Source organism: Tissierella praeacuta DSM 18095 (genome assembly GCF_900128955.1).
GTDB classification, from domain to species: domain Bacteria; phylum Bacillota; class Clostridia; order Tissierellales; family Tissierellaceae; genus Tissierella; species Tissierella praeacuta.
Map to the genome: position 1 here is coordinate 1 of NZ_FQTY01000002.1, position 57,671 is coordinate 57,671.

At 29.6% G+C, this 57,671-nt stretch carries 52 protein-coding genes and 1 riboswitch (1 of these 53 running past the window's edge); of the genes, 39 read left to right on the top strand and 13 right to left on the bottom strand.

Annotated elements, in window-relative coordinates:
• Positions 1-247 (top strand): IS3 family transposase (locus BUB33_RS02700; protein ID WP_159429156.1); only part of this gene is annotated, 247 nt, incomplete at its 5' end.
• Positions 248-357: 110 nt separating this feature from the next.
• On the opposite strand, the gene BUB33_RS02705 is transcribed toward BUB33_RS02700, so the two are convergent.
• Complete coding sequence (locus tag BUB33_RS02705; protein WP_072972915.1) at positions 358-1,140, bottom strand: formate/nitrite transporter family protein; 783 nt, start codon at positions 1,138-1,140, stop codon at positions 358-360.
• Between the two features lie 153 nt (positions 1,141-1,293).
• On the opposite strand from BUB33_RS02705, the gene BUB33_RS02710 reads away from it, so the two are divergent.
• The 5 genes from BUB33_RS02710 to BUB33_RS02730 all read left to right on the top strand — a co-directional run bounded on the left by BUB33_RS02710 (position 1,294) and on the right by BUB33_RS02730 (position 7,783).
• Positions 1,294-1,872 (top strand): TetR/AcrR family transcriptional regulator, encoded by a 579-nt coding sequence (locus BUB33_RS02710; RefSeq protein WP_072972918.1) that lies wholly within the window; start codon positions 1,294-1,296, stop codon positions 1,870-1,872.
• A gap of 13 nt (positions 1,873-1,885) precedes the next feature.
• On the top strand, positions 1,886-2,596 hold the full coding sequence (locus BUB33_RS02715) for an ABC transporter ATP-binding protein (protein WP_072973659.1): 711 nt from the start codon (positions 1,886-1,888) through the stop codon (positions 2,594-2,596).
• The gene (locus BUB33_RS02720) at positions 2,590-4,953 is read left to right on the top strand and encodes an ABC transporter permease (protein ID WP_200778101.1); all 2,364 of its coding nucleotides are present in this window, start codon (positions 2,590-2,592) and stop codon (positions 4,951-4,953) included. The genes BUB33_RS02715 and BUB33_RS02720 overlap by 7 nt, the downstream gene beginning before the upstream one ends.
• Positions 4,954-5,007: 54 nt before the next feature.
• On the top strand, positions 5,008-6,237 hold the full coding sequence (locus BUB33_RS02725) for an efflux RND transporter periplasmic adaptor subunit (RefSeq protein ID WP_072972920.1): 1,230 nt from the start codon (positions 5,008-5,010) through the stop codon (positions 6,235-6,237).
• A 166-nt stretch (positions 6,238-6,403) separates the two neighbouring features.
• Positions 6,404-7,783: an MATE family efflux transporter gene (locus BUB33_RS02730; RefSeq protein WP_072972923.1), complete on the top strand. Its 1,380-nt coding sequence runs from the start codon at positions 6,404-6,406 to the stop codon at positions 7,781-7,783.
• A gap of 29 nt (positions 7,784-7,812) precedes the next feature.
• Here BUB33_RS02730 and BUB33_RS02735 read toward each other — a convergent pair whose 3' ends face one another.
• On the bottom strand, positions 7,813-8,262 hold the full coding sequence (locus BUB33_RS02735) for a hypothetical protein (RefSeq protein ID WP_072972925.1): 450 nt from the start codon (positions 8,260-8,262) through the stop codon (positions 7,813-7,815).
• Between the two features lie 146 nt (positions 8,263-8,408).
• Here BUB33_RS02735 and BUB33_RS02740 point away from each other — a divergent pair, with 146 nt between their 5' ends.
• The 4 genes from BUB33_RS02740 (at position 8,409) to BUB33_RS02755 (ending at position 12,035) form a co-directional block, all read left to right on the top strand.
• Positions 8,409-8,666 (top strand): YkuS family protein, encoded by a 258-nt coding sequence (locus tag BUB33_RS02740; protein WP_072972928.1) that lies wholly within the window; start codon positions 8,409-8,411, stop codon positions 8,664-8,666.
• A gap of 123 nt (positions 8,667-8,789) precedes the next feature.
• Positions 8,790-8,968: riboswitch (cobalamin riboswitch) on the top strand.
• A gap of 150 nt (positions 8,969-9,118) precedes the next feature.
• Positions 9,119-10,228 (top strand): ABC transporter substrate-binding protein, encoded by a 1,110-nt coding sequence (locus BUB33_RS02745; protein WP_084725087.1) that lies wholly within the window; start codon positions 9,119-9,121, stop codon positions 10,226-10,228.
• A complete protein-coding gene (locus tag BUB33_RS02750) occupies positions 10,225-11,283 on the top strand; it encodes a FecCD family ABC transporter permease (RefSeq protein WP_084725089.1) in 1,059 nt (352 codons plus the stop codon). The genes BUB33_RS02745 and BUB33_RS02750 overlap by 4 nt, the downstream gene beginning before the upstream one ends.
• On the top strand, positions 11,283-12,035 hold the full coding sequence (locus BUB33_RS02755; RefSeq protein ID WP_072972931.1) for an ABC transporter ATP-binding protein: 753 nt from the start codon (positions 11,283-11,285) through the stop codon (positions 12,033-12,035). The genes BUB33_RS02750 and BUB33_RS02755 overlap by 1 nt, the downstream gene beginning before the upstream one ends.
• Positions 12,036-12,085: 50 nt before the next feature.
• On the opposite strand, the gene ychF is transcribed toward BUB33_RS02755, so the two are convergent.
• Complete coding sequence (gene ychF, locus BUB33_RS02760) at positions 12,086-13,183, bottom strand: redox-regulated ATPase YchF (protein WP_072972933.1); 1,098 nt, start codon at positions 13,181-13,183, stop codon at positions 12,086-12,088.
• Positions 13,184-13,443: 260 nt separating this feature from the next.
• Here ychF and BUB33_RS02765 point away from each other — a divergent pair, with 260 nt between their 5' ends.
• The 5 genes from BUB33_RS02765 to BUB33_RS02785 all read left to right on the top strand — a co-directional run bounded on the left by BUB33_RS02765 (position 13,444) and on the right by BUB33_RS02785 (position 18,031).
• A complete protein-coding gene (locus tag BUB33_RS02765; RefSeq protein WP_132984243.1) occupies positions 13,444-14,592 on the top strand; it encodes a glycoside hydrolase family 18 protein in 1,149 nt (382 codons plus the stop codon).
• A gap of 131 nt (positions 14,593-14,723) precedes the next feature.
• Positions 14,724-15,668 (top strand): DMT family transporter, encoded by a 945-nt coding sequence (locus BUB33_RS02770; RefSeq protein WP_072972937.1) that lies wholly within the window; start codon positions 14,724-14,726, stop codon positions 15,666-15,668.
• Between the two features lie 47 nt (positions 15,669-15,715).
• Entirely contained in the window at positions 15,716-16,585 is an 870-nt protein-coding gene (locus tag BUB33_RS02775; protein WP_084725091.1) for a tRNA 2-thiocytidine biosynthesis TtcA family protein, read from the top strand.
• 28 nt (positions 16,586-16,613) lie between these two features.
• Positions 16,614-17,363, top strand: coding sequence for an exodeoxyribonuclease III (locus BUB33_RS02780; protein WP_072972941.1), 750 nt, complete (start codon positions 16,614-16,616; stop codon positions 17,361-17,363).
• Complete coding sequence (locus BUB33_RS02785; RefSeq protein WP_072972944.1) at positions 17,360-18,031, top strand: YczE/YyaS/YitT family protein; 672 nt, start codon at positions 17,360-17,362, stop codon at positions 18,029-18,031. Before BUB33_RS02780 ends, BUB33_RS02785 begins: the two co-directional genes overlap by 4 nt.
• 20 nt (positions 18,032-18,051) lie before the next feature.
• On the opposite strand, the gene BUB33_RS02790 is transcribed toward BUB33_RS02785, so the two are convergent.
• From BUB33_RS02790 to BUB33_RS02800, 3 genes are read right to left on the bottom strand one after another with little or no spacing between them, the layout of a single operon-like run.
• A complete protein-coding gene (locus BUB33_RS02790) occupies positions 18,052-18,738 on the bottom strand; it encodes an MBL fold metallo-hydrolase (protein ID WP_072972946.1) in 687 nt (228 codons plus the stop codon).
• An 11-nt stretch (positions 18,739-18,749) separates the two neighbouring features.
• Positions 18,750-20,102, bottom strand: coding sequence for a sensor histidine kinase (locus BUB33_RS02795; RefSeq protein ID WP_072972948.1), 1,353 nt, complete (start codon positions 20,100-20,102; stop codon positions 18,750-18,752).
• Entirely contained in the window at positions 20,099-20,761 is a 663-nt protein-coding gene (locus tag BUB33_RS02800; protein ID WP_072972950.1) for a response regulator transcription factor, read from the bottom strand. The genes BUB33_RS02795 and BUB33_RS02800 overlap by 4 nt, the downstream gene beginning before the upstream one ends.
• A 309-nt stretch (positions 20,762-21,070) precedes the next feature.
• Here BUB33_RS02800 and htrA point away from each other — a divergent pair, with 309 nt between their 5' ends.
• The 8 genes from htrA (at position 21,071) to phnE (ending at position 30,331) form a co-directional block, all read left to right on the top strand.
• On the top strand, positions 21,071-22,270 hold the full coding sequence (gene htrA, locus BUB33_RS02805; RefSeq protein ID WP_115322205.1) for a serine protease HtrA: 1,200 nt from the start codon (positions 21,071-21,073) through the stop codon (positions 22,268-22,270).
• Positions 22,271-22,424: 154 nt separating this feature from the next.
• Complete coding sequence (locus BUB33_RS02810; RefSeq protein WP_072972953.1) at positions 22,425-23,120, top strand: DUF5058 family protein; 696 nt, start codon at positions 22,425-22,427, stop codon at positions 23,118-23,120.
• Between the two features lie 26 nt (positions 23,121-23,146).
• Entirely contained in the window at positions 23,147-23,836 is a 690-nt protein-coding gene (locus BUB33_RS02815) for a hypothetical protein (protein WP_072972955.1), read from the top strand.
• Positions 23,837-23,859: 23 nt separating this feature from the next.
• Positions 23,860-25,233 (top strand): amidohydrolase, encoded by a 1,374-nt coding sequence (locus BUB33_RS02820; RefSeq protein ID WP_072972958.1) that lies wholly within the window; start codon positions 23,860-23,862, stop codon positions 25,231-25,233.
• Positions 25,234-25,373: 140 nt separating this feature from the next.
• Positions 25,374-26,996 carry a PucR family transcriptional regulator gene (locus BUB33_RS02825; protein WP_072972961.1) on the top strand — a complete coding sequence of 541 codons (1,623 nt, stop codon included), beginning with the start codon at positions 25,374-25,376 and terminating at the stop codon, positions 26,994-26,996.
• A 170-nt stretch (positions 26,997-27,166) separates the two neighbouring features.
• Complete coding sequence (locus BUB33_RS02830; RefSeq protein ID WP_072972963.1) at positions 27,167-28,039, top strand: phosphate/phosphite/phosphonate ABC transporter substrate-binding protein; 873 nt, start codon at positions 27,167-27,169, stop codon at positions 28,037-28,039.
• A gap of 11 nt (positions 28,040-28,050) precedes the next feature.
• Positions 28,051-28,782: a phosphonate ABC transporter ATP-binding protein gene (gene phnC / locus BUB33_RS02835; protein ID WP_072972966.1), complete on the top strand. Its 732-nt coding sequence runs from the start codon at positions 28,051-28,053 to the stop codon at positions 28,780-28,782.
• Positions 28,775-30,331 (top strand): phosphonate ABC transporter, permease protein PhnE, encoded by a 1,557-nt coding sequence (gene phnE / locus BUB33_RS02840; RefSeq protein WP_234949975.1) that lies wholly within the window; start codon positions 28,775-28,777, stop codon positions 30,329-30,331. The genes phnC and phnE overlap by 8 nt, the downstream gene beginning before the upstream one ends.
• A 36-nt stretch (positions 30,332-30,367) precedes the next feature.
• On the opposite strand, the gene BUB33_RS02845 is transcribed toward phnE, so the two are convergent.
• The 4 genes from BUB33_RS02845 to BUB33_RS02860 form a co-directional block, all read right to left on the bottom strand.
• A complete protein-coding gene (locus tag BUB33_RS02845; protein ID WP_072972970.1) occupies positions 30,368-31,951 on the bottom strand; it encodes an ABC-F family ATP-binding cassette domain-containing protein in 1,584 nt (527 codons plus the stop codon).
• A gap of 110 nt (positions 31,952-32,061) precedes the next feature.
• Entirely contained in the window at positions 32,062-32,808 is a 747-nt protein-coding gene (locus BUB33_RS02850; RefSeq protein ID WP_072972973.1) for a 4Fe-4S binding protein, read from the bottom strand.
• 109 nt (positions 32,809-32,917) lie between these two features.
• Entirely contained in the window at positions 32,918-33,367 is a 450-nt protein-coding gene (gene msrB / locus BUB33_RS02855) for a peptide-methionine (R)-S-oxide reductase MsrB (RefSeq protein ID WP_072972975.1), read from the bottom strand.
• Between the two features lie 138 nt (positions 33,368-33,505).
• A complete protein-coding gene (locus tag BUB33_RS02860) occupies positions 33,506-35,494 on the bottom strand; it encodes a methyl-accepting chemotaxis protein (RefSeq protein WP_072972977.1) in 1,989 nt (662 codons plus the stop codon).
• A 290-nt stretch (positions 35,495-35,784) separates the two neighbouring features.
• Here BUB33_RS02860 and BUB33_RS02865 point away from each other — a divergent pair, with 290 nt between their 5' ends.
• The 7 genes from BUB33_RS02865 (at position 35,785) to BUB33_RS02895 (ending at position 45,614) form a co-directional block, all read left to right on the top strand.
• Positions 35,785-37,722 carry a flavocytochrome c gene (locus tag BUB33_RS02865; RefSeq protein WP_072972979.1) on the top strand — a complete coding sequence of 646 codons (1,938 nt, stop codon included), beginning with the start codon at positions 35,785-35,787 and terminating at the stop codon, positions 37,720-37,722.
• A 94-nt stretch (positions 37,723-37,816) separates the two neighbouring features.
• Complete coding sequence (locus tag BUB33_RS02870; RefSeq protein ID WP_159429157.1) at positions 37,817-38,380, top strand: TetR/AcrR family transcriptional regulator; 564 nt, start codon at positions 37,817-37,819, stop codon at positions 38,378-38,380.
• A gap of 250 nt (positions 38,381-38,630) precedes the next feature.
• On the top strand, positions 38,631-40,244 hold the full coding sequence (locus tag BUB33_RS02875; RefSeq protein ID WP_072972983.1) for a PucR family transcriptional regulator: 1,614 nt from the start codon (positions 38,631-38,633) through the stop codon (positions 40,242-40,244).
• An 89-nt stretch (positions 40,245-40,333) separates the two neighbouring features.
• Positions 40,334-41,686 (top strand): amidohydrolase family protein, encoded by a 1,353-nt coding sequence (locus BUB33_RS02880; RefSeq protein WP_072972986.1) that lies wholly within the window; start codon positions 40,334-40,336, stop codon positions 41,684-41,686.
• Positions 41,687-41,717: 31 nt separating this feature from the next.
• Positions 41,718-42,845, top strand: coding sequence for a M20 family metallopeptidase (locus tag BUB33_RS02885; protein WP_072972988.1), 1,128 nt, complete (start codon positions 41,718-41,720; stop codon positions 42,843-42,845).
• Between the two features lie 14 nt (positions 42,846-42,859).
• A complete protein-coding gene (locus tag BUB33_RS02890; RefSeq protein WP_084725095.1) occupies positions 42,860-44,062 on the top strand; it encodes a hypothetical protein in 1,203 nt (400 codons plus the stop codon).
• A 247-nt stretch (positions 44,063-44,309) separates the two neighbouring features.
• The gene (locus BUB33_RS02895) at positions 44,310-45,614 is read left to right on the top strand and encodes a DUF2812 domain-containing protein (protein WP_072972990.1); all 1,305 of its coding nucleotides are present in this window, start codon (positions 44,310-44,312) and stop codon (positions 45,612-45,614) included.
• A 42-nt stretch (positions 45,615-45,656) separates the two neighbouring features.
• Here BUB33_RS02895 and BUB33_RS02900 read toward each other — a convergent pair whose 3' ends face one another.
• Entirely contained in the window at positions 45,657-46,550 is an 894-nt protein-coding gene (locus tag BUB33_RS02900; protein ID WP_072972992.1) for a hypothetical protein, read from the bottom strand.
• 329 nt (positions 46,551-46,879) lie between these two features.
• Between BUB33_RS02900 and BUB33_RS02905 the strand changes: the two genes are divergently transcribed.
• The 7 genes from BUB33_RS02905 to BUB33_RS02935 all read left to right on the top strand — a co-directional run bounded on the left by BUB33_RS02905 (position 46,880) and on the right by BUB33_RS02935 (position 55,513).
• Complete coding sequence (locus BUB33_RS02905) at positions 46,880-47,815, top strand: coiled-coil domain-containing protein (protein ID WP_072972994.1); 936 nt, start codon at positions 46,880-46,882, stop codon at positions 47,813-47,815.
• Positions 47,816-47,838: 23 nt separating this feature from the next.
• Positions 47,839-48,120, top strand: coding sequence for a DUF6199 family natural product biosynthesis protein (locus tag BUB33_RS02910; RefSeq protein ID WP_072972996.1), 282 nt, complete (start codon positions 47,839-47,841; stop codon positions 48,118-48,120).
• A 210-nt stretch (positions 48,121-48,330) separates the two neighbouring features.
• The gene (locus BUB33_RS02915; protein ID WP_072972999.1) at positions 48,331-50,013 is read left to right on the top strand and encodes a sensor histidine kinase; all 1,683 of its coding nucleotides are present in this window, start codon (positions 48,331-48,333) and stop codon (positions 50,011-50,013) included.
• A gap of 13 nt (positions 50,014-50,026) precedes the next feature.
• A complete protein-coding gene (locus BUB33_RS02920) occupies positions 50,027-50,791 on the top strand; it encodes a LytR/AlgR family response regulator transcription factor (protein ID WP_084725097.1) in 765 nt (254 codons plus the stop codon).
• Between the two features lie 129 nt (positions 50,792-50,920).
• A complete protein-coding gene (locus tag BUB33_RS02925; protein WP_072973003.1) occupies positions 50,921-52,339 on the top strand; it encodes a carbon starvation CstA family protein in 1,419 nt (472 codons plus the stop codon).
• A gap of 137 nt (positions 52,340-52,476) precedes the next feature.
• On the top strand, positions 52,477-53,160 hold the full coding sequence (locus BUB33_RS02930; RefSeq protein ID WP_072973005.1) for a phosphoribosylaminoimidazolesuccinocarboxamide synthase: 684 nt from the start codon (positions 52,477-52,479) through the stop codon (positions 53,158-53,160).
• A gap of 517 nt (positions 53,161-53,677) precedes the next feature.
• Positions 53,678-55,513 carry an FAD-dependent oxidoreductase gene (locus BUB33_RS02935; RefSeq protein ID WP_084725099.1) on the top strand — a complete coding sequence of 612 codons (1,836 nt, stop codon included), beginning with the start codon at positions 53,678-53,680 and terminating at the stop codon, positions 55,511-55,513.
• Between the two features lie 72 nt (positions 55,514-55,585).
• Here BUB33_RS02935 and BUB33_RS02940 read toward each other — a convergent pair whose 3' ends face one another.
• Together BUB33_RS02940 and BUB33_RS02945 are read right to left on the bottom strand one after the other, a co-directional pair.
• Positions 55,586-55,789 carry a helix-turn-helix transcriptional regulator gene (locus BUB33_RS02940; protein WP_072973006.1) on the bottom strand — a complete coding sequence of 68 codons (204 nt, stop codon included), beginning with the start codon at positions 55,787-55,789 and terminating at the stop codon, positions 55,586-55,588.
• A 1-nt stretch (position 55,790) separates the two neighbouring features.
• A complete protein-coding gene (locus BUB33_RS02945) occupies positions 55,791-56,204 on the bottom strand; it encodes a hypothetical protein (RefSeq protein ID WP_072973007.1) in 414 nt (137 codons plus the stop codon).
• Positions 56,205-56,401: 197 nt separating this feature from the next.
• On the opposite strand from BUB33_RS02945, the gene BUB33_RS02950 reads away from it, so the two are divergent.
• Both BUB33_RS02950 and BUB33_RS02955 read left to right on the top strand, forming a co-directional pair.
• Positions 56,402-56,836, top strand: coding sequence for a MarR family winged helix-turn-helix transcriptional regulator (locus BUB33_RS02950; protein ID WP_072973008.1), 435 nt, complete (start codon positions 56,402-56,404; stop codon positions 56,834-56,836).
• A gap of 29 nt (positions 56,837-56,865) precedes the next feature.
• Positions 56,866-57,671, top strand: partial view of an ABC transporter ATP-binding protein gene (locus BUB33_RS02955; RefSeq protein WP_072973009.1) — the 5' end (the start) only. 1,411 nt of this gene lie beyond the right edge of the window; only the first 806 of its 2,217 coding nucleotides appear in the window; its start codon is at positions 56,866-56,868; its stop codon lies beyond the right edge, outside the window.

Genomic DNA, 57,671 nt, shown 5'->3' on the forward strand with positions numbered 1-57,671 from the left:
AAATGATGCAGATATGATACAAAGCATGTCCAGAGTATCAAGATGTATTGATAATGGACCAATGGAAGCATTTTGGGGAATGTTAAAATCAGAAATGTACTATCTTAAAAAATTCTGCACATATTCCGAGTTAGAATCTGCTGTTATTGAATATATAAATTATTACAATAATCATAGGTATCAAAAACGATTACAGTGCATGACTCCAATAGAATACAGGCGTTATCTTTTAGATTCAGCTGCTTAAAATGAATATACGCCAATCATAATGAAATGGTTGGCGCACAAAGTTTTTATTATTTTCACTGTCTACTTGACAGGGGCATGTTCATATTAAATGTACCTTGTTTTTATTTGTTAATCATTTTTAGCAGGAAGAATATAGGCAATATAATATGCAATAGGTATAATTAGTCCACCACCTACAATATTACCTAAGGTTACTGGAATTAAATTTGAAAACCATATATTAGACCAAGTAATATTAAGTCCGCAGTATTTTCCTAGTGATAAAAAGAACATATTTGCTATACTATGCTCATATCCAGACAATACAAATAACATTATTGGGAACCATATAGTAAATATTCTAGAAACTATATCTTGTGCCGATGCAGCCATCCAAACAGCAATACAAACTAATATATTACACAATAAACCTCTTATAAAAGCAACTTGAAAGCTTAAAGATGTTTTAGAACTACCTATATTAAATGTAATGTTTAATATGTCTTTATTTACTAACTGTGACTTATAAATGAGATAAGCTAAAATTAATGAGCCTATAAAGTTTCCTAGATACACTAAAGACCAATTTTTTAACAATCCTTTTATAGATATCTTTCTGTCCATTAAAGCCATTGTCATTAAATTATTTCCAGTAAAAAGCTCAGAACCAGAAAAAACAACTAACATTAAACCTACAGGAAAAACAGAACTACCTAAAAACTTCATTAATCCAATATCTATATTACCTAAGGTTTGCATAATAACAATATTACCAAAAGCTCCAAACCCAATATAAATTCCAGCCATTATTCCAAGAGTTATTAATCGAGCTATGGATAAACTAACTTTTGTTTCGGCAGATGCAATTATTGCTTTTGCAACTTCTGATGGTGCGAGAAATCTTTTTTCCATATATATTACCTACTTTCTGTAATAATAAAATTTATCCAGTATAAGTATTTTTCCACTACAATATAAAATGATACAAGAATGATATTAAAAATATTGACAAAAAAACTATACTATTATACTATGTGAGTATAATAGTATAAAAAGGAGAAATATATGATTAGTCAAAGTGAATTAAAATATAGCAGGGTAATAAAAAAGGCTGAAGAATTATTTTTAAAGTTGGGTTACAAAGCTACTTCTATGGATCAGATTGCTGAGGAAGCAGGAGTTAGTAAGATGACCATATATAAGTATTTTCCTTCGAAAGAAGAGCTTTTCATACAGATTATATTATCTATTATGAATAGGTATTTTAATGATATGAAAAATGAAATAGACAAAATAGAAGGTACACTAAATAGGATAGACTTTTTATTAAATTTTGGCATGGAACATTCCAAACAATATTCTATGGCACTTTACAAAGATATTTTTGATAATCCATACATTTATGAAAAGCTTATGGAAGAAAAAAAGAGAATGGCAAGGATTATATTTGAGGATATTGTAAGGGAAGGAGTTAATAAGGGAGAAATAAGAAATATAGATGAGGCTTTTATAGCAAATATATTGATTGCACTAATAAAAGGAATAGATAAAGAAATATTTGATGATATAAATAGCAATAAGGAGCTAGAAGATTTTACAGAAAAACTTTATGATTTTCTAAAGTATGGACTTTTAGGAAGATGAGAAGGTGAAAAATATGGAAGGTAATATTTTATTAAAAATCATAGCTCTCAATAAATTTTATGAAATGGGGGAAGTGAAGGTAGCCGCTGTAAAGAATATAAATCTTGAAATATATAAAGGAGAATTTTTAGTTATCTTGGGACCTAGTGGTTCTGGGAAGAGCACTCTATTAAATATTTTAGGAGGAATGGACTTACCAACAGAAGGTAAGGTGTTTATTGATAATGAAGATATTACAAATTATAATGACAAGAAATTAACAGCATATAGGAGGGAGAAAATAGGTTTTGTATTTCAATTTTATAACTTAATGGCTAATTTAACCGCTAGAGAAAATATAGAATTAGCTACAGAACTTTGTAAGAATGCTTTAAATATTGATGATGTATTAAAAAGTGTTGGATTGGAGGATAGGGCCGACCATTTTCCATCACAAATGAGCGGCGGTGAACAACAAAGAGTTGCTATTGCTAGAGCAGTAGCAAAGAATCCCATGTTATTACTTTGTGATGAACCTACTGGAGCATTAGATTTTGAAACGGGAATTAAGATTTTAAAATTGCTAAAGGATATTAATAAAAGATATAAAAAAACAGTTATTGTTATAACACACAATACGCCTATAGGGCAAATGGCTGATAGAGTGATTAGAATGAGAAGTGGTGAAATAACCGATATTAAAAGAAATGATAATCCTATTAATCCAGAAGGGATTGAATGGTAATGAAAAAATTAGATATAAGGTTATTGAGACTAGTGAAGTATAATAGGGAACCTTTTATCTCTATTTCCATAATGATTATATTGGCACTGACTATTTATATTTCTTTAAGTATGGTAGCTGATAATCTTAATAGTACAATATTTCATTATTATGATGTAACTAATTTTGGGGATATTTTTGTGGAGGTTTCTAAAGTACCTAAGAAAGTTATAAAGGAAATTTCAGCTATAGACGGTATTGAAAAAGTCCAAGGAAGAATAAGTGCAGACGTACCATTAAGGGTAAAGAATCCTAAGGAAAAGGTTAATGTTAGGATAGTATCTATACCAAATGAAGATTATGTGTTAAATGATATATTTTTAATAGATGGTAAAGTTTTAAAAAACAGTCCAAAATCTACAATGGTATTGCAGCAATTCTTTGATGCTAGAAATATGAACCTAGGTAATAGGATAGTACCCTATATTAAAGGCAGGGAATATCCTATGGAAATAGTAGGAGTTGTAGGCAGTCCAGAATATATATATTTAATGGAAAATGAACAGGCACTGCTTCCAGCACCAGAGAAGTTTGGCATATTATATGTTTCTGAAGAGTTTGCTCAATCTACCTTAGACTATCAAGGTACATATAATGAAATAATAATTAAAGTAGAAGACAATTATAAAAATAAGATAGATAGTATTATAGATGAAATAGAAGAAGAATTGGATAAATACATAGTTAAAAAGGTTGTTAAGAGAGAAGGACAGCTAAGTCATAGTGTAATGATGGAAGAAGTAGAGCAGTTGGAAAATATGGCTGCTTCTATTACATTATTGTTTTTAATAGTTTCAGCAATAATTATAAATATTATGTTATCTAGAATTGTTAGAAATGATAGGATGTCTATTGGTGTAATGAAAGCATTGGGATATAGTAATTTTAATATATTAATTCATTATGCTAAGTTTTCAGTATTAATTGGTTTAGTAGGTTCTATTATAGGGGCTGGATTGAGCATACCACTTTCTACCTTCATGACCAGTTTATATATACAATATATGAATATTCCTATGTTTAAAATGGAGATAAATTATATATATTTTGCTTATGGTATATTGCTAACAGTTATATTTTGTATATTGTCTGGGATGGTTGGAGCTAGAAATGTTATAAAAATTTTACCAGCAGATGCTATGAAAGCTGAATCCCCCAAGACAGGTAAACGAATTTGGATAGAAGATATTAAATTTATTTGGAATAGAATGTCTTTTAGTTGGAAAATGGTAGTCAGAAATATATTTAGAAATAAAAAGAGAGGAATTTTTTTAGTTTTAGGAATTGCTTTAACTTATGGAATTATTATGGTACCTATATTTATGATGAATGTATGGGATAATCTATTTGATATACAGTATGGAGAACTTCAAAGAATGGATTATAATATAGATTTTGCTGTTCCTATGAATCATAATGCAATAAGGGAGTTGATTCAAGTTGCAGATATAGATTATATAGAACCAAAGGTGGAAATTCCATTGGAATTAAAGAGAGGATGGTTAAAAAAGACAGTTAATATTATTGGACTTAAAAGGGATACAGAATTATATTTTTTTAAAGATATAGATGGAAATGAAATTAAACTACCAAAAGACGGAATTTTACTTTCTAAAATAGTAGCTGATAATCTTCATGCAGAGGTAGGTGATAAGATAATAGTAAAAAATCTTATACTAGATAGAGAAGATAAAACCCTTGAAGTTAAAGGTATTGTAGAGCAGTATTTAGGAAGCAATGGATATATAGATATAGATGAAATAAATAAATTATTAGAAGAAAAGCAAGTTATAACGGGTGCAATATTGAATTCTAGTAGTAACTTAGAAGAAAAACTTCAAAATGTTAAAAATATAAGACAGATACAGTCTATTGAAGATATGAAGAATACTATTTTAGAGTTTATTGATATTATTATCTATTCTGTAGGAGTAATGATGATATTTGGTGGGGTTTTAGGCTTTGCTATTGTTTATAATGTAACTATTGTTGGTATTGGAGAAAGAGCTATGGAATTTTCTTCTTTACGAGTAATGGGTTTTGATAAAAAGGAAATTTATGGATTAGTTACTAAAGAAAATACAATAATGACATTTTGGGGATTATTAGCAGGTGTTCCATTGGGCTATGGAATGTGTAAGGTGCTTGTACTATCTTTTTCTGCAGATATGTATAGTATTCCTCTTATAATAAAGCCTAGCAGTTATATAATCACTGCAATTTCTACTATAATTTTTATTGCCTTAGCACAACTTGCTACCATTAGAAAAATTTATCATTTGAATTTTATAGATTCATTAAAGAATAGAATATCTTAAGGATAATTAGGGAGTATTTTATAATATTAACTATAATTTAAGGATGTGAATGAGGTGAAAAAGAAAGTTATTATTGCTATTATATTTATTACAATTATTATCACAGTATCCTATATAAAATATGTTAAAAGATTTATAGAAGTAAATACAGCTACAGTAGAAAAAGGAAATATAACTAAGTATGTAGAAGAATTAGGAGTAGTAAAGTCTGAAAACCAAGTAAATATATATTCTGCAACTACAGGTATGGTTTCAAAGGTTTTAGTAGATATAGGTCATAAAGTAAAAAAGGGAGATGTATTAGTAATATTAGATAAAGATGAAATTATAAGGGATATGGAACAATTAAGCAATAAAAGAGAAGCTATATTAGCTGAATATAATGAAGCAAAACAACCTATAGATAATAAGGAAATTCTAAAATTAGAGTTAGAAATAGAAGATTTAGAAAAGAAACTTGCGAACCTTAGGAGGATATTAGATAATAAAAAAACTTTATATAATGAAGGAGCTATAAGTTATGAAGAATACCAAGAGGCTTTATTACAGATGGAATCAGAAACTATTAACTTAGAAAAAGTTAAACTAGACCTAGAGATTATAAAAAAACCTATATCACAAGATATAGTTACTAAATTTGAAACACAATTAAGACAGCTAGATATACAAGAAAAAGATTTAGAAAAGACGTATAAAGATTCTATTATAAATTCTAATATTGATGGTATAGTATTTGGTAAATTTGTTGAAGAAGGCAGCTACATACAACAAGGAACTTGTATTATGGATATTGGGAATATAGACAAATTATATATAGAAAGTGATATATTAGTGGAAGATGTGATGAAGGTTGTGGAAGGAGCAAAGGTTCATATAACAAATAAAGATTTAAATATAGTTGATTTGGAAGGTACAGTAAAAAATATACATCCCTATGCTTTTGCTAAAACTTCTGACTTAGGTATTCAACAAAAGAGAGTAAAAGTTGATATTGAAATAAATGGTAATGAAAAAGGTCTTAGACCAGGATATGATTTAGAAGTAAAGATAATTACAGAAGAGGTAAATAATACATTAATAGTACCTAAAAAAGCATTATTTATCATAGATGGAAAGGATTATGTTTTTATAGATGATAATGGAAAGGCAAGACTAAGAGAGGTAATAACAGGAATAGAAAATGATAAAGATGTCCAAATTATACAAGGATTAAAAGAAGGAGAAATCCTTATACTTTCGCCACATAAGGAAATAAGAGAAGGAATTAGAATAAAGGGTATTTAGTATTTTAGTATAAATTAATTTTAAGAAAAATATTGACCATTATGAAATATTCTTATATAATCTATTATTGTAAATTTAATTAAATATATAATAAATATAGAAGCAGATGGGCAGCTTTTAATACCCATTTGCTTTTTTGTGTCAAAAAATAGGAGGAATGACGTAAATGAGAAAGACATCAAAAGATAAGAAATTTCTTGTTGCAATTCTAACATTAGTTATACCAATAACTTTGCAGAATTTAATTAGTTCATCACTAAATATGGTTGATAATCTAATGATAGGAAGACTTGGAGAAAGTTCAATTGCAGCTGTAGGTTTAGTTAATCAATATTTTTTCATATTCATGTTATGTTTAACAGGAATTAATGCAGGAGCAGGCATATTTATGTCTCAATTTTGGGGGAAAAAAGATATCCTTAATATAAGGAAAATGTTAGGCTTGGATATAGTTTTAAGCCTTATAGTTTCGGTTTTATTTTTTATTCCAGCATATTTATTTCCAGAAGAAATAATAAAAATATTTACTAAAGATACTGAAGTTATAAAACTAGGTATCCAATATATTAGAATTATCTCCATAACATTTGTCCTTACCAGTATTACTCAAACTTACTCCACAGCATTGAGATGTATAGGTATTGCAAGGTTGCCAATGTTTGGAAGCTTAATAGGTGTACTAACAAATGCCTTTTTAAATTTGGTTTTTATATTTGGATACCTTGGATTTCCAGCAATGGGAGTAGCAGGAGCGGCCCTAGCTACAAGTATAGCTAGGGCTATAGAGATGATATTTGTAGTTATTTGTGCATATAAATCTAATTCTGTTATTCCTAGTAAATTAAAAAATATTATAGGATTTGATAAGGAATTTATTAAGATGTATTTTAAAACATCTTCTTCAGTAATAATCAATGAGTTAATATGGGCTGTAGGTCTATCAGTATATTCAGTAATATATGCAAAAATAGGGATTCGAGAAGTTGCTAGTATGCAAATAGCCAGCACTATTAATAATATGTTTATGGTATTTTCCATAGGACTTGCTAATGGGGCTGCAATTATGGTGGGGAATAAGATTGGAGCAGGAGAAGAGAAATTAGCAATTGATTATGCAATAAAATTAGGTATTTTTGCCCCCATTCTAGGACTTATAACTGGAGTATTATTATGGATTGCATCTCCAGCTGTTGCAGGATTATTTAAAATTAATAAGGATACATTAGACATTACAATAAAAGTCCTTAGAATTATGGCATTTTTTGCACCCCTTAGATTTTTCAACGTTCTTATGATAGTAGGTGTGTTTAGAGGAGGAGGAGATACTACATATTCCATGCTAGTTCAACTTGGAACTGTTTGGTGTTTTGCCATTCCAGCAGGATTTGTAGCAGCATTATATTTAAAACTTCCTTTAGAACAAGTGTTTTTAATAATTTCTTTAGAAGAAGTAGTTAAGATATTTTTTGAGGCTAAACGACTTCAATCTAGAAAATGGATAAGAAATGTTGTACAAGAACTAGATGATTTTAATATGGCTGCATAATAAAGATACTCCTTTTGGGAGTATCTTTATTAAACATCATCTTCTAAGGTTGAAATAGCTTTTGTTAAATCAACTTCTGCATTAGATATGGCTTTCTCTCCACTAATATTTGGATTCCCCAAATATCCGCCATTATCTTTAAGAATATCTCTAGCTTTTTGAGAGTCTTTACCACTTATATTTACGCTAACAACGTAGTTTATATTTGCTATTTCTTCAAAAGAACTCATGCCGCTAACCATAGGATTACCAGCAGCTAAAGGAGAATTTCCATTATCTAAACTATCTGAGCCAGAATTTAAAATTAATTGGGATAGATTTGGTGCAGTACTAGTTCCAGGATTATTTGTTTTAACATTTCTATTTCCTATATAATGGTCATTGATATCTACAAAGGCACCACTAAATCCAGCCTTTTCAAGTTCTCTAATAGCATTATTTGCTGCACTTATTTCTCCAAAATAAGCTTTTTCTGTCATTTTTATTCCTCCAATCTGAATTATAGTATATATAATTTCCCACTAAATTATATTATTATTACAGTTATAAATTACAATAAATCCAAAAGAGGGAAGAGTATATTATATTATTAATTTGTACAAAATACCTTAGAGGTGATAAATATATGAAAAAGATTGGTGTGGAAAAGGGACTAAGGAATGTGGCAGATTATCTAACTAATGAAGGTTATTCTATAGAAATCTTAAGTGAATCTATAGATAATAATATTCCAAAGTTAAGTGGTCTTGATGCTATTGTAACTGCAGGATACAATACAGATATGTTAGGGATTAGTGATACAGAAACTAAAGCTCCAGTAGTAAATGCAAGAGGATTAACTCCCGAAGAAGTAAAAGATAGACTAGAGCAACAATTACATTAAGTCTTCAATAAATTAGCCTGTATAAAAATATTTTTATACAGGCTAATTTTTATGGGTTTATAAATTAAATTTTATTTGTTATTAAAGGTTTGATATAAGAATATAAGGATGTTATAATAATTTTAATTGAATAAGATATTAAGTGCGATAATTAAAATATCGTTAAAAGGGAATTAAGTGAAAATCTTAAACGATCCGGTCGCTGTAAATGATAGTATGTTTAATTATGCCATTGCTAATGCGAGAAGGCTAAACATATGTTATACATAAGTCAGAAAACCTGCTTAATATTTGAATTTATTCCTATTTCCGTCGAAAATAGGTAATTGAAAACAGTTATTTACTATTGTTTTTATATTTCCTTGGGAAGAATTGTGGAATATGAAGATAATAGTTTTTTTATTAGGATTTAGTAATAAAGTTCAATAATATTTTTAAAAGGAGAGAAAACAATGAATAAAAAACTAACCCTATTATTAGCCTTATTACTAGCTTTAACTTTAGGACTAGCAGGATGTAAGGGAAAAGAAGTAAGTAAGGAAGAAGAATCAAATGTAACAGGGAAACAAGAAGATGAAGTTCAAGAAATTACATTAATTGACAATGTAGGTAGAGAAGTTATTTTGCCTTATCCAGTTGAAACAGCAGTTGTAGCAAATAGATATAACTCTGAGTTAATAAGAGCATCTGGAGCAATTGATAAGGTTATAGCAGTAGATACAAATACTGCTCAAGATAGGGAATACTGGGCTCAGTTTGATCCTAATAATATAATAGGAAAAGGACAAAGTGAATTAAACTATGAAAAGATAATTGAATTAAACCCTCAAGTTCTTATATTACCATCTAATGGTACATATGAAGAAGCAGAAGAAAAACTTGCTCCATTTGGAATTAAAGTTTTCGTAATTTCAGGATACGATACTTCTGACTTTAAAAATCAAGTAGAGAACATAGGAAAAATGTTTGGAACAGAAGATAAGGCAAAAGAATTCTATGATTATTTTAATGATAAACTAGAATATATTAAAGCAAATGTACCAGAAGAAAATAAAAGGACTCTATATCTAGAAACTACATCTCCATTAAATTCTACATTACCAGGAGATTATTTCTTTGATATGGCAGCCTTTGGCGGAGCAAATAATATATTTGCAAGTAATTTTGAAAACATAAAAAAATCTGAAATAGATCCAGAAGAAGTAATAAAAAGAAATCCAGATGTTATTATAAAATTAATAACTCCAGATAAGGCTATAAAAGGAACTGGTTTATATGAACCACCAACAAAAGATGATTTTGTAAACACTTATAATGAAATAATTTCAAGACCTGGTTGGGATGATATAAACGCAGTTAAAAATGAAGAAGTATTTTTCATGACTCAGTTTAGCCATGGTGGGGCATCAAAATTAGTAGGTACAATGTATATAGCTAAATGGATGTATCCAGACCTTTTACCAGAATTAAATCCAGATGAAGTATTTAGAGCTTGGATGGAAGATTTTCAAGGATTTAAAAATATTGAAGGTCATTTTTATGGAGTCAATGATCTTAAATGATAGACAATAGAAGTGAAATACTAGAAGATTATCAGAAGAAAGAAACTAGGAAGATAATATTTCTAATATTAGCATTTATAGGTTTATTAATAATATCTGTAATCTGTACTTCCTTAGGAATAACGGACTCATCTGTTATGGATGTTTGGAAAACAATATTAAAGGGAATTTTAAGATCCCACAATTTAACTACTACAGAAAAGGTTATATTAAATCTTAGGTTACCTAGAACAGTCCTAGGATTACTAGCTGGAATAGGTCTATCTATATCAGGGGTAATAATGCAGGGAATAACAAGGAATCCCCTTGTTAGTCCCTTTACCATAGGTATATCTAGTGCAGCAGGATTTGGTGCTTCTATAGCCATAGTATTTGGTTTTGGATTGTTCGGAAGTTCTCAGCTTGGTATTGTAACAAATGCATTTATGGCTGCTATAATATGTACAATAGTAATATTTTTAATAGCAAAGAAAATGTCCATGAGTTCACAGTCCATAATATTAACAGGCATTGCATTAAATTATTTATTTCAAGCATGTTCAACAACTATACAATTTATTGCAGATGATAATAAATTAGCTAAAGTTATAAATTGGACATTTGGAACTTTAAATGGAGCAGAATGGATACATGTAAAAATCGTAGGTTCTTTTGTAATTCCATGTTTATTAATATTGATGTTATTAAATGATAAATTTACAATTGTGGCAATTATGGAAGATGAATTAGCAAAAACCATGGGAATAAATCCAGTAATTTTAAGAATTATAGGAAGCACATTAGCTTCCTTATCTACAGCAGCAATAATAAGTTTTACAGGTGTTATTGGATTTATAGGTTTAGCAGCGCCCCATATAGCAAGAGCCATTATAGGTAATAATTATAAATATTTATTACCAGGATCAGCTATTATGGGAGCCATGTTAATAACTATAGGAGATACAATAGGCAGATTAATATTATCACCTGTAATTGTACCAGTAGGAATAGTAATATCATTTTTAGGAGTACCCATATTTTTACATCAAGTAGTTTTAAATAGGAGGAGTTATTAATGGGTTTAAAAGTAGAAAGCATAGACTTCTCATATGATGGTAGAAAGATAATACAAGATATATCCTTTGAAGTAGAAAGTGGAGAGGTGCTAGGATTATTAGGGCCTAATGGTACTGGAAAGACCACTTTATTAAAATGTATATTAGATTTATTAAAAAACAAGGGTACTTGTACAATAGATGATATAAATTTAAGAAATTTATCCTTAAAAGAACGAGCTAGATATATGGCCTATGTGCCTCAACATATAGATTTAGTATTTCCTGTATCTATATTTGAATATATAAAAATGGGTAGAACACCATATAATAATAAAAATTCAGACGAGAGTAATAAAGCTATATTGGAAATAATGGAAGACTTTCAGTTAGAAGACTTTGCTTTTAAAGGAATAAATCAGTTATCTGGTGGAGAAAGACAAAGAGTTATGATAGCAAGAGCCATGGCTCAAGAACCTAGAGTAATACTTCTAGATGAACCTACTAGTAATTTAGATATGAAGCATCAAAAGAAGACTATGGAAATATTAAGGGATATATCGAGGAAGAAAGATATTAGCATAATAATTTCTATACATGATTTAAATTTAGCATCAAGATACTGTGATAAGTTTTTAATATTAAAGGATACTAAAATATTTTCCTATGGTGATGAAGAGAAGGTAATAGATGAAGATGTTATTATGAATACTTATGAAATACCTGTGGAAATAATTTATCATGATAATAAGAAAATAGTGGTGATGAAATAAGTATATAAAATTAAAAACAGCCTAGGCTGTTTTTTAATTTTATTATTTATTTACACATTAAATCTAAATAATACTACATCTCCATCTTTCATTACATAATCTTTTCCTTCAATTCTAACAAGACCTTTTTCCTTAGCAGAAGTCATATTTCCACCATGAGCCATTAAATCATCAAAAGCTATTACTTCTGCCCTAATAAATCCTCTTTCTATATCAGAGTGAATTTTGCCAGCTGCTTGAGGAGCTAAAGTACCTTTCTTTATAGTCCAAGCCCTAGATTCCATCGGTCCTGCTGTTAAAAAGCTCATAAGTCCTAATAAGCTATAAGATGCTTGTATCAATTTATCAAGACCAGATTTATCAACACCCAGTTCATTTAAAAATTCTAATTTTTCATCATCATCTAATAATGAAATCTCTGCTTCAATCTGTGCACTAACTACAACTACCTCCGCATCTTCAGTAGAAGCAAAATCTTTTACTTTAGCTACATAAGGATTTGTGCTTCCTCCATTTGCTAGATCTTCTTCCGCTACATTTGCTACGTAAATAACAGGTTTTGAGCTTAGAAGATTAAAGGATTTGATGATTTCATTTTCCTCATGAGATAATTCTAGTGTTCTTACGGACTTACCTTTTTCTAATGCTTCTAAAGCTTTTTGAATAAGTTCTACTTCTGTACCTAGAGATTTATCACCTTTAGCTGCTTTTTTAGTTTTTTCAAGTCTTCTTTCTAGAAGCTCCATATCAGAAAACATTAGCTCTAGATTTATAGTTTCTATATCTCTAAGAGGGTCTATATTTCCATCTACATGAACTACATCTACATCTTCAAAACATCTAACTACATGTACTATAGCTTCTACTTCACGAATATGTGATAAGAACTTATTGCCAAGTCCTTCTCCATTGCTTGCTCCCTTTACAAGTCCTGCTATATCATAAAATTCAATGGCAGTTGGAACAATTTTCTTTGACTCATAGATTTCTGCTAATTTTTTAAGTCTATCATCTGGTACTGCAACTACACCTACATTTGGTTCTATAGTACAAAAAGGATAGTTAGCAGATTCTGCACCAGCTTGGGTTATTGCATTAAAAAGCGTACTTTTTCCTACATTTGGTAGGCCTACTATTCCAAGTTTCATTTTATATTTCCTTTCTATAATAAAAATATTATATTAATCTTTCCCTAAATAAAAAAATACTTTACAAAAAGAAATTATACAGTAAATATGCTATAAGTGCAATGATAGATAATAAAATGACTCTATCTTTATTAGATATTCATTTTACTTCATTCATTACCATTTTCTACAAGTTGACATAATATTTAAAACACTATAATATATCAACATAGGTTATTCTGTAAGAGGAGAGGATTTTGGTGAATATAAAATCTATATATATGAAAAAATTCATATTTTCAGTTCTTATCTGTGGTTTAGCATTTAGTATATTATCTGCAGCCCCTCAGGCAATGGCTAAGTCAATTGAAAATCAAGGTAAAAAGGTTATAGGATATTATACTTCTTGGTCAGCTTATTCAGGTTTTACACCAGATAAAGTTGATGCAACTAAATTAACTCATATTAACTATGGATTTGCAAATATCAGTGAAGATTTAAAAGTAATTTTAGGAGATTCCTATATAGACACTTCTAATATAAAAAAATTAAATGAACTTAAAAAGACTAACCCAAAACTAAAAATATTAATATCTATTGGAGGGTGGACATGGTCTGATAAGTTTTCCGATGTGGCTTTAACGGACAAGTCTAGGAACAATTTCGCAAATAATTGTGTGGAATTTATTAAAAAATATGGATTTGATGGAATAGATTTAGATTGGGAATATCCAGTAGCTGGAGGAATTTCAACAAATAAGAGTAGGAAAGAAGATAAACAAAACTTTACTCTTTTACTTAAAACAATACGTGAAAAACTAAATGTACAAGGTAAAAAAGATGGAAAACATTATGTATTGTCTATTGCAGGTGGAGCAGGAAATATGTATATCGAAAATGTTGAATTATGGAATATTCATAAATATATAGACTTTGCAAATATAATGACTTACGATATGCATGGAGTTTGGGACAAATATACAGATTTTAATGCACCCTTATATATAAACAATTCTTCTCCAAATTATGTTAAATGGAGCATAGATTCTGCAGTAAAATCTTGGATAAATGCAGGATTTCCTAAAGAGAAAATTGTTATGGGAGTTCCTTTTTTTGGTAAGCAATATAATATGGTAAACTTATCAGCTAATGGATTATATCAGACTTATAAAGGAGGTTCATCTATTAGTTATGCAGATATAGTTTCAAAATACTTAAATAAGCCAGGAGTTATAAAATATTATCATTCAGAATCCATGGTTCCATGGCTTTATGATGGAATTAATTTTATATCATATGAGAATGAAGAATCTATTGAACATAAAGGAGAATATATTAAATCAAAGGGACTAGGTGGAGTTATGATTTGGGAATTAAGTAATGACCCAAATAAAATTTTATTGGACAAGTTAAATAAAAAATTAAAATAATATTATTTATTATAGAACCTAGGATTTGTACATCCTAGGTTTTTTCTATGGTTGCGAATAAATATAAAAATATGTTATATTATTGGAAGTAATAGAATTAGTATTATATTTACTGAGAGAGGATGTTGTTTTTGAAAAATACAAAATATCTGCCTATAATTTCAGCAATTATATATTCTACCATATTTGGATTTTCCTTTATGTTTTCTAAGATAGGATTAGAAGTTATGACACCAATAGAATTAATTGCTTTCAGATTTTTATTAGCAGCATTAACTATGACTGCATTAAAGGTATTTAAAATTATTAAGGTAGATTTAAGGGGAAAGAATATTAAAATGGTTTTGCTGACATCATTTTGCGAACCTGTATTATATTTTTTCTTTGAATCTATGGGAATAAGTATGACATCTTCATCAGAGGCAGGTCTTATGATTTCCTTGATACCTGTATTCGTAGCTATTTTTAGTATGATATTTTTACATGAAAAACTTAATCTATATCAGTTAGGATTTATAGCATTATCCGTAGGGGGAGTTGTTTTCATAAATATAATGAAGGATAGCTTAAGTTTATCAGGTAATTTTTTGGGAATTATATTTTTGTTTTTAGCCATAATTGCATCTTCCTTTTATAATATTGGATCAAAAAAGTCATCAATGAATTTTACTCCTATTGAGATAACTTATGTAATGATGTGGATAGGAGCTATTTCTTTCAACATAATACTAACAATAACTAATTTAACAAAAGGTACAATGAAAAATTACTTTACACCATTAGGAGATAGTCAAGCCCTAATTCCCCTATTATATTTAGGAATTTTATCATCAATAGTTGCATTTTTCATGGTTAATTATACTATATCTAAGATACCAGTATCACAGTCTGCAGTTTTTGCTAATCTTTGTACCATAGTATCTATTTTAGCTGGAGTTCTTATACTAAAAGAAGAGTTTTTCTGGTATGATTTTATTGGAGCTATTATGATACTTATGGGAGTATGGGAAACTGTATATTTTGGAGATAAGGATAATGAAGAAGTTTTAACTCAAGGAGAGTTACTAGAAGAATAGTATTATGGAAACTATAATAATTAATGAATTTATATGGAGTGATAATAATGGAGGAAAAGGACAATGGTCTTAAAGGAACCGGTTGTGAAATATTGGTTCCTTTTAATGAGAGAAAACCATTAGTTGATATAGAAAGAAGTATTATAAAGACATATAGAAAACATATATGGGCAAAATTTATTAAGGCAATAAAAGAGTATGAACTAATACAAGACGGTGATAGAATAGCAGTAGCCATATCAGGTGGGAAGGACAGCCTTCTTATGGCAAAACTTTTTCAAGAGTTATACAAGAATGGAAATAGGAATTTTGAATTAGAGTTTATAGCCATGGATCCAGGGTATCATTCAGAGATAAGGGAACTTTTGGAGGATAATTGTAAATATTTAAATATACCAGTTCATATATATGATGCAGATATATTTCAAGTTGCAGATAGAATAGCCAATGATTACCCTTGCTATATGTGTGCCAGAATGAGGAGAGGCTCTTTATATGGTAAGGCAAAGGAATTAGGATGTAATAAACTTGCTTTAGGTCATCATTTTAATGATGTTATAGAAACCACAATGTTAAATCTATTATGTGCTGGTAGTTTTAAAACCATGTTACCTAAACTAAAGGCTCAGAATTTTGAAGGACTTGAGTTAATAAGACCGTTATATTTAATTGAAGAGTTGTACATTCAAAGGTTTATTCAAAATGCAGGAATATGGCCTTTAAACTGTGCTTGTATGGTTGCAGCTAAAAAAATTGGAAATAAGAGGTATGAAATAAAGGAGTTAATTGAAAATTTAAGGAAAGACTTTGTAAATGTTGATATTAATATTTTTAGAGCGGCTGAAAATGTTAATATGAATGGGATATTAGGTTGGCAGGAAGATGGAGAAAAACATTCATTTTTAGACGAATATTAAAATTATAATTATTAAGGGGGCATTAATAATGAAATTAATTTCTTGGAATGTAAACGGGCTTCGTGCTTGTGTAGGAAAGGGATTTCTAGACTTTTTCAAGGAAATTGATGCAGATATATTTTGTGTACAGGAAACTAAATTACAAGAAGGACAAATAGATTTAAACTTAGAAGGATATTATCAATATTGGAATTATGCAGAGAAAAAAGGGTATTCAGGAACAGCAGTATTCACCAAGGTTGAGCCAATAGATGTATCTTATGGTATAGATATAGATGAACATGATAATGAAGGTAGGGTTATTACCTTGGAATATGATGAATTTTATCTAGTGAATGTCTATACTCCAAATTCTCAGAGGGAATTAGCAAGATTAGATTATAGAATGAAATGGGAAGATGCCTTTAAATCTTATTTAAAGGGTTTAGAGACGGGAAAACCTGTAATTTTATGTGGTGACTTAAATGTTGCTCATAAAGAAATAGATTTGAAAAATCCTAGTACAAATAGAAAAAATGCAGGTTTTACTGATGAGGAAAGAGAAAAGATGACTGCATTATTAGAATCAGGATTTATTGATACCTTTAGACATTTCTATCCAGATAAGGAAGATGCTTATACTTGGTGGTCCTATATGAGACAAGCTAGAGATAGAAATGTAGGCTGGAGAATTGACTATTTTATAGTATCAGAAATCCTTGCAGATAGAATAAAGTCAGCGGCTATACATTCAGATGTAATGGGTTCTGATCATTGTCCAGTGGAGTTAATTATATGAAAAAAACAATCATTGCCATAATTAGACTTTTTATAGGTTATTTTGTATGTGCTGTAGGTATGGTGATGACTATAAATGCAAATTTAGGAGTTGCTCCATGGGATGTATTTCATCAAGGAGTGGGAAATGTTTTTAATCTTCCTATAGGAAGAGCAAGTATAATTGCGGGGCTTATAATAGTTATAATAGATGCATTTCTAGGACAAAATATAGGTTGGGGAACAATCTTCAATATGCTAGTCATTGGAATAATTGTTGATTTTCTAATGATTAATAGATTGATTCCTATTTTTGATGCTTTTTTACCTAGTTTGTTAATGATGTTTTTAGGTATGCTTGTCTTAGGATACGGCTGTTATATATATATTGGTGCAGGCTTTGGTGCAGGTCCTAGAGATGGACTTATGGTTGCCTTGACTAAAAAAACAAATAAATCCGTAAGGTTTGTGAAGAATTCAGTAGAGATATTAGCCATAGCTGTGGGCTATTTTTTAGGAGGGTCAGTAGGTATAGGAACTGCTATAATGTCCATAGCAGGAGGATATTTTTTTCAGTTTGCTTTTAAAACAGTTAATTTCAATGTAGCTGATGTGAAACATAGATATATATCTGATGATATAAGGTTTATAAAAGAAAGATTAATAAAAGCACAAAAGGAAGAAATTTAAATTTCTTCCTTTTGTGTTTGTTAAAGGTATATTATTTGGTTTCTGTGATTAATTTCCACAATATTAGTATTTATATTATCCATTTTGTGGATAAAGTCTTTCGTCGTACTAAAGTTATCCCCAAAATGCATTGGTATTAAATATTTTGGGGATATTTCATTGATAAAGTATTCAGCTCCTAGACTAAAAGCATTTTCTAATCTAGGGTCTACAGGAAAGAAGGCTATATCAATGGGAAAGTTTTTAATCTTAGATATTTCTTCTTTGAAATCTTTTTCCATATTTAACTTTTCTTCCTCAGTATCTTCTTCCCAATACCACCAGTTTAAATCTCCTGCATGGAAAATATTTATATTATCTATATTAACAAGAAAAGATACGCCCATATCTGTAGAGCCAAAGGTTTTTATTTTAACTTCTTCTAATTCCAATTCTTCATAGGGTGCTATGCTATAAATATTTTCATCCTTATCTTTAATTTCTATATCTGAGCTTAATATATAATTTATGCCTTTATTCTTATTTCTCCATTTAAAGATTGTAGGATTAAAATGGTCTTCATGGGAATGTGTGGCAAAAACTATGTTTTTTTTATTTTTTAAAGAAATATCTCCCTTATAATAATCAAATACTAAAAACAAATTTTCTGTTTCTACAGTGAATCCACTATGGAATATATGCTCTATTTTTATATTTAACCTATTCATATAATCAGCTCCTAACTAAAAATCTCTATATAAAATGATACCCCTTCTTTTTCATTTATAGCAAAGATATTGGAATTATGTGATTTTACTACTTTATATGCTATTGCTAGTCCTAGACCGAATTCACCTTTATATCCTTTATTAAATTTATTAAACATTGTCTTTAAAAGTTTTTCTTCAATAGCTGGTCCATCATTCCATATTTTTAAAATAGTTTTATTATCAACCTTTTTTAAAGAAATAAGAATTTTACTATTTGCATATCTCATTTGATTATCTAATAGATTCTCTATTACAATTTTCCATTGCTCTACATCTCCTACTATAGATATGGGCATAAGGTCTAATGACCAATTTATATCTGCTCTATGCCAAGAAAATCTATCAACAATATCTTTAATTAAAGAATCAAGTGAGAAATTGATTTTATCAATTTCATGATTAGACAAGTAATCTAATTTAGTTAAATATAATAAATTTTTAATCTTTTTTTCCAGTCTTTTGGCTTCATCATCTATTGTATCTATAGAATCTTCTAAAGTACCTTTAGGGTATATCCCATCTTTAATTGCTTGGGTAAAAGATTGGATTACCATTACTGGAGTTTTTAATTCATGAGATACATGTTGTAGGAAAGATTGTTCTGCTTCATCTTGACGTATAAGCTGTTTTCTAAGATATTCAATGGAAAAACCTAGCTTTCCTATTTCATCTTTTCGATTTAATTCTATAGGTTCATTCCATTCATTATTTGCTAATTTTCCTACTTTTCTTTCTAAATCCACCAATGGTCTAGATAAATATCTTGATAATAATATGGCTGGAATCCAGCTAAATAAAAATACTAATCCCATAAGATTGATAAGTTTTTTAAATAATGTTTCAACTAAATCTTCTCTATAAGAATCACTCATATAAGAAACAAGAAAAGCATCACGACCTAATGCTTTACCCTTTGAAATAATATAAAATACTTTTCCCCCATCTATATCGCCGCTATATTCTTGACTGACATTTTCTTGAGTAAGAGCCTCTTGTTGAACTTTTTTCAAGAAATCTGTTGGAAGTTTAGAGCTTATTATAACTTTATTATCATCATATATTATAAAATGTTTTACAGTTCGTATATTTTCCAATACTTGTTCATCTTTACCAAAGAAATCTGACCCTATATAGTCTCTGTATATATTACTATCAAATTGATTAAATACTAAATCCTGAGCAGAATGAATAGAAGCATAGATTTCTCTTGTAAAAAAATCTCTTAAGGTAGAAGGAAGTATGAAGGCTAACAGTATAGAAATAGATAAAGTAATCATAGCGATAACAATCCAAATTTGAACGGCTAATGGATAATTTTTCATGATTTGTTCACTCTATAACCATAGCCATAGACAGTTTCCACGTCTAAGTCAGGCATTTTCTTTCTAAGCCTTCTAACTAAATCATCTACAACTCTATCAGAGCCAAAATAGTTATTTCCCCATATATGATCTAAGATTTGTTCTCTAGATAATGCTATATTAGGATTTTTAGCAAAATATATTAAAAGATCATATTCTTTTGAAGTAAGATCAATTACTTTTTCTTCAAGCTTCACTATTCTACTACTATCATTGATTATATAAGGTGGAAGATTATATATATGAGAGATATTAGTGTTAAATCTATCAAGAATATTTCTAGCCCGAATTACCAATTCTCTAGGCAGAAAAGGCTTAGGTAAATAATCATCACTACCTAGTTCAAGACCTACAACTCTATCAATATCAGCATCTCTTGCAGAAATAAATATAACTGGAATATTGGGGGTAGCTGATTTTATTTCTTTAATTAATTGGTAGCCGTCAATATCTGGAAGCATAATATCTAAAATCCATAAATCAGGAGGGCTTGTTATTGCCTTTTCTGCATCTTCACCATTTAAAAATGAAGATACATTCCAACCTTCTTTTTTTAAGTATGATGTAAGAATTAAATTTAAATTTTCATCATCTTCTACTAAATATATTTTATAGGACATGTATATCACCCCATTATAGAATTCCTTTTACTAAGAATATTATAACAAATATATAAAAGAAAAACTAAATTACACAACAAAAACATAATTCTACCATATTATTTTCATAATATAAGGTTAAAATTAAGAATAAGAAATAAAGAATAATGGATAATTTAGAAAATAATTAGAAGATTAACCATTAATTATTTTCAATGCCTTATATTTTTAATTTGTTTTTCATATATATTTAAGCTGGGTAAAGATAGGTTTTAATAATTTTTATAGTCAATTGTAAATTGTCAATTAAATAAAATGGGAGGTAATATTATGGATGAAAATAAAGAGTTTAGGACAGAAGAAAATTATAAAATACCAGAGGATATTTATATTTACAGAAGTTATGAAGAGAAAAATGAGCCCAAGAAGAGATCCTTTAAAGGGAGCTTCATTTCCTATATAGCCTTAGCATTAATAGCATCAATTGTGGGAGGATTAACTTCTTCTTATATAGCACCAAATTTATATGGGAAAGTATTACCTAATCCAAAGAACAGTCAGTATACAGCATCTCCAGTAAATATTACAACTAATGATGATATAAATACAGTATCTGCTGTTGCGAAAAAGGCAATGAGTTCAGTAGTGGGTATAACTTCTGTAGAGGTACAACAATTTTTCTTTTCTCAGCAGGAAGTAGAAGGAATAGGGTCAGGAGTTATAATAGATAGTAATGGATATATTCTTACAAACTCCCATGTAGTAGGAGATGGGAATGCTAAGTCTATAAATGTATTATTTGAAAATGGAGATAAAAAAGAAGGTAAAGTATTATGGAATGATAGTATATTAGACCTTGCTGTAGTTAAAGTAGAGGCTACAGGACTTCCAGTAGCTACTTTAGGAGATTCAGATAAACTGGAGGTTGGAGAGATAGCTGTAGCCATAGGAAATCCATTAGGGTTGGAATTTCAAGGGTCTGTTACATCAGGTATAATATCTGGACTTAGTAGAACTATCCAAGTGGGACAGAGTAATGTAATAGAAGATTTAATACAAACAGACGCATCTATTAATCCAGGTAATAGTGGAGGACCGCTTCTAAATAGTAAAGGAGAAGTAATAGGGATTAATACAGCTAAGATAAAGTCAGCAGAAGGATTAGGATTTTCTATACCTATAAACAAAGCAAAGGTAATAGCCGAAGAAGTAGTTAAGAATGGAACATACAAAACTGTGTATATGGGAATAAAAGGAGTTTCAGTAGAGGAGTATCAATATAGATTAGGAATAAAACTATCAACAGAAAAAGGTGTGATTTTATTAGAAGTAGGGCAAAATACTCCTGCATCTAGAGCAGGTTTATTAAATGGAGATATAATATTGAAAATAGATGATACAGAAATATCAACTATGAATGAATTGAAAAAGGCTCTTTATAAATATAAACAAGGAGATAAAGCAACATTAACAGTTATAAGAAATAATACAGAAGAAAAAATTGATATAGAGTTTACAGATTTAAACTAAAAATAGCCTATGGGTAGTCCCCCTTCCCATAGGCTATTTTTTTATTTATGAAAATATTTTCATAAACCACATTAAATAAGAAAAGTTTTTACATTGGTTGATATATATGAGAGTGATAATATTTAGATAAACAATAAACTAAGGAGGAATAAACATGGATTATTTAAAAATTGCAAACAGTTTTCCCATGTGGCTAGCAGCAGGTCTAGCAATATCTTTGGCATTATTTCAAGCGATTATTTTTGCTAAGAAATCTTATAGTACAGGAAAGGAAATAGGACTTACAGAAGAACAAATGAAAAGTGCAATAAAGAGTAGCTTTATTACATCTTTAGGACCTTCATTTGTAATTTTAACAGGACTTTTATCATTATTAGTAACAGTAGGAGGACCTATGGCATGGATGAGATTGTCTTTTATAGGTTCAGTAATGTTTGAAATGATGGCTGCAGGCTTTGGAACAGAAGCAGTAGGAGTCAAGATGGGAATAGATCCAATGACTAATATAGCCTTTGCAAATGCAGTTTGGACCATGATACTTGGATCCCTAGGATGGATAGTATTTTCTACACTAACAGCAGATAAAATGGAAAAAGTTCAAACTAAGTTTTCAAAAGGAGATAAGGGTTTACTAAGCATAATATCCATAACAGCTATGTTAGGCTCTTTTGGTTCGTTGGTATCAGGACATTTAATGGCAATGAATAAAAATACTATTGCAGCCTTAGCAGGTGGTGCAATCATGCTTATATTATCTCCAATAGCAGAAAAAAAGAATATTAAATGGCTTAAAGAATGGGCTTTAACCATAGCGTTGTTTGGTGGAATGATAATAGCAGCATTAATATAGACCTACTTATGGAGGAGGATTTTAAAATGGAGAAAAATAATCAATTCGACGGGATATATTTACCATATATAATTAAATGGGGCAAAATAACTGGTTGGCTAGGTATGTTATTATCATTTGGACCAGCCTTAGTTCTTGCAGTAGTATATAAATTAGTTCCACCTGTAAGTGCCATAATTACAGGGTTTATAGCCATAGCGTCAGCAGTAGGCGTAGTTTGGATAGTAGAACCAATATCATATTTTCCTATAATTGGAGTACCTGGAACATATATGGCTTTTATAACTGGGAATATTTCTAATCTTAGAATTCCAGCAGCGGCAGTATCACAAAATGTGGCAGGAGTAGAACCAGGTACAAAAGAGGGGACTATAATAGCCACATTAGGTATGGCAACATCAGTTATTGTAAATATTGTTATATTAGCTTTAGGAGTATTTGCAGGTGCAGCAATTTTAGGGTCTTTGCCTGAAAATGTAGTTGCCTCATTTAACTTTTTATTACCAGCATTATTTGGAGCAATATTTGTGCAATTTGCCCTTAAAAAGTTAAAATTAGCACCAATAGCATTGGGAATAGCATTAGGATTAACATTTGCTTTAAAGGTTGGAGTATTTAGTTTCTTACCAGGACATCCATCTTATATAGTTACATTAGGTGCTGTATTTGGAACTATGGCTATAGGTACAACTTTATATAAGAAAAAACTTCTATAAAATAATTATAGGGAGGGTTTAAATTGAATAAATTAGAGGTGTTAAAATATTTAGAGGATATAAGTGAAGAAGTAAAAGAGGTAAGTTTAAAGGTATGGAACAATCCAGAAACCTCTGGAAATGAAAAAGATTCTTCAAGTTTATTTAGAAAAGTTTTAAAATCTCATGGATTTGAAATAAAAGAAATAGATGGAATGGAAAATGCCTTTATTGGTGAATATGGCAAAGGCTCACCTGTAATAGCAGTATTAGGAGAATATGATGCATTGCCAGGATTATCCCAATCATTAGACACAAAGTTTAATCCAGTAGAAATAAATGGTCCAGGTCATGGATGTGGACATAATTTACTAGGAAGTGCGGCTCTAGGCTCTGTACTTGCAGTTAAAAAATATCTAGAAGAAACAAAGGCAAGTGGAACTGTAAGATTTTATGGTTGTCCAGAAGAAGAAACTCTAATAGGGAAAGTAAAAATGATTAAAGCAGGTGCCTTTGATGGCTGTGACTTAGCTCTTAGTTGGCATCCTATGAATGCAAATGTAGCAATAGATAAGGCATATTTAGCTAATAGCTCTATTAAATTTAAATTCCATGGAATATCAGCCCATGCGGCTCAATCTCCAGAGTCAGGAAGATCTGCCTTAGATGCTGTGGAATTAATGAATGTAGGTGCAAATTATTTGAGGGAGCATGTTATAGATTCTGCTAGAATTCATTATACTATAACTAATGCAGGAGGGGCACCAAATATTGTACCAAAGGAGGCTGAATCTTGGTATTTTGTTAGAGCACCCTATAGAAAGGACGTAGAAGAAATTACAGAAAGATTATTTAAGATTGCAAAGGGTGCAGCAATGATGACTGAAACAACTGTTGAATATGAAATATTAGGTGGATGCTATGAGAAATTGCCAAATAACGTATTATATGATTTAACTCATAAAAATATGGTAGAAATCGGTGTGCCTTCTTATACAGATGAAGAATTAGAATTTGCAAAAACTATTCAAGAAACTCTAGAATCCAATCTGGTAGAAGCGGAAATCAAAAAATATATAGATAGTGATGAAAAAATATTTCTTCATCAGGAAGTACTAGATAAGGACAAAGTAGACTCAGTAGTAGTTTCTGGTTCATCTGATAGTGGTGATGTATCTTGGATAATGCCTATGAATCTATTCCTTACTGCTACATGGCCATTAGGTGTACCAGCCCATTCATGGCAAGCAACATCATCATCAGGTTCATCAATGGGATTAAAAGGGATGATTTATGCAGCAGAGATTTTTACAGGAATGATGTATGATTTATTAAATAATCCAAAGCTAGTTGAAGAAGCAAAAAATGAATTTAATAAAAGAACAGAAAAGAGAAAATATATAAGCCCACTTAAATAAGAAAGCTTAATGTAAAAGGGGATTATCCATAAGGCTCAATATAATACTTTATTTATATAAAAGCCAATGGACCCCTTTTATGTTATATTATTTAAAAGATTTTGGTATAATATTAGCACAATATAAAAGTAGGTGATACTGTGGGCTTAACTATAAGAGAAATGCTCAATGCAGAATTTTTTAAGGATTTTAAATTAATAGCGGGTAACAAGGGGTTAGATAATCAAATACAAGGAATGGCTATATTAGATGCTCCAGATGGATATAAATGGACAAAGGGTAGAGAATTTGTCATATCATCAGGATATGTATTTCAACAACATCCCAAGTTGTTTGAAGATTATATAAAAACAGATATATTTACAGAAATATCAGGTATGGGCATTAAATTAGATAGATATTTAAAAACTGTTCCAGAACATATAATATCTATATTCAATGAGCATAATATACCTCTTATAAATATTCCAATGGAGCCCTCTTGGATGGATATAATGAATCAACTTAATGTTCTTGTAATGAATAAAAATATTAGACAATTTAGAATAGGAAATATTAATCCAAAGAGTTTTTCTAATTTAAGCTACCAATCAAGAAAGATAAATAAGATATTGTCACAAATGGAAGAAGAAATGAATTTTCCATCAATGCTCTATGATTTATCAAGTGAAAAAGCTTATTATAGCTCGTCTACATTTATAGAACTTATGGATGATTTTCAGATAGGAGATTTTTGGCATCCAACTATTGAAGTTACAGAAGAAATATTATGTGATAATCTTAAGATGATAAGATATAGATTTCATGATGATAAATATGAAAGACCCTATAGCTGGATTACTGTACCTATTACAGTTGGAGATAAGGTAAAAGCTTATTTTGTAGTGGTTGAAGCTACAGGACTTATTGACTATTTTGATCAGTTTGCTTTAAGAATAGGATTTCTGCTTCTTCAATCATTATATGAACAAATATTAGTAGCTCAAAGCATTGGAGATATAGGATTTGAAAAATTTATTACAGAAATTATATCTGGAAGCTTATGGGAGGATGAAATTATATCTAAAAAAGCCAGTGATTTAGGTTTGGATATAAATTTAAATTATTATTTAATTTTGATGGAACAAGAAAAAAAGGAATCCCATTTAGCTAGTTATAAAGATGAACTTAAAGAAGCCATAAATAGTAGTATATCCCATATGGAAGTTAGAATGGCCATGGTAGATGATAATAGTTGTATTTTTTTACTTCCAGCAAATAATAGGATTTCAAAAGAAGAAAACTTAGAACAAGTTGAGGAATCAGCTAAGGTTTTTAAAAGGAGAATAGAATCAAAAATTGAAAATATAAAAATGGTTTTTGGTATTTCAGATAATGAAAGTACAATATATGAAATAAAGAGAAATTATTTAAGATGTCAACAAACTATAAAAATTGGTCAAATACTATATCCAGATGAAGAGTATCTGAAATATTCTGAACTAGGAGTTTTTGCATGGATGGATATAAAGGAAGATGAAATTAAATTAATGGCAAAAGATATAAATATCTTACTTGATAATCCTGAGTATAAAGAGCTTGTGGAAACTCTAAGAGTCTATTTAGAATGTAAGATGAATTATAGCCTTGCAGCAAAACAACTTTATGTACACATAAATACAGTAAGAAAAAGAATAGAAGAAATAAATGAGCTAATAAATTTTGATTTAGATAATCCTATGAATAGATTGAAACTAGAGATTTTGCTAAAATTAATAAAATAAGAAAACTTTCATTTAAGTATTAAAAAAGACAGCTACTAGCTGTCTTTTTTAATGAGCAAAAGCATACCCATATAAAGAGTAATGTATCTAAAAAACTTTAAAAGTGTATTGCAATTAATATAAAAGTGTAGTATTCTGTAATCAATAAATTAAGAGTAGGAGGGAATAAGTTGAAAAAGATAATCGTTTTATTATTAGTTTTAATTTTAGTGATATCCATTGTGGGTTGCACTCAGAAAAAAGAAGAAGTTATAAAAATGGGTTTTGTTCCTATGAAGGATGGGGATAAATTAATTGAATCAGTTGAGCCCTTGACAGAAATTTTATCTAAGGAACTTGGAATTAAAGTAGAAGGTTTTACTGCTACTAACTATGTTGGTGTAGTAGAAGGATTAGGTTCGGGGCAAGTTGACTTTGGATTTATTCCTCCATTTGCTTATGTCTTAGCTAATAAGGAAAGTAAAGCAGATGTCATATTAACAGCATTAAATAAATCAGGAGAAGCAAAATATCGTTCTCAATTTTTAGTAAGAAAAGATAGTGGGATTAAGAGTTTTTCAGACATAAAAGGTAAGAAGGTAGCCTTTGTAGACCCATCTTCTACATCAGGTTATTTATTTCCAGGGGCACATTTAATTAAAGAGGGAATAAATTTGGAAATGGATATGGAATATATATATGCTGGAGGGCATGATAAAGCTTTACAATTACTTTTAAATGGTGATGTAGATGTGGCAACTACCTTTGTAGACTCAAGGGATAGATATAAAGAAGATTTTCCAGAAGCCATGGAAAAAACGGAAGTCTTAGGATATACAGATTATATTCCAAACATATCTGTGACCGTAAGAGGGGATATGGATAGGGAAATGCAAGAAAATATAAAGAATGCTTTATTAAATGTAGCAAAATCTGAAGAGGGTGCTAAACTTTTAAAGGAGTTATTTAATATGTATGGATTTGAAGAAGCTACAGATGATGATTATGATATTATAAGGACTACAGCAGAATATATGAATGTGGATTTAAAAGAAGGTAATTAGGAGTTGGTCTGATGCTTAAATTGGAGAATGTTACGGTTTCATATGATGGAAATATATTGGCATTGGAGAATGCAAATGTAGAAGTAGAGCAAGGTGAGTTTGTAGGCATAATAGGTTCTTCTGGTAGCGGAAAATCTACTATGCTAAAGACTATAAATCTCTTAGTTAGACCTATAAATGGAAAGATTTATATAGATAATGTAGATATAACAAAGCTTAATAACTATGACCTTAGATCCATGAGAAGGGGAATTGGCTTTATTTTTCAAGATTATAATTTAATTGATAGATCTTCAGTTTTAGATAATGTATTGATGGGAAGGCTTGGATATAAGTCTTCCTTTAAATCAATTTTTGGTATATTTAATGAGGAAGATTATGAGAGAGCAAATAGAGCATTAAATCAGGTTGGATTAAGTGAAAAGATATTTGAGAGGGCAGATCAGTTAAGTGGAGGACAAAAACAAAGAGTTGCAATAGCCAAAACCCTTTGCCAAAGACCCAAGATAATATTAGCTGATGAACCTGTAGCGAGTTTGGATATATCCTCTTCTCAAACCATAATGAATTATTTTAAAACCATTAATGAAAAGAAGAATATTACCATACTTATTAATTTACATGATGTAAATTTAGCCAAAAGATATTGTAATAGAATCATAGCTCTTAAAAAGGGAAAGATTTTATTTGACGGAAGAGCAGGTGATTTAGATGATAAAATCCTCAAAGGAATATATGACTAAAAGGATAAGAAGTAAATTCTTATATTTGTTTGGATTTATTATATTTCTAGTTTTTTTAGGATTTAATGTAAATTTTAGCTTTGCTAAATTATACAAGGGCGTACCTAGTATGCTTGACCTTATTAGTAGGATTTTAAGACCTAATTTATCCTATAGTATTGATGTGTTTGAAAAATTAACTGAAACAATTCAAATTGCCATAATTTCATCTATATTAGGAGTTATATTAGCTTTACCATTTTCTCTTTTTGTTTCAGATAATATAGCACCAAATAGATATTTGGCAGGAATATTGAATGGGATATTTTCTTTTTTTAGAACTATTCCAAGTCTAATATGGGCAGCCCTATTGGTTAGTATATTTAGCATAGGAAGATTTTCAGGAATTATTGCTCTTACAATTATTGGATTCTTAATTTCCATAAGATTATTTAGAGAATATATTGAGTCTATTAAAGAAAATCAATTAAATTCAATTAGAGCTATAGGTGCAAATTCCATACAGATATTAAGGTACTGTATTTTACCCTATATATTTGAATTATCCATATCCATATTTTTTATAGTATTAGAAACAAATATTAGATCTGCAACTATCTTAGGTTTAGTAGGTGCTGGTGGAATAGGTCAGATTATGTGGAGAGATTTAAATCATCTAAGATATGATAACTTGGCCACTATAATATTAGTTTTATTTCTGACAATTTTATTAATAGATTTTTTAAGTTTGTATATTAGAAGATATTTAAAGCATTCATCTATTAAGTTTAAATCAATGGCAGGGTATAAAAGATTCCAAATAATAAAGATAATATTTATACCTATGTTTTTAATAGGATTAATATATTTAGCTTTTAAATCCCTAGGAATAGATTATAAAAGATTGATACTTGGATTAAATCAAGGGAAAAACATAGTAGTAAGAATGATTAAAATAGATATGAACTACTTTCCTAAGCTTATTGAGGGAATAGGAGAAAGTTTTTTTATAGCTATTTTTGCAACTATAATAGGTGGATTACTTTCTTTATTATTTTCATATCTAACTGCATATAATACATCACCAAATAAGACCATATCAGTATTTTTTAAGGGGATTATAAATATATCAAGAACCTTCCCCCCACTAATAACTGCAATAATATTTTTCCGTGGTGTAGGACCAGGACCATTAGCTGGAGCCATGGCTCTTAGTATTTATACAACGGGGGTACTTACAAAGATGTATAGTGAGGTATTAGAAAATACTAAGGAAAATGTAAAAGACAGTATACTTGTAACAGGAGCAACAAATTTTCAAGCTTATAGACATGGACTTCTACCTCATACGTTTTCAACATTTATAAGTCTTTTACTATATAGATTAGAATCAAATATTAGAAATTCTGCAATTTTAGGAGTAATAGGGGCAGGAGGTATTGGCACTATTTTGGCTATGAATATAACATGGAGAAATTGGGAAAAGGTTGGACTTTTACTTCTAGGAGTTTCCATTATGATAATTATAATAGATAGACTAAGTCAATATTTGAGAAATAAGTTTTCATAAAAGATAATAAAAAATTCTATTAAAAGGCTTAGCCTTTTAATAGAATTTTTCTATATATTCTTCATAAGTCATCATTCTGTCATTAAATCCATCAGGCTTTATTTCAATTATTCTATTTGCAATAGTTTGAATAAATTGATGGTCATGAGAAGTAAATAATACATTACTCTTGAAATCCTTTAATCCATTATTTACTGAAGTGATAGATTCTAAGTCTAAATGATTAGTAGGTTGGTCAAGAATTAAAACATTGGCATTACTTAGCATCATTTTAGATAACATACATCTTACCTTTTCGCCTCCAGATAATACTTTGGCTTTCTTTAACGCCTCTTCACCAGAGAATAACATTCTGCCTAAGAATCCCCTCAGATATATTTCAGATTGGTCAACTGAGAACTGTCTCATCCAATCTATTAAATTTAGCTCTACATCATTGAAGAATTCTGAGTTATCCTTAGGGAAATATGATTTTGTAATAGTAAGTCCCCATTTATAGCTTCCACTATCAGGTTCCATTTCTTCCATTATAATCTTAAATAAGGCAGTAATACTTATTTCATCTCCAATAAAAGCAATTTTATCACCTTTATTTACTCTGAAACTAACATTGTTTAATACCTTAACTCCATCTATTGTTTTAGAGATATCTTCTACTGTTAGAATTTCATTTCCAACTTCTCTTTCCATAGTAAATCCAACAAAAGGATATCTTCTAGTAGAAGGTTGTATATCATCTAAAGTAATTTTTTCTAATAATTTCTTACGTGAAGTTGCTTGCTTTGACTTAGATGCATTAGCACTAAATCTAGCAATAAATGATTGTAATTCCTTAATTTTCTCTTCCTTTTTCTTGTTTTGGTCTTTCATCATTTGAAGAGCTAGCTGACTTGATTCATACCAGAAATCATAATTACCTACAACCATTTTTATTTTACCAAAGTCAATATCTACCATATGAGTACATACTTCATTTAGGAAATGCCTATCATGAGATACAACTATAACTGTACCTTCAAAATCTCCTAAAAATTCCTGTAGCCATCTTACTGACTTTACATCAAGGTGGTTAGTAGGTTCGTCTAATATTAATATACCTGGTTTACCAAATAATGCTTGTGCAAGTAATACCTTGACTTTATCATTACCGGTTAAATCTGCTACTTTTTTTTCATGAAGTTCAGTTCCTATACCTAAGCCCTGTAATAATGAAGATGCTTCAGATTCAGCACTCCATCCATCCATTTCCGCAAATTCTGCCTCAAGTTCTGATGCCTTAATACCATCTTCATCATTAAAATCTTCTTTGGCATAAATAGCATCCTTCTCTACCATTATCTCATAAAGTCTTTTATTGCCCATGATAACTGTTTGAATTACTTGGCATTCATCATATTCAAAATGATCTTGTTTAAGCACAGACATTCTAATATTTTTATCAATAGAAACATCACCAGTATTTGGTTCGATTTCTCCAGATAAGATTTTAAGGAAGGTACTTTTACCAGCACCATTAGCTCCTATTACACCATAGCAATTGCCAGGAGTAAAAACTAAATTTACATCATCAAATAATTTTTGTGACCCATATCTTAAACTTACATTATTTACACTAATCAATATACTTCAATCCCTTACTTAAAATTTACATCATTATATTATAGCATAAATAGGATATAAAATATATATATAGAAAACAAATAAAAGTAATAAATGTTTATTACTTTTATTTATAAACTTTTTAGTTTCATTGCTTCTTCTTCAGTTTTAAGTGATAAAATTTTAGCTGGACAATTTTCTATACAAGTGGAACATTTAATGCAATTTATATTATCAAATTGATTTTTATCAGACCATTCTAAATGAGGTGTTAGTTGGAAAGGACATACTTTAGAACATTTTCCACAATTATAACATTTACTTTTATCAGATATGGTAATCTTTTTTTCAGTTTTTTTAGGAATATCAAAAGTTTTTCCTAAAGTATATGATAATTTTTGTAAGGAACCCATAGGACAGAATTGACACCAAGTTCTAGGATTAGTAAAAATAGCCAGTAGTCCACCAATAATTAGTACCATTAAGTATGTGTTAGCAAAAATTAATCCTAATTTATCTAAGAAAGCATAACTACCCCATAACTTTGATATTTTTATTATTTTCCTAGAAAAGTTAAACATAAAAAATCCAAAAAATCCAATCATCATAGGCTTAGATTTTAAAAACTTAGGAATTTTTATATTTTTGCTTATGGGTAATAACAGTCTATCAAATAAACTGCCATGGGGACAAAAATTACCACACCAATATCTTCCAGTGAAAAATGAAGTTACAATTAATCCAGTCATAATTAAGATAACCAATAAACCAAGTTTTGGTTCCCATAAACCACCAATTGCTACTAATAAAGTAAAGAGCCAACCATATTTTCTAATAACAGTAAAAGTACGGTTTGTTTTAATATACTGATTACTCAAGTTTAAATCCTCCTTTATAATTATATTATATATACCATATGGGGGTATATATAATATAAACTATAAAAACGAATTAGTAAAGAGTAAATTTAAAATAATAATTTATAAATTATTCAAATAAGCTAATATATTCACCATAGCCTTCTTTTTCTAAATTTTCTTTTTTAATAAATCTTAGAGAAGCCCCATTTATACAATATCTTAATCCGCCCTTATGTTTAGGGCCATCATTAAAGACATGACCAAGATGTGAATCACCATATTTGCTTCTTACTTCTGTTCTAATCATTCCATGACTAGAATCTATTTTTTCAACTATATACTCATCTTTTATAGGTTTAGTAAAGCTAGGCCATCCACAACCTGCATTAAATTTATCCCTTGAGGTAAATAGTGGTTCTCCTGACACTATGTCCACATAAATGCCTTCTTCATAATTATCATTAAATTCATGAGAAAATGGTCTTTCAGTAGCATTTTCTTGAGTTACCCTATATTCAATATCATTTAATTTATTTCTAATTTCTTTGTCCATTGGTTTAATATATTTTTTATTCATTACTATCACACTCCTTAAGGATATTTTACCCATTATTTTTATTTTATTCCAAGGAGTAAGTCTAAATTTAAATATAAAAATTGAGTGCGTATTAATCGCACTCAATTAAATATGGAAAATTAAAAACCAATTGTATTTTTAAATTTTAAATTTAACAACGATTGATTGTAACTCCTGTGCCAATTCTGATAAAGCTTCACTGCCATTTGCAATTTCTTCCATAGAGGCAACTTGTTCTTCAATTGTTGCTGTGACTTCTTCTGTAGCAGCAGAGTTTTCTTGTGCTATGGCAGAAAGATTTTGTAAGGTATCTAGTATAGTATCTTTCATGCTATTCATTTCTAAGCCTGAAACATTTAATTGCTCAATTTCTTTATCAGCTTTTTTCATTGCTTCATATATTAATATATATTTATCCCTGCTATTAATCACGCTTTGTGTTTGCTCATTAGCTATATTTGATACTCTTTCTATTGTTGTTACAGCATCCTTAGAGTTTGCTTGTAAATCATTAACTATTTCATCTATAGACATTGTAGAAGCTGAAGATTGTTCAGCTAATTTTCTAATTTCCTCTGCTACAACTGCAAATCCCTTTCCAGCTTCTCCAGCTCTAGCTGCCTCTATTGCTGCATTTAATGCTAAAAGATTGGTTTGTTCTGCTATTGAGGCAATTACATTACTTGCTTGTCCTATTTTAATAGAGCTATCATTTGTTTTTAGTATAACCTCTTGAATTGCTTTTGAAGCAACATTACTTTCTTCCGTTATCCTAGATAAATTTTCAATTTCCTTTAGACCATTATTAATAATATCCATTATTTCACTTGCTCTTGATTTTAGATTTTTTGAATACATTAATTCCTTTTCAATTATTTCCCCTAACAAATTAGCCTTTGATGAGCCTAATTCCGTACTAGATGCTTGCTCTGATGTACTATTGGCTATTTCTTGTGCTGTTTTAGATATTTCTTCTGAAGAAAGGGTTGACTGTTCAATAGTAGCAGCCATTTCCTCCGAAGTAGCTGCTACTTGTTCCGAGGAATTACGAATTTCATTAATCATCTTTCTAAGATTATCTGTTATACTTTGCATAGATTTTCCTAGATGTCCCAGCTCATCTTTCCTTGATATGAAATGTTGAGAAATATCTTGTGTAATATCATAATTGGCTAAGATTTCTGAATATCTAGTTGCTTCGATTACTGGTTTAGCAATAAACATACCCATAATATATGTAATACCCATACCAAATAATAAAGTTATAGCTATTGATATAATGATATTTTTTTTCATTTCTGGTATTGAATTCAATACTTCAGCTTCATCTGCTGTAATAACGAATGTCCAATTAGTATCCTGGATTGGTGCATACCCAGCATATAACTTTTTACCATTAATGAAATAGCTACTTACACCGAATCCTTCTTCTATTATTTTTTCAGTTAATTTTGCTATACCTTTGAGACTTTCATCATTCTCCACTAAATTAATTGCATTAGACTGTTCAAATACTAATTCCTTATCAGGATGTGCTACTACTGTTCCTACATTGTTAAGTATATAGCTATACCCAGTTTCGCCAAAACCAATATCTGCAATAAGTTCACTTAGAATATTGCCATCGGCTCTAGTGGATAAGGCACCTACTATTTGACCATCTTTTTTTATAGGTGTAGCATAAAGTAAATTTAATTGATTTACACCACGAGTAACCAGTAAATCAGATATACTTGTTTTACCACTTAATGCATTTTTCAAATAAGGTCTATCCCCCAACTGAATAATTGTTCCATCAGGAGAATATGTACTTCCATCAAGATGGGAGATTGCTAGTTCAATGAAATTAGTTCCTTTAACCTGTCTTAGTAGCTCCTCTTTTTGCAATTCCCAATCCATACTTTGGATTTCCTGAATACATGCTATGGTTTCTAGAACCCTTTTCTCAGTTTTAATTCGGCTTTCTACTATTTTTGCTCCATTAAGAGCCATATCTATAAGTGCGTTTTCTGCTTCATTACTAATTGTCTTCCCAGACTTTACTACAGAAATGGAACCGACAATTATAGATGATAGTAAAATTAATATGGAGAAATATACAACAAGTTTTAGTTTAATACTTTTCACGTTAATACCTCCTGTTTTTGAAATTATGACCTACATATCTTGGTGCATTATGAATTGTTAAAAAGTAGACACCATTCAACATATTAACTCAATATTTATATTTTTGCAACAACCAAAAATATTAGATTAAAGTACAAAATAGGGAATTTGATAATAAATATTAAAACAGATTTATTACATTTATTGTAAATTTTAGATAAAACTATTGACATTTTTTTAACTTAATATATACTAGAATATGTTGATAGAATATTCTAGTAAAACATTCTATAAAAAAAGGAGGTTTTTTTATGTTCAAATTTACTAAGAAACATATTGCTTTGTTTTTAGTATTAACTATGGCACTATCTTTAGTAGGCTGTGGCAAGGATAAAGCACCTACTTCCTCTAACAAAGGAGAAGGTAAGTTTGTACCTGGTGTATATACTGGTGAAGCAAAGGGTATTAGTGATACTCTTACTCTTGAAGTAGAGGTAGATGAGGAAAATATTTTATCTGTAAAAATCCTTAATCATAGTGAAACGCCTGGCATATCAGATACTGCTATAGATCGTATTCCAAAAGAAATAGTTGAATACCAAAGTCTAAATATTGACACTATATCAGGAGCTACTGTTTCTAGTACTGCTATTCTTGAGGCTGCAAAACAAGCTTTAGAAAAAGCTGGGGCTAATATTGATGATTTATTAAAAGAAGTGGATAAGTCCTCAAGTAATGGTGAAGTAATAGAAAAAACTACAGATGTAGTTATTGTCGGTGGTGGTGGTGCTGGTCTTGCAGCTGCTGTTTCTGCATTACAGAATAATGCTAAGGTTATTGTATTAGAAAAAATGCCCACATTAGGGGGTTCTACTATAATGGCTGGTGGACAATATAATGCAGTGGATAGTAAACGTCAAGAAGCTCTTACTATGCGTCCTGAACTAATTAAACAAATTGAAGGAATTACCAAGGAAGAACCTGTCAATGAAATACATAAAAGGTTAATGAGTGAATTGGCAGAGCAAATTAAAGAATACAAAAAAAATAAATCCACTTATATGTTTGATTCACCACAACTTCATGCGTTACAAGCATTTAATGGCGGGGATAAAAAAGGTAATCTTGAGTTAATAGAAAAATTTGCATATGGAGCAAAGGAGTCTGTTGGTTGGCTTGAAGGTTTAGGAGTGAAAATATCAGATGAGATTGCTACTGTTACGGGAGCATTATGGCCAAGAACACACCAATTTATTAAGCCACTTACTACTGGACCTATAGATGCTTATGTTGAATTCATATCTTCAAAAGGTGATGATGCTGAAATAATATTAGAAACTAAAATAACAGATATTATCATGAAAGACGGTAAAGCAGTAGGAGTCAAAGGTTTACAGGGAAACAATGAAATAATTGTTAATGCAAATAAAGGTGTGATTATAGCTACTGGTGGATTTGCAAGAAATAAAGAATTAGTAGCTAAATATGATGAGCTTTGGGGAGATTTATCAAATCTTAACTCTACAAATAGTGTTAGTGCAACTGGTGACGGTATAGTAATGGCTGACGCTATTGGTGCTAGTTTAGTTGGAATGGAATATATACAATTATTACCAGTTGGACATCCTGAAACTGGTGGAATGTCTGGAAATATTAGTATAAATGCAGCTAACCAACTTTTCATTAATAATAAAGGTGAACGTTTTGTAGCTGAAGATTCAAGAAGAGATACTCTTACAAAGGGACTTTTAGAACAGCCAGATCAAATTATGTGGATACTACATGATGCACATGAATATTATAATGAAGATGTTAAAAATGATTTCAATGAATCAATAGGTAAATTAGTTGAGAGTGGCATTGCTGTTAAAGGAAATACTATTGAAGAATTAGCAGAACAAATGAAAGTAGACCCTGCTACATTGAAAAATACAGTTGATACCTATAATAAAGCTGTTAGAGGTGAAATATCTGATCCACTAGGAAAAAACCTACTTCAAGATGAATTTAATAAGGCACCTTTCTATGCATCTGTTCGTGTACCAACAATACATCATACTATGGGTGGAATTGAAATAAATACAGATGCACAAGTAGTTGATAAAAATGGTAATATAATCAAGGGATTATATGCAGCTGGTGAAGTTACTGGTGGTATACATGGTTCTAATAGGCTTGGCGGTAATGCCATACCAGATACAGTAGTATATGGTAAGATAGCTGGAGAATCAGCAGCATTGGAAAAATAAATAGAACAAAAATAATTCTCTATAAAAGATAGGGAATTATTTTTTTATTATGATATAATTTTTGTAAGGTGGTGATATTTATATGTCCTATGAAATGGAAAGATCTGTAAGAAGAAAACAAGAGTTAATAAATATTATTGTAAATCTTATGGATGAAGAAGGACTTAAAAATGTAACGGTTAAGGATATTTGTGAGGCTGCTAATATATCTATTGGAGCCTTTTATCACTATTTCCAGTCTAAAGATGCCATAGTAGATGAGATGTTTATTTTAATGGATGAATTCTTTCTAGTTAATCAACAGAGTATTTTGGAACACCCTACAGCTGCAGAACAAATAATTGATTTTGTAAATCATTTTGGTATCTATGTTGAAGAGTGGGGTTATTATGCAAATTTATTAATCATGAGATCTCATATGACTAAATCTGATTATAATAGACAAAGAAGATTATATGGAATATTGGAAGAAATAATTATCGAGGGTATTAATAATGGTGAGTTCAAAGTTAAAATTGACCCCAAGGAACTTATAACTATGATTTTTGTAATAATCAGAGGATATCTTCTAGAGTGGATTAATAGAGAGCATAGCTATCCTGTTAGAGGAAACATGGTAAAGGAAGTGACTTATTTAATAAATTTTTTGACAACATAATGTAGTTTTCTCCCCTTAATGTTGATTAGATTAGAAAAGGAAATCTGATTTTAAAAGGGGAGTTTTTTTATGTTATAATTAACCCACAAGATATTTAGAGAGTTAGTATGTATAGATGATTTAAAGAAAAACTAGCTTTATTAGAAGATGGTAATTAGGCGAAAGGAATAATTTACATTATGGAATTTATTTTTATTGAAGATATAAAGATTGAGGAGATGGTGATACTTTATTATGAGGGGTGAGTAATATGGAAATGAAGGTTAAAAATCTAATAGAACAATTCGAAGATTTTCAAATATTGGCAGGTGAAGGAGGATTAAACAAAACTGTAAGTACAGTTAGTATTATGGATGCTCCAGATATATACAATTGGATGAAAGGTGGAGAATTTTTAGTTACTACAGGTTATATAATGAAAGACAATCCTTTAGAGTTAAAAAATTTAGTAATTAAATTACATGAGCATGGAGCAGCAGCATTAGGAATAAAGATAGGTAGATTTATTGAAATATTGCCACAAGAGGTAAAAGAAACAGGAGATAAGTTAAATTTTCCTATTATATATGTTCCTAGATGGTATGCTTTTACAGACATTATAAATCCTGTTCTTTCAAGGATAGTCAATACTCAAGCTAAAAAACTAATGATGTCTGAAGATATACATAAAACCTTCACACAGATGGTCATACAGGGGAAAGGTACTAGTGACATAATGGATATACTATATAAAATATTAGGTAAAGACATAGCATTCATAGATTTGGTTTTTAATCGAAATTACATAAGGGGTACTTCTCATGAACTCAAGGAAGATGTTGAGGGTACAGGACTTAAAAATATCTTAGATAAATATTATAGTTATCCTGTTCAAATAAGTAATTCTATTTATGGATATTTGATTCTTAAAAAAAGTGAAGAAAGTTCTTTGGAGGACTTAGACAATATAACTATAGAGCATGCTAGTACAGTACTCAAACTTAATATACAAAAAGAGATATCAAATTATCAAATAGAGCAAAAATATAGGGATGAATTTATTCAAGATTTGATAATAAATAATATAAGGACTGTAGAAGAGGCAAATAATAGGGCAGCATTATATGGCTGGAAAATAGAAAATGGTCTTGTTTGTTTAATAGTAGATATAGATAATTTTAAAGAGAAGTTTATGTCTTTAAAAAACACACAGGAGTTAGAAAATGAGAAGAATAAAATATTCAGTTTGGCTAATTCTAAAATGAGAAGAAACTTTAAACAGTGTTTTTATACAATATATAGTGATAGTATAGTGTTTCTAGTGGAGCAAGATATAGGCTCTATAGAGGATTTCTTTGAAAGATTAGAAAAGGTTTCAGAAGAAATAAGAGAAGAAGTCAAGGAAAATAGTAAATTTACAGTTTCTATAGGAATAGGGACATATCAAGAGTCTATTATAGATGTATATATTAGTTTTGTAGAAGCTCAAAAAGCTGTAAGAATAGGTAGAACAGTTTATGAAGAAGATAAGACTCATATTTATTCTAATCTAGGAGTTTATAGAATGCTTTATAATCTTTCTCTTGAAGATGATGCCCATAGTTTTTGTGAAGAATATTTGAAGAAGATAATTGACTATGATATTGAAAATAATTCAGAATATATGAATACATTGAGAACTATAGTAAAAAATGATTGGAATTTAAAACAGACTTCAGAAGAGATGTTTATTCATTATAACACCATAAAATATAGATTTAGCAAGATTTGTGAGATAATGAATTTAGATTTAAACAATAGAGAGGAGAAGTTTAAAATAGAGTTTTGTTTAAAATTAATGAATATGAGCAGCCAATACTCTTTGTACATGAAGACTAAAATATAGTCTTCTTTTTTATACCTTAGGAACAGTGTGTATATAGGTTATTAACTATATAATAGTATTAAACAAAAAGTTAACAAGGAGGAAAAGACATGTATAAAACAACAGTAGGTATGTTAAAAGATGTGTTAGCTTCAGTTAAAAATAATAATTTATCCGATCCTTTTAAGGATTTAGAAAAGACAGGGAAGGTTATTCTAAAAGGAGGGTTAGTAATAGACCCTAAAAATGGAATTGAAGAAGTACAAGATTTGGCTATACTAAATGATGAAATTGTAGAAGTAGGGAATGATATTTATGCAGAAAAAGGAGATATTGTAATAAACTGTGAAGGACTTTTAGTTGTGCCAGGAATAGTAGATATGCACCTTCACTTAGGAGATTTATTTGAAGTTAGTACAGACCCAATTTATGGTGCAGTAGCTAATGGAGTAACAATGGGACTTTCTCCCGGAGCAGGAAATACTTTTATGGCACCAGCTTTACTAGGGGCTGAAGTAGATAGAGGATTACCAGTAAATATTGGTTTATATCAAGGGGCAGCAAGTGTATTATCTACCATGTTATCAGTAGATGAACTAATAAAGTTATATAAAGGTGAATTAGATGTAGAAACTGCTTCATCAAGAATGACAAGAAATGCAATCACTAATACTACAGCACCTTTAGTAGTAGGAATTAAAGACCACATGGGACATTTTATAATGTCTGATGAAAATATAGAGAAGATATTTGAAATAACTTCTAAGGCTAATTTACTATATATGACCCATACTCAGGATCCAGATCATGCTATTAGATTATTTGAATTATCTAAAGGAAGACCACTTCATCTAGGACACACAACAGCTGCAGGATGCGGTACTCATATGGAAGCAGCAGAAGGTATGAAGACAGTAATAGATTTATGTAAAAATCAAAATATAACTGGAGAGTTTGTAACTACAATGTTAAGAGAAGGTGGAGGAAGTAGAGAAGGACTTATTCTACCTAAAAAATCTCAACAACTAGCCTATGAAGCTTTAGAAAAAGGAATAGTAGATATTCTTATATCTGATGGACAAAATGATGCCACAATGAAAGGTTTTGGAGATACAAGAGATAATATTCCAGCCATATTAGAATTAGTAGAAATGGGAGTTTTAAACTTAAGTAATTCAGTTGCCACTATGACTTCTAATCCAGCACGATTAATAGCTGAAAGAACAGGTAATACTTGGTGGACTGAAAAAATAGGGCATTTAGGTAAAGGTGCTTTAGCTAATATAACTGTTATTAATAGAGAAGTAAAAACAGCAGTCTATACCATAGTAAATGGAGAAGTAGTAGGCTTTGAAAATAGAGCAGTGAGACGTGGCAGTGGAGCAGGTGGATTTGTAAGTAAATTTGGTATGGTTAAGAGAATAGGAGTAGGAGACTTAGTAATGTTCTCATATAGAAGATAATAATGGACTTAGTAAAAGGGGAGCTAAATTAATGGACAGAATAACAGAAATATTAAAAAGATTAATTAATATAAATACTACTAATTTACCTGGTAATGAAATGGATGCAGTAAATGAAATTCTAAAGTTTTTTCCTCAAGATATAGAATATAAAATAGTAGATCATGGAAATAATAGAGGATCCTTAGTAATAGAAATAGAGGGAAAAAGTCACGAAAAAATTGGATTTATAGGGCATATAGACACTGTACCAGTATCAGATGAAGATAGTTGGATACACCCTCCTTTTGATGGAGTAATTGAAAATGGCTATATGTATGGCAGAGGTACTTCTGATATGAAGGGTGGAGTTACTGCAATGATATTAACAGCATTGTATTTTCTAGAAAACAATATAATTCCACCCTATACCTTAAAGTTTGTATTTACAGCTGACGAAGAATCAGGAGGATTAGGTGTACGAGCTTTAAGAGATAAGGGATTATTACAAGATATATCAAAGGTTTTTATCACAGAACCTTCTGATGAAGAAATCGGTATCTGTGAAAAAGGAACTCTATGGTTAAATATCCGTATAAAAGGAAAATCCTCCCATGGATCTAAGCCAGAACTAGGAATAAATGCTATAGAAAAATTATACGAGTATATAAATAAACTTAAGAATACTTTAGACTTAGACAAGAAGCATTCTTTACTAGGAAATTCTAGTTATGCAATTACTACAATTAATGGAGGAGTAAAAACTAATATTATACCTGAAAATGCAAATGCTACCTTAGATATAAGAACTATTCCAGGTTTTAATCATGAAGAAATTATAGATAATGCTAATAAAATTGCTAAAGATATGGAAAATGAAAACCAAGGTATGACCATAGAAGTATATGTGGAGAATAATAGACCTCCTTTAACAATGGATAAAAACCACGAATTTATAAAAGAGATAGTATCTGTATATGAAAAATTATCTTATTCAGTAAAGTTTAAGGGCATAAATTTTTATACTGATGCTTCACAACTTATACCTTATCACAATATTCCTTTTGTAATACTAGGACCTGGTGAGGAAGATATGTGCCATCAGAAGAATGAAAGGATAAAAATTAAATCAATTGGAAGAATGATAGAGTTTTATATTTCTTATATAATAAACTTCTAGATTGGAGGATAAATATGGAAAATATTAAGAATAATAAGAAACAATATAGTGCAGGTTCTTTAGCGGGTCTTATTATATCATTGGGAATAGGTTTTTTAATATATTTTATTCTAAGCAGTATAAATGTTCAAAGCAGCTGGCTAGACTATAATACAATAGTGGCTAATGCAAATCATAATCCATTTTATAAACTTATTTGGTATATAATGAACTTTACAGAAGCTCAATTTTATGCAGGAGTTTTTGCTTCCCTAGGAATAATTATAGGAGGGTTTGTAGCTTGGAGATTAGATGTTAAAAATTCCAAGTTAGCAGGTTTCAATGTTTCTTATGGTTCAAATTTATGGCCTTGGGTATTAGCATCTCAGCTATTATCATTATTTATTGCAATATTTGTTCTAAATTTTACATCTTTCTTTGAAAATGGAGAATATACTTGGTTACCAACATTTATTACAGTAGTAGGAGCTCCACCAGCTATAATGTTATTATATGGTCCAAGTATAAAGGCTTTACTCACAGGCTCTATTCTCGGAGGAGTTATGGGGTTCCCAGTGGCTTTTTGGATAACAAATAATATTATACCTGCCCTAGGAGTACCTGGAGTAGTTTCAAATGTATTTACTATGGCAATAACAGGAATATTAGTTTGTGGTATAGCTAAGGCACTGCCATGGATGAAAAAAGTACCATCCAAGACATTAAATAGACCAGTGAAATCACAAGAAGAAACTCTAAGGGAAATGGAGAAGCCATTATGGTTCGTAAGAAGGGTTTTAGCAGATTTCTCTGAAGCTCAATTTTACGGAAATGAAATAGCTGGATTATTTATTATAATAGGAGCTTCATTAGATTGGATATTAAATATAAACCATGGTGCCTATGCTTCAGGTGCAATCCCAGCAATTATATTATCCCAGTTTGTTGGTTCATCAATAGGAGTATTTTTATACTTTAACAAATATGTTGAAAAAGGATGGTACGGAACCTATGTACCAGTAGTAAGTGTTGGACCAGCTTGTGTTTTGATGTTTGGTTCATCGGTGGGAGTAGCTGTTACTGCAGGTATATTAGGAGGTATAATAGGACCGCCTTTAGCAGAATATTTCTGTGATAAACTACCAGAAGATTATCATCCAACTATTGGAAATGTAACCTCCATGGGAGTTACAACAATAGTGGTATCTATGATAATAAAGGTGCTTCCTTGGTTTTAAATAAGAAATAAGTTGTAAAGAAGGTTGAGCAATTTGGCTCAACCTTTTTTATATAAAATTTTGTAAGGCTCTAATATAATCATAGCTTGCATAGGAAATATAGTATTTATATATAAATATAAAGATTAATATAATAAAAGATAATATAAATAAAGTTTTTTTATTTACTAATTTATGATATTATAATATATTAACAACATAAATATTAAATGGACATTGATAATATACTATTAGGGGTGAAGGGACAATGACCAATATAAAAAGAGAATTATTTGCATTTTCAGCATCTGATATTAGTACAATGGAAGAGCATTTTGAAGAAATGGCTAAAAAAGGCTGGATGTTAGATAAGATTGGTGAATATTCAATTAGGTATAAGAGGACAAAGCCCCAAGAGTTGAAGTTTTGTGTAGATTTACTTCCTAAGCTTTCAGTTTTTGACTATCCTCATAATGAAGATGTAGTGAGATATAGAAATCTATACATAAATTCGGGTTGGAATTTTTTAACAGCCTCTCATAAAATTCAAGTTTTTTATTCACTAAAGGAAGATAATTTACTACCCATTCAAACTGATGACAGAAAAAAACAATCTATAATAAATAAATCTTTATTATTTGAAATAATTGTATATATAGTTTATCTTTTTATTCTTATTGGGAGTTTATTTAAATTATTTCCAGTAGATTATAATAGACTTAAATCCAATATAGATATAGTAATGACAATAATGACTCCGATATTTATCATACCAGGGGTGGCTTATATATTTTCACATGGTTTTTGGATATTTCGAGCTAAGGTGGCTATTAAAAATGGGGAAAAACTACCTAAAATAAATTATAAATATTTAAAATTTAGAACATTTTCCCTTTTATATCCAGCGTTGTTATTTGCAGTTTTAACTATAGCTGCATTAATTACTGATTTGATTAATGGGAACTTTCAAGGAGCTTTTTCATTATTGCCTGTAATCATAGGCATTACAGCAGGAACTTTATTTAGAAAAAATAAAAATAAGAAAAAAAGAAGTAAGGATAGAAACGTAGTATTATTTGGAGTTTTTATTGTTTTAGTGGTAATAGGGGTTAATATAATTATTCTTAAATTATATGATGCAGGGGAAACAGAAGAATTGAGAGAAGGATATAAAGGTCTTACTTTAAATGATTTTAATCAAAGGGAAATTGATTATTCAAATTTTTATAGGGAAGGAAGTATATTACTGCCTAAGATATCTACCTATTATGAAGAGTCCTCAGATGGGAATGGAGATTATGTAAGAACTCAATATATAAAGGCTATAAATAATAAGATGGCTAAATATGTATTTGATGGAATGATTGAAAAAGATACTAAAAGATACAGAAGAAGGGCAACTCCTGCAGATATGTATTATGATTATTTTGATAAGGCTTTTTTTATGGATTATGATTTTACTAGAAGTATAATTTTATTAAAGAATAATGAAATATTCTATATAGACAGTCATTTTGATTTATCAGATAAAGATAATATAAATATTATTGTTAATAAACTAAATAATTATTAAAGCTGGAGGAAGGGATGAAAGAAAAAGATTCATAGAATAAAATTATAATTTTGGTAGTCTTATTTTATATTTTTTAGGTGCTTTGTTTAAGTTTTCATTATCAATAATTGTGATTTTATCACTTCCAGGAATAACTAATACTTGCATAGATTCAATATTTTCCTCTTTATAAGGGTATATTTTATTATTCAAAAAATCTATACAATAAATCATATTACCTTTTTGAAGTATTAAATATTCATTATAATAATAAAGAGAAGAATCTTTTTGAAATACATATTTTATAGAATCACTGCTATATAAATATATGTATGACTTTTCTTCTTTGGTCAATACAGCAAAATTATCTCTTAAAGTTGATATGTTAAAATTTTCTGGAATCTTTTTTGACTGCATTTGCCTTCCTTCATGATTAAATAGATATAAATAACTTTCATTTGCTAAATAAAGGGTATTTTCATTTGTGTTTGCTAAGAAAACAAGTCTTTCATGGGATATTTCATTTTGGACTATATAAGTATCTAACAAGAATTGTAAGGACTTTTTATCAGTATCATATAAATAAATTTTTCCAATGTTTTTATTCCAGAAGACTAAAAAGCCATTCTTGTTGATTACTAAATTCATCCCATTGATATCTACATTAGCTTCTTTCATCATTTTCAAAAGTTCTTCTTCTATCTTTTTATTTTCTCTTTGTTCAGCAATATCCCTATTCTCTGATTCCATTGTTTTTTCATCTAAGGCTAAAGGTATAAGCCAATTATAGTCTTCTATAATTTCAAAATCATCAAATTTTATTAAATCAGTATCTATTTTCATTTCTTCTACTTGTTTTTCATCAAGAATTTCATTATAAATACTAATTTTTGTTTTACTGCAGGAAGATAAAAGAATTATCATAATAAATAAAAATAAAGTTTTAAAGATTCTCATATATATTCCTCCTATCTATGATACATATAAAATATTTTTAATTAAATTAATGTAATTACTTTTCATAATGAATTCACATATTACCAAAGGATGGTTATGATTGTAATGTGTTATTAGAATTATTTGAATAATCCATCTAATTGTCTTTTATAATAGTATATACTATAAATAGTATATTTTACAAAGAAATAGTAAAAGGGGCTATAATCTATGAATAGAAAGTTTAAATCATATTAAGTTTAGTAACTCCTTTCATAACTGATAAATAAGTTATTAAATAGTCTCTTTTATGTTATAATTTAAGTAAATAAGGTATTGGGGTGATATGGATGTATAGAGATATCAATGAAGAGATTTATGATTTAAAAGAAAGACTTCGCTCTAAAGAAAAATTAGATTCACTAAAGTCTATTGCCATTGAGGAGTTAAAAAAGAAAAATCAGTCTTTAGAGGTTCTAAAAGAAACACTAAAAAAAGAAGAAAAGGATGTATTTAAACTTGAGGGTACGAGCTTAAGTTCATTTTTCTTTAATTTAATTGGAAAAAAAGAAGATAGATTAGATAAAGAAAGGAAAGAATTCTTAGCTGCTAAAATTAAATATGATGAATGTGTTTTAGCTATAAAAGAACTAGAAAATGAGATTGAAAAATGTAATAAAGAATTAATGAAATATTCGGGAGTAAAACAAGAATATGAAAAAGCCATAAAAGAAAAGCAAGAAATGTTAATAAATGATGATACTCATGTAGGAAGAAGACTTCGGAGCTTATTAGATAAATTAAATGAATTAAAACTAGATATAAAAGAGGTAAAAGAAGCTATAAATGCTGGAGAAAATGCATCAAAGGCACTCTTAGATATAAGGCAGCCTCTAGAGTCTGCTCATAGTTGGGGAGTCTGGGATATGCTAGGTGGTGGATTTTTTACAGATCTTATAAAACATTCTAAAATAGATGATGCTAATAAACTTTCTTACGATGTGCAGCATCATCTAAAGAGATTTCAGAAAGAATTGACAGATGTAAACCAGTTTACAGATATTGAAGTAAATATAGGTTCTTTTGCTAAGTTTGCAGATTTTTTCTTTGATGGACTATTTGCTGATTGGTTTGTACAATCAAAGATAAATGAATCTATATCAAATGTAGATGATGCATATAATCGAGTAGAGAGTATATTATCGGATTTAAGTAGAGATTTGAATATAATGGAAAGAGCACAGAAATCTATAGAAAAAGAAATTATTTCCATATTAGAAATGTAGATTTAATGAAAGGAAGTAACTATATGCTAGAGTTGATTGTTTTTGGAATTATATTACTGCCTATTTTAATATTTATAATTTATTCAATTATCCATCCAGAAGAAGTTATGCTTTGGGGAAATAGGTGGAAATATAAAGGAGAAATTGAACCAACTGAAGAGTATATAAAATATCTCCGTGCTACTTCCATAATTAGTTTACTATTGATAATATCAATTATAACAATTTTATTTAATTCTTTATACGGAACAATATTTCTTATATTATCCGTATCTATATCTTTATATTATTTTTTAATTAAATAAGTCATGGGATTATTGTAAAATTAATATATAGCATTATAGTTTAATTGAATACCATAGAAAATATAGGTAACTATAAAAGAAGAAATAGAGAAGTAATTAAGTGTGGAGAAAAGACAATTTGACTGTTAAATACAAATTGTCTTTTTTGTTTTTTCAATAAATTAAATATGATATACTAATGATGAAGTAAATATTTAAAGAGGTGTTTTTGTGTTAATAATTTTGCTTAAAAATTTATTCAATAGAGTTGGAGTTATATTAGTTTTAGCATTGTTTCTTTCAAAGGTTGGATTGTTTAGAAAATTAGTTTCAAAGGAAAATATAGATATTAAAGATAAATTATTGCTATCTATTATTTTTGGTTTTTTTGGAATAATAGGAACTTATACGGGAATACATTTAAAAGGTGCATTAGTAAATTCTAGAGTTATTGGTGTTTTTGTAGGAGGATTACTTGGAGGACCTTTAGTTGGAGTTTTATCAGGTGTTATTGCAGGAGGTCATAGGTTTTTAATAGATATTGGAGGCTTTACGGCTATTGCTTGTGGTATATCAACATTATCAGAAGGTATTATGGCAGGATTATTGAAAAACAAATTTGAAAATAGTCCATATAGAATAACTTTTGCGTTGGTATCTGGGGCAATAGCCGAAGTAATGCAAATGCTAATAATTCTTTTGGTTGCAAGACCATTTTCGGATGCAGTGAATCTAGTTAAAGTAATTGGAATTCCAATGATTGTGGGAAATGGAGTAGGAATAGCTGCATTTATTGCTATAACGGATACTATATTTAAAGAAATAGAGAATGAGGCTGCATATCAGGCTCAACTGACTTTAAAAATTGCTGATAGAACTTTGGCATATTTTAGAAAAGGATATAATGAAGATACAGCAAGGGATACGGCAAAGATAATTTATAATATGACGAAAATTAAAGCTGTTGCATTTACTGATACAGAAAAGATATTAGCTCATATTGGTATAGGGGCAGACCACCATTTAGTGGGAACTCCTATAAAGACCAGTTTAACAAGAGAAACCTTGTTAACTAAGGAATATATAGTAGCAAATACTGAAAGAGAAATAGGATGTGCTTATAGTAATTGTCCATTAAAATCTGCTGTAATTGTACCTATTAGAGAAGAAGATAAGGTTATAGGAACTTTAAAATTATATAAGGGACAGGAAAATTCTATAACGAAAGTAGATGTGGAATTGGCATTAGGCTTAGCTAAAATGTTTTCTACTCAAATAGAACTAAGTAAGATAGACCACCAAAGAGAGTTATTGTCTAGAGCAGAATTAAAGGCTTTACAGGCTCAGATAAATCCTCACTTTCTATTTAATGCTATAAATACTATAGTGTCATTGACTAGAACCCAACCAGATAATGCTCGTAGGCTTTTAATCCATCTAGGTAATTATTTTAGAAACAATTTACAGCAAGAAACAGAAGTTGTGAACTTATATAAGGAAATAGAACATATAAATTCTTATGTTGAAATTGAAAAGGCAAGATTTGGAGATAAATTAAAGATTCTCTATGATGTACCAGAAAACATTGATTGTAAACTTCCACCATTGCTCCTTCAGCCTATAGTAGAAAATGCAATAAAACATGGGGTTCTAGGTAAGATTGAGGGAGGAAAGGTTGAAATAATTGCAAGGGATAATGATATGGAAACAGAATTAATTGTAAAAGATGATGGAGTTGGAATACCTAAGGAATGTTTAAATTCCTTATTTGAAGAAAATTGTAACAAGGAAAGTATTGGACTTATAAATGTAAATGAAAGATTAAAAAACAAATATGGAAAGGAACATGGATTAATTATTGAATCTGAAATTAATAAGGGAACTGCTGTTACTATGGTAATTCCTAAATTTTAAGGAGATGGTTAATTTGTTAAGATGTTTAATTGTAGATGATGAAATGCCTGCTCGACAAGAACTATTATATATTTTAAGCGGTATAGAAGGAGTAGAAGTAGCAGGAGAAGCTTCTCATGGTATAGAAGCTTTGGAATTAATTAAAAAACTTAGGCCAGATATTGTTTTTTTAGATATTCAAATGCCACAGATGAGCGGTATAGATGTTGCTAGAAAATTATTACATGAAGATTATAAACCAATTATAATATTTGTAACGGCATATGATCAATTTGCAATAGAAGCTTTTGAGGTAAATGCAATAGATTATTTGTTAAAGCCTATATCTGAGGAAAGGTTAGAAAAAAGATTAGAGAATATAATTTTTAACGAAGATAAAGAAAAATTTGATTATAATAAACTGCATAAGCTAATTCAAAATATAAAAACTAATACCCATACAACTCCTAAAAGGTTATCCCTTTATCATAATAACAAACTTATTCCCATAGAGATAAAGGATATTATATACGTAACAATAGAAGATAAAAGCACTATAATTGTCAGTAATAAAGGAAAATTTGAAACAAACTATACCTTAAATGATTTAATGGAAAAACTAGATTCCTCAAATTTTTTTAGATCTCATAAATCTTATATAGTGAATCTAAACTATATAGAGTCCATAGAACCTTGGTTTAACTCTACTTATAATATTAATCTAAAAAATAGTAAAGAAGTAATTCCAGTAAGCAGGTACTATTCAAAAAACTTCAAAGAGATTATGAATATTGAGTGAAATGCATTTCAACTTCGAAACCTGCATCTTAGGTATTAAATATAACCTCTTATCTAAAAAAATGAATAAATTATATTTTATTATTGTATTATTATAATGAAACAAAAATAATATAAGGAGGTTTTTTTAGTGATACAATTTATTATTGGAATTATTATACTTATAGTAGGATACTTTGTCTATGGAAAAGTAGTTGACAATCATTTTGGAGCTGATGACAGCATAGAAACACCAGCTACAAGACTTGAAGACGGTATCGATTTTGTTCCTATGAGCTGGCCAAGAATTTTCTTAATCCAGTTATTAAATATTGCAGGATTAGGACCTATATTTGGGGCTGTACAAGGGGCATTATTTGGACCTATGGCATTTGTATGGATAGCATTAGGTTCCGTATTGGCAGGGGCAGTTCATGATTATTATTCAGGTATGCTTTCCATAAGACATGATGGACAGTCTATATCTGAAATAGTTGGAATTTATTTAGGTGAAGGTGCAAGAAAGATAATGAGAGTATTTTCTGTCATATTACTTATTTTAGTAGGTACAGTATTTATGACAGGTCCAGCTAACTTAATGGCTAATATTAAATTATTTGGACTTGGCAGTGTAGATATCTGGTTAGCAATAGTATTTATTTATTATTTCTTAGCAACAATATTACCTGTAGATAAGATAATAGGCAAGATTTATCCATTATTTGGTTTGGCTTTACTTACAATGGCATTTGGTATTGGAACTATGATATTAATAAAAGGATATGAATTACCAGCATTTACAGTATCAAGTTTACATCCAGCAGGATTACCAATATGGGCAATTCTATTTACAACAATAGCTTGTGGTGCCATTAGTGGTTTCCATGCTACTCAATCACCAATGATGGCTAGATGTACCACTAAGGAAAGTTATGGTAGAAGAATATTTTATGGCTCTATGATAGCAGAAGGTGTTATTGCTATGATTTGGGCAGCAGCAGCAATGGTATTCTTCGATGGAATTCCAGGATTACAAGATGCTTTAGCTAATGGTGGTGGACCTGGTGGAGTAGTAAATACTATTTCAACTTCACTTTTAGGACCTATTGGTGGAGTATTGGCTATGTTAGGAGTTATAGCTTGTCCTATTACTTCGGGAGATACAGCTTTCAGATCAGCAAGACTTACTATAGCAGATTCTATAAAATATGAGCAAGGACCTGTAAAGAAGAGATTAATCTTGGCTTTACCTTTATTTGTCATTGCATTTGGATTAACAAGAATAGATTTTAATATAATCTGGAGATATTTTGCATGGTCAAATCAAACATTGGCAATGATAGTTTTATGGGCATCATCGGCTTATTTAGTTAAAAATAATAAGAGCCATTGGATGACAAGTATACCTGCAACCTTTATGACTGCAGTGTCAGCAACTTATCTTCTACAGGCACCAGAAGGATTTAAACTACCTACAACAATAGCATATCCTGTAGGAGCTATTATAGCAGTAGGAGCTATTACATTATTCCTTATGAAGGTAAAAAGAAATAAAACAGTAAAAGCATAATATTACATTTAACCAATAAGTATCAAAAATGATGTCATTTTTGATACTTATTTTCTTTGTCGTATGTCTTGATATATTTTTGCAAAAAATATATATTAATATATAGTAGAAAATCTTTATATAAAGGAGTTAATAGTATGAATTTAGTCTATAAAGGAAAAACAAAAGATGTTTATGAATTACAAAATGGAAATTATCTATTAAAGTTCAAGGATGATGTAACAGGAACTGATGGAGTATTTGACCCAGGAGCTAATACTGTAGGGTTAAGTATAGAAGGAGTAGGTAAGGCTGGACTTAGGTTAACTAAATTTTTCTTTGAAAAATTAAATGATATGGGAATACCAACTCATTATGTAGATGCAGACATAGAAAATGCCACCATGACAGTATTGCCAGCAAAGATGTTTGGTAAGGGTGTAGAAGTAATCTGTAGATATAGGGCAGTAGGCAGTTTCCTAAGGAGATATGGAATGTATGCAGCAGAAGGACAACCACTAGATGCTTATGTAGAAGTTACTTTAAAGGATGACAATAGGAATGATCCTCTCATAACAGATGAAGGACTAGAGATGCTAGGTATAATGACAAAAGAAGAATATAAAATTTTATCTGATTTAACTAAAAAAATTAGTGGAGTAGTTAAGGATGAATTGGCTAAAAAGGGTATGGAGCTATATGATATTAAATTTGAATTTGGTAGGGTTGGAGAAGATAACCATATTGCACTAATAGATGAAATCTCTGGTGGAAATATGAGGGCTTATAAAGATGGAGAATATATTGAACCATTAAAACTAGAAGAATTGATGTTAAAATAATAAATAGGGGTTGTTCTAAGATGATATCTTGAGACAGCCCCTATTATATTCCATTTATTTTATCAATACCTTCATAAATATTACCATTACTAAAATTCACAAAGTTTTCCAGTGTCAATCTTTGATTCTAAGCTTCTAGAGCCAATATCTTGAGATTCTCTTATTGGAGATTTTAAATTAGATGGTCTTGCATCAGAAGTAATACTAAAAACAAAGATAATTGATAAAAAATTATTAAACTTCTAGTCATATTTTTTCTGTCAAATAACACTCTAATCACCCCTTGACTAAGATATTTACTAAGTATATATGAATATACATTCCTTTATGGGGTCGTCAAGGAATTAGATTAGAGGGATTAAAGTTTATTGAAGAAAAGATTAGAAAAACTAAGAAATAAATTTAGAAAATTGGCAAGAATCCAAAATTCGACAAAATTCTTCTCAATATAAAAAAATATGTTATAATGAAATAAGTTGTTAAAACACAAACAAAATATGATTGAGGAGAGATGAAAATGAAAAAAATCTTATCATTAATTCTTGCTATTTCCTTAGTGCTCTCTTTAGGTGTAGGTTGCAAACCTAATGATACAGTTAAACCTCAGAATGAGGGACAAGAAAATAGCAATGAAGTTAAAGTTGATGAAACTTTTGATACTGATGTATTAGTTATTGGAGGAGGCGGTGCTGGTTTAACCTCTGCATTGACAGCTTCTGAGAATGGAAAGAAAGTTATATTAATTGAAAAAGTAGGATACCTGGGAGGAGCTACTCTTATGTCCGGAGGAATAGTACCTGCTTCTGGAACAAAACAGCAGGAAGAAGCAGGTATAGTAGACAATGTAGACCTTTTTGCGAGAGATATTTTTAGACCTAGCTCTTATAGTGTAAGAAAAGACTTAGTATATACTGTGGCAGAAAATGCAAAAGATGTTGTTGAGTGGCTTGAATCATTAGGAGTAAAAATGACACTTATAACTGATTACTTATATTATGGACAATCTAATTATCGTATGCATATAGCAGATGGTAAAGGTAAAGGGATGACTGAAAAAATAATTGAAACTGTAGAAAATGATGAAAATATTACAGTTATGTTAAATACTCCTGGAACAGGACTTATAGAAAAAGATGGTGAAGTTTTGGGGGCTTATGCAAAAACTTCCGATGGTAAGGTAATTAGAATTAATGCGGAAAATACTATTTTAGCCACTAGTGGATATGGTGCAAATCCAGAGATGATAGAAAAATATATTCCTGAAATGAAGAATGCTTTCAAATTAGTTGCACCAGGAGCAACTGGAGATGGCATTTTATGGGGAATGGATCTTGGGGCTAATACTGCTAATATGAAATCATATCAAGGTCATGGTGTATATAGTGAAGAATTTGGGGGAAGTATGGATTTATTTATCCTATATAGAGGAGGAATATTAGTCAATACTTTAGGTGATAGATTTACTAATGAACATATGGGATATTCTGAACTTTCACCTCATGTTTTAGCTCAGCCAACAAGCCATGTATATATGGTATTTAACAAAGAAAATGCAGATAAAACTGCAAAATTTAATGAATATATGGAAAAGGGAGTTGTTGTTTCAGCAGAAACTCCTAAAGAATTAGCATCTAAACTACAAGTAGATGAAAAAACTCTTTTAAATACCTTTGATGAATATAAAAAGGGGATAGAAAAAGGTGAGGATAGATTTAACAGAACAAATCTTCCAACGAATTTTAATGGACCTTATTATGCTATAAAGATAACATCTGACTTGAGACATACTCAAGGGGGATTAGTTACCGATGTTGTAGGACATGTTCTTAGAGAAGACGGAAGTCTTATAAAAGGATTATATGCTGCTGGTGGAGTAATGGAAGGATTTTCTGATACAGCAGGTCCTGGTTATATGTCAGGAAATGGACTTTTACAAGCATTTGTATTTGGAAGAGCTGCTGGAAAGGCTGCAGCAACAGAAACAAGGGAAAGTTCCAAGGTAGTTTTATGGGAAGATAAAACGGAGATATCTAATGATATAGATAATAGTGATAAAGAAGATAAAGAAGATACTAAAACTTTGACCTATAAAGATGGTAAATATGAGGGAGAAGGTAAAGGTCATGCTTCAACTATTAAAGTGTTAGTTACTGTGGATAAAGGTAAAGTATCAAATGTTGAAATACTTGAACAAAATGATACTAAGGAAATATTTGGTTCAGCTGTAGAACATATTATTTCAGGAATAATAGAAAACAACGGTTCCTCCAATGTAGATACTGTAACAGGGGCTACAAATTCTAGCAAGGGAATAATATCTGCAGTTAACAATGCATTAGAAAAAGCTAAATAGAAATTATTTTAAAGGGATTGCTGGTTATAATAAATAACTATCAATCCCTTTATATTTTTCATTATAACAGTCCTAGTCTACAAATTTAAATAAATCTTCTACTGTAACTTTAAATACCTTGGAGATATCCATAGCTAATTTCAAAGAAGGGTTATATTTTCCATTTTCCAAGTGTACAATGGTTTCACGTCTTACACCAACTAATTCAGCCAATTGCCCTTGTGTCATATTCTTATTCTCTCTATATTTTTTTAAATTGGTTTTTAAAGTCGACATTTTATAATCCCTTTCTGTCATAATAGTAAAATAGAACTGCCCTTAGGCTTACAATTATAAATAGGATAATTAGCATTATGAGTCCAATGGTATCTCGTGGAATAACTATTTCTCTATACATCGGAGCTCCAAGAAGAATAGATAAAAATATCAATCCTGCAATAGATGTATTTAGGCATATTTTATTTACTTTACTTAGTATTTTCTCTGCAGACTCATCAATTTCTTCATTCTTTCTTATTAATCCAATAATACCATAGGAAAGCAATCCTATATTGTAGATCCTAGAGATAATAGGTTTGTACTCTTTAAAAGCAAAATTTTCCCTACTTATAATATATAGGATTAATATCATAAATACTATCAATGCTTTTAGAACATATTGTGTTGACAGATTAATTTTTTTAGAGCTCATGAATATTCCCCTCCTAGAAGTGATATATTTATAACTATAGTTATAAATATATCACTTTAAAGATAATTATTCAAGTTTTTATGTTAATTATTTAGAACATTTTTAAATAGGAAATAATTCACATATTGACAATCGAAAACCCAGGTAGTAATATAATCAATATAGTTAGACGACTAACCAAAATAGGAGGTATTAGAATGCACTTTATAGATAAAGACTCTTTATATTATATGTTCTTGGAAATACAAAAACTTCATTATAATCGTTCTCTGCTTCTTCTTGATGAAATAGGAGTATATCCAGGGCAGCCACATTTGTTATTTATTCTAAATAAAATGGGTGGGCAGAGTCAAAAAGAACTGGCAGAAAAATTAAATGTAAAGCCTTCAACTATTACGATAATGCTGAAGAGAATGGAAAAGACAAATTTAGTAGAGCGTAAACAAGATGACAAGGATCAAAGAATATCTAGAGTATATATTACTGAAGAAGGAAGGAAAATATGTAAAAGATCTAAAGAAATATTAGGTATATTGGAAGAAGAGTGTTTTGGAAATCTTTCCTTAGAAGATAAGGAAAATTTAAAGAGATTATTTCTGCAGATTAGGGATAATCTTAAAAATAATAAATGAAAAGGGATGAAATAGAGTAGGAGGCAAATATGTTAAAGTTATTTAGAGAGTTTAAGCCATTTACTATATTAATAATTATCATAATAGGTTTATTATTATTTCAAGCTAGTATGGAATTAGCACTTCCTGATTATATGTCAAATATAGTAAATGTAGGAATACAACAAAATGGAATAGAAGATATAGTGCCTAAAGTTATTAGGGCAGGAGAATTGGAAAAAGTTAAGATGTTTTTAAATGAAGATGAAAGAAATTTATTATATAGTAGCTATAGACTGATAAATAAGGAAGATTTAACTGAAAGGGAATATAAAGATTTTGTAAATAAATATCCATTATTAGAAAAAGAAGAACTATATATTTTAAATACAAAATCTAAAGAAGATATTGAAAAAATGAATTCTTTTTTAGGTAAGCCAATGCTTATTATATGGGGAATAGAAAATGGAGCTTCCCTTCCTTTTGCGAATCTTCCTGAGGAAACAGATCCTTTTATGGTGTTAAAGAATTTACCCAAAGAACAGCTTAATGCTATGAAAAGTGGAATTGATGAGCAGTTTAAAAATCTGCCCGAAACAATGATAAATCAGTCTGCAACAAATTATATTAAATCAGAATATGAAACCATAGGAATAAATATGAGAAAAACTCAATCTAATTATATTTTGTACACTGGTGGAGTAATGCTATTTATTGCCCTTTTAAGTATGGCAGCATCAATAAGTGTAGGATTTATATCTGCTAGGGTTTCAGCAAGTTTAGGCAGAAACCTAAGGGATAAGGTGTTCAGACAAGTAACTGCCTTTTCAAATAGTGAATTTGATGATTTTTCAAC

Excerpts from the sequence above, each read along its gene's own strand:
- BUB33_RS02705 (WP_072972915.1), bottom strand. The coding sequence starts at position 1,140 with ATGGAAAAAAGATTTCTCGCACCATCAGAAGTTGCAAAAGCAATAATT.
- BUB33_RS02710 (WP_072972918.1), top strand. The coding sequence starts at position 1,294 with ATGATTAGTCAAAGTGAATTAAAATATAGCAGGGTAATAAAAAAGGCT.
- BUB33_RS02715 (WP_072973659.1), top strand. The coding sequence starts at position 1,886 with ATGGAAGGTAATATTTTATTAAAAATCATAGCTCTCAATAAATTTTAT.
- BUB33_RS02720 (WP_200778101.1), top strand. The coding sequence starts at position 2,590 with ATGGTAATGAAAAAATTAGATATAAGGTTATTGAGACTAGTGAAGTAT.
- BUB33_RS02730 (WP_072972923.1), top strand. The coding sequence starts at position 6,404 with ATGAGAAAGACATCAAAAGATAAGAAATTTCTTGTTGCAATTCTAACA.
- BUB33_RS02735 (WP_072972925.1), bottom strand. The coding sequence starts at position 8,262 with ATGACAGAAAAAGCTTATTTTGGAGAAATAAGTGCAGCAAATAATGCT.
- BUB33_RS02740 (WP_072972928.1), top strand. The coding sequence starts at position 8,409 with ATGAAAAAGATTGGTGTGGAAAAGGGACTAAGGAATGTGGCAGATTAT.
- BUB33_RS02745 (WP_084725087.1), top strand. The coding sequence starts at position 9,119 with ATGAATAAAAAACTAACCCTATTATTAGCCTTATTACTAGCTTTAACT.
- BUB33_RS02750 (WP_084725089.1), top strand. The coding sequence starts at position 10,225 with ATGATAGACAATAGAAGTGAAATACTAGAAGATTATCAGAAGAAAGAA.
- BUB33_RS02755 (WP_072972931.1), top strand. The coding sequence starts at position 11,283 with ATGGGTTTAAAAGTAGAAAGCATAGACTTCTCATATGATGGTAGAAAG.
- ychF (WP_072972933.1), bottom strand. The coding sequence starts at position 13,183 with ATGAAACTTGGAATAGTAGGCCTACCAAATGTAGGAAAAAGTACGCTT.
- BUB33_RS02765 (WP_132984243.1), top strand. The coding sequence starts at position 13,444 with ATGAAAAAATTCATATTTTCAGTTCTTATCTGTGGTTTAGCATTTAGT.
- BUB33_RS02775 (WP_084725091.1), top strand. The coding sequence starts at position 15,716 with ATGGAGGAAAAGGACAATGGTCTTAAAGGAACCGGTTGTGAAATATTG.
- BUB33_RS02780 (WP_072972941.1), top strand. The coding sequence starts at position 16,614 with ATGAAATTAATTTCTTGGAATGTAAACGGGCTTCGTGCTTGTGTAGGA.
- BUB33_RS02785 (WP_072972944.1), top strand. The coding sequence starts at position 17,360 with ATGAAAAAAACAATCATTGCCATAATTAGACTTTTTATAGGTTATTTT.
- BUB33_RS02790 (WP_072972946.1), bottom strand. The coding sequence starts at position 18,738 with ATGAATAGGTTAAATATAAAAATAGAGCATATATTCCATAGTGGATTC.
- BUB33_RS02795 (WP_072972948.1), bottom strand. The coding sequence starts at position 20,102 with ATGAAAAATTATCCATTAGCCGTTCAAATTTGGATTGTTATCGCTATG.
- BUB33_RS02800 (WP_072972950.1), bottom strand. The coding sequence starts at position 20,761 with ATGTCCTATAAAATATATTTAGTAGAAGATGATGAAAATTTAAATTTA.
- htrA (WP_115322205.1), top strand. The coding sequence starts at position 21,071 with ATGGATGAAAATAAAGAGTTTAGGACAGAAGAAAATTATAAAATACCA.
- BUB33_RS02810 (WP_072972953.1), top strand. The coding sequence starts at position 22,425 with ATGGATTATTTAAAAATTGCAAACAGTTTTCCCATGTGGCTAGCAGCA.
- BUB33_RS02815 (WP_072972955.1), top strand. The coding sequence starts at position 23,147 with ATGGAGAAAAATAATCAATTCGACGGGATATATTTACCATATATAATT.
- phnC (WP_072972966.1), top strand. The coding sequence starts at position 28,051 with ATGCTTAAATTGGAGAATGTTACGGTTTCATATGATGGAAATATATTG.
- phnE (WP_234949975.1), top strand. The coding sequence starts at position 28,775 with ATGACTAAAAGGATAAGAAGTAAATTCTTATATTTGTTTGGATTTATT.
- msrB (WP_072972975.1), bottom strand. The coding sequence starts at position 33,367 with ATGAATAAAAAATATATTAAACCAATGGACAAAGAAATTAGAAATAAA.
- BUB33_RS02865 (WP_072972979.1), top strand. The coding sequence starts at position 35,785 with ATGTTCAAATTTACTAAGAAACATATTGCTTTGTTTTTAGTATTAACT.
- BUB33_RS02870 (WP_159429157.1), top strand. The coding sequence starts at position 37,817 with ATGGAAAGATCTGTAAGAAGAAAACAAGAGTTAATAAATATTATTGTA.
- BUB33_RS02875 (WP_072972983.1), top strand. The coding sequence starts at position 38,631 with ATGGAAATGAAGGTTAAAAATCTAATAGAACAATTCGAAGATTTTCAA.
- BUB33_RS02880 (WP_072972986.1), top strand. The coding sequence starts at position 40,334 with ATGTATAAAACAACAGTAGGTATGTTAAAAGATGTGTTAGCTTCAGTT.
- BUB33_RS02885 (WP_072972988.1), top strand. The coding sequence starts at position 41,718 with ATGGACAGAATAACAGAAATATTAAAAAGATTAATTAATATAAATACT.
- BUB33_RS02890 (WP_084725095.1), top strand. The coding sequence starts at position 42,860 with ATGGAAAATATTAAGAATAATAAGAAACAATATAGTGCAGGTTCTTTA.
- BUB33_RS02895 (WP_072972990.1), top strand. The coding sequence starts at position 44,310 with ATGACCAATATAAAAAGAGAATTATTTGCATTTTCAGCATCTGATATT.
- BUB33_RS02900 (WP_072972992.1), bottom strand. The coding sequence starts at position 46,550 with ATGAGAATCTTTAAAACTTTATTTTTATTTATTATGATAATTCTTTTA.
- BUB33_RS02905 (WP_072972994.1), top strand. The coding sequence starts at position 46,880 with ATGTATAGAGATATCAATGAAGAGATTTATGATTTAAAAGAAAGACTT.
- BUB33_RS02910 (WP_072972996.1), top strand. The coding sequence starts at position 47,839 with ATGCTAGAGTTGATTGTTTTTGGAATTATATTACTGCCTATTTTAATA.
- BUB33_RS02930 (WP_072973005.1), top strand. The coding sequence starts at position 52,477 with ATGAATTTAGTCTATAAAGGAAAAACAAAAGATGTTTATGAATTACAA.
- BUB33_RS02935 (WP_084725099.1), top strand. The coding sequence starts at position 53,678 with ATGAAAAAAATCTTATCATTAATTCTTGCTATTTCCTTAGTGCTCTCT.
- BUB33_RS02940 (WP_072973006.1), bottom strand. The coding sequence starts at position 55,789 with ATGTCGACTTTAAAAACCAATTTAAAAAAATATAGAGAGAATAAGAAT.
- BUB33_RS02945 (WP_072973007.1), bottom strand. The coding sequence starts at position 56,204 with ATGAGCTCTAAAAAAATTAATCTGTCAACACAATATGTTCTAAAAGCA.
- BUB33_RS02950 (WP_072973008.1), top strand. The coding sequence starts at position 56,402 with ATGCACTTTATAGATAAAGACTCTTTATATTATATGTTCTTGGAAATA.